Source organism: Mucilaginibacter sp., from assembly GCF_028288205.1.
Lineage (GTDB): Bacteria > Bacteroidota > Bacteroidia > Sphingobacteriales > Sphingobacteriaceae > Mucilaginibacter.
Genome location: NZ_JAQBOD010000056.1, coordinates 57672 through 114798, shown reverse-complemented (window position 1 = coordinate 114798; position 57127 = coordinate 57672). Strand labels below are relative to the sequence as shown.

Genomic DNA, 57127 nt, shown 5'->3' with positions numbered 1-57127 from the left:
TGATCCGGCCGACCAATTCATCTCTTGTTGCGTTATCAAATATTGTTTTCATGTTTCCTACGGTGCTATCAAACAAATCTACAATATGCAAACTAATAAAGATAGGGCAGGTCTGGACTATTTAGTAGGTCAAATACGACAAAAAGCCCCTTTACGAAAGTAAAGGGACTGGGTAACTTTCGATTCAGACAAAATTAAATACTTATTTGTTTGTAAACCGCAATAATATCCTCATCACCCAAAGCAGGTTCTGCATTTTGAAATGTTTGATAAGCAACCTCACCAAGCGGGGTTGAAAGGCCAATGCCCTTTGCAAGACGCAGATCTTTCGCAATGTTGCTTAATGAAAACATGGCATTAAAGTTATTATTGACTATGGCTTCGCCTTTTATTTTAATAAATGGGCTGCCTAGCGCACTGTTATTGATGAGCGTCATCAGGTCTGTATTTTTAATGCCGTTCTGTTGGGCAAAAACAACTGCCTCTGCCAATCCTTGAGCTTGTATGCCAAGTAATGTATTAATAACCAATTTTGCCGTGTTGCCCGCGCCTGTATCACCTACCAGCAGGGCCATACGGCCAATTTTCTCAAGTATTGGTTTAGATTTTTCAAATGTGTTTCCATCACCACCTGCCATAATAACCAGTTGTGCTTCCTGGGCTTGCTTTACACTGCCAGACACCGGTGCATCCAAATAATGATTGCCTTGCTGCTCACAAGCAGCAGCCATCTCTTTACTGATTGCCGGCGATACGGTACTCATGTTAATGATGATCTTTCCATTGGTGCCTGCACCTAACAAACCGTTGTCGCCTTTAAAAATATCATTGATAGCTTTATCATCAGTAACCATAATAATAACTACTTCTGCCTGCTGTATCAAAACGGCGGGGGTTGATGCAACACCGGCACCGCTTGCTTTTAAAAGCTCTTCTTTTTCTTTACTGCGATTGTATACAATTACAGGAAAGCCAGCCTTTATTAATGATTGTGACATGGGAATACCCATTTTCCCAAGTCCTATCCAGCCTATTTTTGTTGTGTTCATGATTTGTATGTTTATGGTATAATGTATCGGTTTGCTTTTTTTCAGCCAGTTGCTTAACCAGATTATCACATACTTACGTACATGGCTGGCTGTAATGCAAATATACATGAATGATTAACCGCAAAAGGAATGATTGCGTTTATTCAGCCAATTCTGTCACGAATTATTAAACCTTTTCAGAAATGGCAAATCTATGATGAGTTAACTTAAACTCAACTATTTCGGTTCGTCTACTTTGAATGCGGAGCACGAGTGGCCTTTACCCGCGTAAGGGACAACACCTTCAACCTTCATCTGTGCCAACTCAAAATATAAAATAGTTTCCGGTAATGCCAGATATCCTTTCAGTAATTCTTTTCGGTTTTACCGGGTTCAATAATAATTAAAGCCCATATTACTTTAATTGCAATTTATTAGCTATAGTTAGCTTTAATCCTTCCCTAACAGAGAATTGGGGTTGATAACCTAATAATGACGCCGCTTTTGATATATCAGCAAGACTATCTTTGATGTCGCCGCTCCTGGTTTCTTTATACAAAGGCTTAATGTTTTTACCGGCTATCTCGTTAACCATTTCCCAAATATTGTTTAACGATGTTCTTTCGCCACAGGCTATATTATAAATCTGGTTAATAGCTTTAGTATCGCCAACAAATAATGCCTTTATATTAGCCTGAATAGCATTTTCTATATAGGTAAAATCACGGGTTTGTTCGCCGTCGCCATTAATACCGGCAGGTAAGTTTTCGTCAACAGCCTTTATAAATAATGGAATTACAGCTGCATATTCGCCCAGGGGGCTTTGTCTGTGTCCAAAAATATTAAAATAACGTAGTCCGATAGTTTCTATACCATATGTTTTGGTAAATACGTCAGCATATAATTCGTTCACTAATTTAGTAACTGCATAGGGCGATAGGGGTTTGCCTATTTTGTCTTCAACTTTGGGTAATTCTTTACTATCGCCATAAGTAGAGGAAGATGCGGCATACACCATGCGTTTAATATGGCCATGTTCTTTCACCGCCCAAAGCATATTCAGAAATCCTGATATATTCACTTCGTTTGTAGAAAGAGGGTCGTTAATTGAGCGGGGCACCGAGCCTAACGCGGCATGATGACTCACATAATCCATTCCTTCAATTGCTTTTTTGCAGGTCTCAAAGTTGCGGATATCCCCTTCAATTAATTCAAAGGCCGGATTCGTTTTATATTTTTCAATATTATAATAAAAACCTGTAGAAAAATTATCTAATACACGTACTTTTCCGGCACCATATTTTAATAAATATTCCACCAGGTTTGACCCTATAAATCCCGCCCCACCGGTTACAAGAAATTGAAGATTCCTTAAATCTTTAGTATGGTATTGTTTATCGTACATTATTAGTTGAATTTATATTATAATCTTCCATCAACTAAAGATGGCATAAGAACTCCTTTAACATCAAATAAAACTCCCGGAGTTTTAAGTATAGTTGTAATATCAATATCTTTGAAATCATTATGGCTTACAGCCAATATAATTGCATCGTAGGTTTTGTCAGTAGGCAATGTATTAATGCAATCCAATTTGTATTCTTTTTGCACCTCGGTACAATTAGCCCAAGGATCATAAATAGTGATGTCAGCGTTGTAAGTTTTTAATTCCTTAACAATATCAACCACTTTAGTATTTCGTATATCCGGGCAGTTTTCTTTAAATGTAAAACCCATTATTAAAATGGATGATTGCCAAACGTTTATCTGTTTCTTAACCATTAATTTAATTACCGCCTCTGCTATATACGGCCCCATACTGTCATTAATTCGCCGGCCTGACAAAATAATTTCAGGATGATAGCCCGCTGAAGTCGCTTTTTGGGCTAAATAATACGGGTCAACACCAATACAATGACCGCCAACCAATCCTGGTTTAAAAGGCAAAAAGTTCCATTTGGTGGAAGCAGCTTCTAAAACTTCATTTGTATCTATCCCTAATAAGTTAAATATTTTCGATAGCTCATTCACAAAGGCAATGTTAATGTCCCGCTGCGCATTTTCAATAATCTTAGCAGATTCCGCAACTTTAATAGACGAGGCTAAATGAGTACCTGCCGGAATTATGGACTGGTATAATTCATTGATTATTTTTGCAGATTGCGGGGTAGATCCCGAAGTAACTTTTTTAATGTTAGGTAGTGTCCTGGTTTTATCGCCGGGATTTATGCGTTCAGGCGAATAACCGCAAAAAAAGTCGGTATTAAATATCAGGCCCGAATGTTTTTCTAAAATGGGAACGCAATCATCTTCTGTACACCCCGGATATACGGTAGACTCATATATCACGATATCCCCAGTTTTCAATGCCAGGGCGACGGTTTCTGTAGCTTTAATCAATAGTGTCAGGTCTGGATTATTATACTGGTCTACCGGTGTTGGTACGGTTATAATAAATATGGTACAATTATTCAGCTTGCTTTTATCAGACGTAAAATAAACTCCCAAATCGTCATGATCAGACCGTGTCACATTTTTTAATTCGTTGGGTTCTGCTTCCAAAGTATGATCAGTGCCATTGGTCAATTCATCTATGCGATTAATATTTATATCGAATCCGGTAACTCTATATTTTTTGCCAAATTCAATAGCTAAGGGAAGGCCAACATAACCCAATCCAATAATAGCAATATCTTGTATTTGATAATTATTTATTACGTTCAATTTTTTTATATGTTATTTGATAAATACGCAAAGTAAAAAAGAAGTATAGTTGAGAATAAAATCCCCAAAAAAAGAATTTTACAATTGGTAATACTATACTTGGAGTATAGGTTGGCAAACGTAATTCCCGCTCATCAATAATTCTAAATAATGGCGTTTCTTCTGCAGATTAATTTTTGCAATTTCAAGATTTCGCACTATCTCTATACTAACCAGATCAATTATATTGAAAATTATCGCAATAAAAAAATCTTAATAATAGGTGAAGCCCATACCACGATAATTAATCATTTGACAAGACTTCCTAAGATTGCCTTTTTCAAGTTGCTCTTTGTGTGGTCATTGCTATTGACTGCACATTTACATTAAAAAAACGCCTGCTATTATGCAGGCACTTTTTAACTGATCAGGAGAAAAATCCCTTGTCTTCTTCTTTGGGCTCTGTGCTCGCCTGGTAATTGATATTGTTTTCGGCGATTTGCGTCAGCAGATTGTCCGCTTCCTTTTCTTCCTTCAGCGTTTGGCTCAGCAGGCCTGCAGCATCGTTGTATCCCAGGGTCTTGGCCAAGGTGACCATTCCGCCATAGGTAGCGATTTCATAATGCTCGGCTTTCTGGCCAGCGAAGATTAAGCCTACATCGCGCTGTGAGGTGCCTTCGTCAGTATCGTCGATGATATCTTCGCCTTCATCTACTATACCGGCCATTGCTGCACATTTGGTGGTGTCTACTTTAGCGCCTATCATGCCGAATACCTGTTCCAGGCGACTGACGTGATTCTGGGTTTGTGTCATATGGTTGCCAAATGCATCTTTTAGTTCAACAGAGGTAGCGGCCTCCTGCATTTTCGGCAACGTTTTCACCAGCTTCTTTTCTGCCCAAAGCAGGTCTTCCAACTGGTCGGTAAAAAACTCCTTCAACTTTGAATCGGTTCTTTCTGTGGTTTGTGTTTCCATAGTGTTTGTTTTTATTGATTAAATGTTAAAAAAAGGATGCTCATTAAGGTTGCCCTGAGCCCCCCGAAGAGCCATAAACCTGGCCGTTCGCGTAGCTGGCGTCAGCTGATGCCAACTGTACATAAATTGACGCCAGCTCCACAGGCTGGCCTGGCCTGCCCAATGGGGTGTTGCCGCCAAATTGCTTTAATTTTTCCTGTGTTGCGCCGCCGCTCACCTGTAGCGGTGTCCAGATCGGCCCCGGCGCCACGCCATTGACCCGGATGCCTTTTGGGCCGAGTTGCTTCGCCAGTGATTTCAAATAATTCATCGTGGCCGCCTTGGTCTGTGCATAATCATACAGGTCAGGCGAAGGGTCATATGCTTGCTCGGAGGTGGTACCGATAATCACCGATCCCGGCTGCAAATGCGGCAATGCCGCCTTAATAATCCAGAACGGCGCATAGATATTGGTCTTCATCGTCCAGTCGAACTGCTCGGTGGAAATGTCCAGTATGGATGCATGGGTCTGTTGGCGCCCTGCATTGTTTACTACAATATCCAGACCACCTAATTGCTTTACCGCTTCCATGACTAATTTATTGCAAAAAGCCTCATCGCGCAGGTCGCCCGGGATAGCTACCGCTTTACGGCCCTCAGCTTTGATTAGTGCAATGACCTCTTGGGCGTCCGGCTCTTCCGTCGGGAAATAATTGATCGCTACATCCGCACCTTCACGGGCATAGGCGATAGCAGCGGCTCGCCCCATGCCCGAGTCTCCGCCAGTAATGAGTGCTTTACGTCCTACCAGGCGGCCGGAGCCTTTATAGCTTTTTTCGCCATGATCGGGCCGGGGATTCATCTTGCTGGCCAGTCCCGGCCAAGGCTGTGATTGACTTTCGAAAGGCGGTTTGGGATATTTACTGGTAGGGTCTTCCAATGCTTTTGCTTCCATAATACTTGATGATGTTTTGCTGTTTATTGCTAAAACCGGCGCAACTGCCGCTGTCGCCAGCGTGGCACCTAAACCGGCGACCACTTGCCGCCGGCTGATTTTATTTTCTTTGTTCATGTGGGGTCTTATCAATTCTGCTGATTTTGTTGCTGTTATTCCTGCTCTGCCTGTTTTTGATGCGATTAAATTCGATATGAAAAATTAGTTCCCCCGTGAAGTAAGCAAATACAGCAATAAACCTATACCCGTTAAATTTATTACTGTACCATGTACACGTTGATACACCTGGGTACACCCTGGTACACCTAAAATTGCAATGCATTGAAAATGATCATGTTAAATTATTGTCAAATAAACAACTCAAAAATTAACGTGTTTAGCTATTGAAAATTAAGCAGCAAGCGCCTGTTTATATGGTTAAGGGGCTTGCCGTTTAAATGGTAAATATTATTGCATGACGGTCACTGCGGCCACTTTAGCCATATTCTTGTCCGTAATCCTTCAACAGTTTTAGCATAATTCCATTTTTGCATCATATTTTTGAAATTTATTTCCTCAAAATCTAATCGCTAAACAGGTTAATAGATATATTTTTAACATAAACATACTATTCGCGGTTTTAAGATTCTTCAGAAATATTTTAGTAGGGGAGGTTATAAAAGTAAACAGCAGGCGGCTTTTATTTGTATTTAGGTTAACCAACTATGGAAAATATGGCTATCACAAATAATATTCCAGGAGACGGCCATTGTGAAAGTGCTGGCAGGAAGCCTGAAACCCTATTGTCCAAAAAGTTTATAAAGGCAAAGCGGATACTGTATATGATTGCCTGAGTGTAGGTGGCGGTATTACCGGTTTAACGGCTGCGCTTTTATCACAGAAAGCCGGAAAGCAGGTGCCGCCTGACACCGGATCATTCCAAAAAGTATGACCGTACAGACTGGATGCGCACAAGGTCCGGTTTCCCCTAAAAATAACCGTTCGTTTACCAGTATAAGTAGTTTTATTTTCTTAAAACTATAATTTATTTATTCTGTTGAAATTATAAATAGTGATCAAACTGGCAGTAAACCAGTTGCAGCAATAAATCGGGGGCTAAACAAATCACGAAAGTATGTATATATTAGGAATCAACGCGGCTTTTCATGATTCAGCAGCATGTATATTAAAAGATGGCCAATTACTGGCAGCCACAGCAGATGAACGTTTTACGCATATCAAGCACGGAAAACGGCCGGTGCCGTTTTCAACCTGGGAACTACCTTTTCATGCGATTGATTATTGCTTAAAAGTAGCGGGGATTCATTTGAGCGAAGTAGACCATATTGCTTATTCATTTGATCCGTATTTACTGTTAGGGGATGAATACGCCGGGCGAACATCTATTGAAATTCCTTTGGAATCCGGCGATGATAAGCTGTCAAAAGAGTGGCTCAATCCATGGGCCCCTTTGTTTATAACTTCCATCGTCAACGCGCCGCGGCAGTTGGTGGACGGCTATCCACATCATTTACAAAAACGCTTTATCGGCGCGTCTGTTAATGATTTTGAATGGCATTTCGTAGAACATCATATCGCGCACGCCGCAAGCGCGTTTCACTGCTCGCCCTATAGTCATGCGGCGGTGATGACCATGGACGGCCGGGGTGAAAAAGCGACCACTTCTTATTTTACAGGTAATGACAACAATTTAACACTGATCGACCAGGTTTATTTACCCAATTCACTGGGCCTGCTTTATGAGGAAGTTACTACTCACCTGGGGTTTCTGCACTCTTCGGATGAATATAAGGTAATGGCGTTGGCTTCCTACGGCAAGCCTGAATTTGTAAACGATTTCAGAGAAATGATCCGACTTAATAATAACGGTCATTATACAATCGCCAATCAAAACCTTGAACAGCGGTTTGGCCCAAAGCGGTTAAGACATGAGGAATTTACCAGCCATCATTTTAACATTGCCCATTCGTTACAGGTGGTGCTGGAAGAAACAGTTTTAAAAATAACCGAATGGCTGTATCGGCAAACCGGCGAGCAAAATTTATGTATGGCTGGCGGCGTAGCATTGAACTGTGTGCTTAATGGCCGTATACGCGACCAGGGCTTATTTAAAAACATTTGGGTGCAGCCCGCTTCCGGCGATGATGGTACGGCTTTGGGTGCTGCCTTATGGGTGGATGTACAGCAAAGACAAAGTACCACTAAAGGCTTTGTGATGGATCATGCTTACTGGGGGCCGGAGTACAGCGATGAGGAAATCGAAAAATTCATCAAATGGGCCAAAGTGCCTTACCGGAAGCTGGATAATAAAGCGGAAGAAACCGCCGGGCTATTGGCTCAGGATAAGATTATCGGCTGGTACCAGGGACGAATGGAATACGGCCCGCGCGCTTTGGGAAGCAGGTCCATACTGGCCTCGCCGATCAACCCAGCGATGCAGGCCCGTTTAAATGAAGTAAAGGACCGGGAGGATTTCAGGCCGGTTGCTCCGGTGGTGTTAGAAGAAGAGGCGGCCAACTGGTTTGAAAATGCCGGTTACTCGCCTTTTATGTTATTTGTTTATAACGTGAAGCCCGAGAAAGCGGATCAAATACCTGCTGTAAGGCATATTGACGGTACGGCGCGTATTCAAACCATTAATGAAAGGCAGCATAAAGCTTATTATGATCTGTTAAAAGCGTTCCAGCGTAAAACCGGGGTGCCGGTGTTGGTGAATACTTCGTTCAATACCTTAAGCAAGCCTATCGTTTGTTCACCGCGTGATGCTATTGAATGTTTTTGGACCTCGCCTTTTGATGCTTTGGTTATCGGATCTTTTTTAATTCAAAAAAATGGAAATACAATTGTCAGTCGTGATCCCTACTTACAGGCGTCCGAAATTATTGCTTAATTGTTTAAGTGCTTTAGGAGCACAGCGTTTTGATCCGGAAGCTTTTGAGATCATTGTGGTTAGTGACGGCCCTGATAAGCCTACGGAAAATGTGGTAACCAGATGGAACGTCAAAAACTTACCCCGGATTCGGTATTTTCACATCCCCGAAAAAAAGGGTCCGGCGGCAGCTCGTAACTATGGCTGGTTAAATGCCAAAGGCGGGTTGGTAGCTTTTACCGATGACGACTGTATCCCGGATGAAAATTGGCTGCAGGCCTTTTATAATCAATACCATGCAGAGGATTGTTTAGCCTTTAGCGGAAAAACCGTGGTCCCCGTTCCTGAAAAACCTACGGACTATGAACTTAATATCGCCAACCTGCAAACGGCTGATTTTATAACAGCCAACTGCTGTTGTACCAAAAAAGCGCTGGCGATCACCGGCGGCTTTGATGAACAGTTTACTATGGCCTGGCGTGAGGACAGCGATCTGGAATTTAAGCTGATCAAAGCCGGCATCTTTATTATTAAGGTAGGTAATGCTATAGTTACCCACCCTGTAAGAAAAGCGGCTTGGGGCATTAGCATCAAGGAACAGAAGAAAACCCTCTATAATGCTTTACTGTACAAAAAGTATCCCGAACTTTATCGTCAAAAAATACAGCCTGCTTCACCGGTTCATTATTACATGATCATCCTGGCTTTTTTTATAATGATGACAGGCTTTATTTTACGAAACACTTCGTTTGCTACAGGGGGCTTTATAATTTGGATGAGTTTAACATTGTTATTTACGCTCCGGCGATTGCACGCTACCACTTTAGCACCTTACCATTTGCTGGAAATGGTAGTGACATCCCTGTGCATACCATTTTTATCAGTTTACTGGCAATGCTATGGCGCAATTAAATACCGTGTTTTGTTTATATGAAATTACCGGCTGCTATTAACAAGATCATCGTCTTCCGGGCTTTGCAACTGGGGGATATGCTCTGCCATATTCCCGCCATGCGTGCCTTACGCCGGGCTTATCCCGGCGCCAGCATTACCCTGGCAGGTTTGCCCTGGGCAAAGTCATTCACCGATCGTTTCAGTGCTTATTTTGATGACTTTATCAGGTTTCCCGGCTATCCGGGTTTGCCTGAACAGCCCGTGGACCCGGTGCTGTTCACTTCATTTTTAAATAATGTACAAAACGTTCAGTTTGACCTGGCTTTGCAAATGCAGGGAAACGGCACCATCGTTAATGCCATGATAGAACTTTTTAACGCCCGTTATACGGCCGGTTTTTTTCTTCCTGGCGATTATACACCTAATCCGGATTATTTTTTAGCCTATCCCGCTAATGGGTCCGAAATTGAAAGGCATCTGCAGTTAATGGAATATTTAGGCATCCAATTTCAGGGAAATCAGCTTGAATTCCCTATAACCAAACAGGATCAGCAGGAATATGAGCTGTTAAAACTGAACCTTGTTTCCCAGAAATATATATGTATTCATCCGGGCTCGCGTGGGGCCTGGCGTCAATGGCCCACCGCACACTTTGCAGCAGTAGCCGATTATGCTGTGAAATGCGGTTTTGAAGTGGTTATAACCGGTACAAAAGACGAGGCTACTATTGCGGAAGAAGTCATCAAACAAATGCAACAACCTGCAATTAATCTGGCCGGGCTAACAAGTTTGGGTGTCATGGGCATTTTAATTAAAAATGCTTGTGCGCTGATTGCTAATTGTACCGGTGTATCACACATGGCGGCTGCTTTTAAAACACCCAGCATTGTGATCAGTATGGACGGCGAACCTGAGAGATGGGGGCCCATTAATAAAGAATTGCATCATATGATCAATTGGCAGAAAGATGCTAATTTTGAGCAAGTGCTAAATCGTACCGATAACCTGCTCCATGAGTTTTATAATACATAACTGCTGGTTGTTAAATGCAGCGGGGTTATCTGACAGTTCTATTACCGAATCAACAATGGCTACTGCGCCGGGATAATCCATTAACCCGCTATAAAAAAACTGGTTCACATAGTTGATCACTTCGTTTTTACTATGCAAGTTGCCAGGCACCTGATAGGGCAGCACCATACATGATGATTGCCACGGTGTATGTTGCGGGTTGGTTAACGCATATAATACTACAACAGGCGTTTTAACGGCTGCTGCTATATGGGTCGTGCCGGTATTAACGGTAACCATTATGGTAGCACGGTTAATTAAGGCGATCAGTTCCTCCAAACGGAACAACCCGCCGGTTGAAAAAGCGCCGGCGCCTATTTGCCATTCCAGTTCATCAGTTAATTGTTTTTCTGAAGCAGAGCCGGTTAGTACAACCTGGTAGCCGTTGTAGTTAATAAGTTGCTTTGCGGCCTTGATCCAATTTGCTTTTGAATACGACCGTTTTACTTCGCTAACACCCGCATGCAGGATTAACCATTTTTTTCCGGGATCAAATCCTAAAGCGGTCAGCTTGTCTTCGGCCGCATTCCATAAAGCCGGATTAACCTGAAGATACAAGTCATGATGATGGGTTGTAGCGCCTATGGTTTTAACCAGGTCAAGATCGCGTTGTACCTGGTGTTTGATTTCCGAGTAAGGCTCTTTATCCGGCACCCAATGAGTTAAGAGCTGATACGGATTTTCACGGCAATAGGCCAAACGGTTTGGGATGCCGGCCAGGTAAGCCAGCATTACGGCAGGCAAAGGGTTTTGACTGTAGACCGTAAAAATAACCGCCGCATCAAATTGCCTTTCTTTGAGTTGTGCTATTACGTTATTAAATACCAGAGGGTCAATCACAGATCCGGTTTTAACCCAGGGCAGGTCATATTCCATCACCTCATCAATTTCGGGCATAAACGGGGCGATACCGGCAGCTATTGAAGATGTTAATACGGTGATCTTTGCGCCAAAAGCTTCTTTTAGCGCGCGCAGCGCGGGGCCGGTCATGACCAGGTCGCCCATATTATCCGGGCGGATGCATAAGATATTTTTACATGCCTGCCAATTATTTAACATCTGTTTTTAATATATGATCCGCTGCTTCGTTAATCGTCCTGGCTTTCAATACAGGGTTACGTATTTCATTTAAATACCATTCTGTTTCGTTCCCGTTGTCGATTAGTATACTTCTGCAGCCGGCGCGGTTACCCGCTTCTATATCGTTTAAAATATCGCCGATCATCCAGGAAGTGCTCAAATCAATATCCAATTCTTCTGCTGCCTTAAACAGCAAGCCCGGAGCAGGTTTACGGCAATCGCAGTTAATGGTTAATGATTTAACCATGCCATCGGGATGGTGCGGGCAATAGTAAAAACCGTTAAGGATGATACCTGTGCCGGCAAGCATTTCTTTTAGTCGCTGCTCTACCGCAATTAATGCTGTTTCACTAAAATACCCCCGGGCCACCCCGGCCTGGTTGGATACCACGACCAATAAATAGCCCTTTTCCTGTAAATGGTGCAAGCCGGCCACACAATGGCTGCTCAATGCCATGAATGCCGGATCTGCATTATAAGGGACATCGGTGATCAAGGTGCCATCCTTGTCTAAAAAAACCGCTTTCTTCTTGGTCATTCCTTTGGATATTAGCCGGCTTTCATTAATTTGTTTTCAAGCTCAGTATCTATGATCTGCTGATAAAGGCTGCTCACTTTGCGGGCCACGTTGGCCCAGGTAAAATACTTGTTTACCCGGTTAATGGCATTTAACCTTAGCTGCTTCAGTTTGCTTTGGTCGAAGATAAGTTCGTCCAATTTTTCAGCCAGTTCAACCGGGTCATCGGGCGTAACCAAGGCGCCTGTTTCTCCATCCAGTACCGAGTATTTGATCCCGCCTACATTGGAACCGATCACCGGTGTACCGCAGGCCATTGCCTCTAAAGGAGTGATGCCAAAAGGCTCATACCAGGGGGTGGTCACGAAGATATCCGCGGCAGCATAATAGTATTTAAGTATATCCCGCTTTTTTCTCCCGACAAAATGAATATGCTCCACCACATCATGTTCCTGAGCTATTTGGTAAAGGCGGTTGATTTCGGGACATTGTTTTGGATCAGGATGCTCGCTTTCCCCGCCAACGATTACCAGACAGATTTTTTTACCTTTTATCTTCAACTGCCCCAATGCTTTGATGACATTATCAACCCCCTTTCGCGGCACCATGCGGCCAAGCTGCAATATAATGGGTTCATCAGACTGTAATTGGAGTTTTTTACGTGCTTCCGTTTTTTCGATCGGGTAAAATTCATCCCGGCTAAAACCGCAAGGTATGACCGTGATTTTTTCAGCCGGCACCTGATAGTGATCGATCATATCCTGCCTGTCCTGGGGGCATTCCGCGATCACCCGATCTGCTAAAACGGCTACCCTTTTTTCAATCCGGATACGCTCAGGCGGAAACTTGTCGTTATTCCCCTGGTACAATTGCCGGATATAACCCAATGCATGGAAGGTAACCGCAAAAGGAATTTCTAACCGGGCTTTGATTTCCGAGGCGACCAGGCCGGACATAAAAAAGTTTGCATGAATAAGGTGATATTCCATTTCCTGGCCGGATATAAAAGCCATCATATTATCCCTAAATTCCGGCATGTAAGGTAACAATTCTTCTTTGGGTATCACGGCAGCAGGCCCGGCCTTCACATGGATGACCCTTATGCCGGGCAGCCAGCTAACAACCTGTTGCCGGGAGGGATCTTCCAACCTGGTATAAATGTCGATCTTATAATTTTCACTTGCCAGAAATTTAGCCAATTGTGCCACATAAACGTTCTGGCCGCCGGTATCTACGCCGCCCAGATCAGCTAAAGGGGAGGCATGTTCACTGATAAAGGCGATATTTTTAGGTAGCTCATTCATAAATAGACGGGTTATTATTCAGTAATTAATAAATGCAGTTGTTTATTGATTACGGCTAAAAAGAGTTGTTCCCACTGGTGGGTGAATCGGCTGATATTAAATTTCAGACTGGCTGTTTCACGGCCATTTGCTCCAAGTTGTCGGGCATGTTCGGCATCCTGAAGCAATAATTGCATTTTATCGATCAGATAATTAATATCGGTATGTACGTAACCTGAGTGGCCATTGTCAATAACCGTGGCCAACTCGGTGGTAGCCAGGCCGACTGTCGGGATACCTATCATCATGGCTTCGCAAACCGCCAGCCCCAGGCTGGTATACCGGATGGGATTAAAGAAAAAACGGTACTGACTAATAAATTCCGGCAATTGCGGATGCAGGACCTCACCCAGCCCCAGTTCACCGGTTCCCATGCCCACCAGGTCCAGGGGAATATGCTTGCGCACCTCCAGGAATACATCCAGCCCGAGCAGGCGACCGCGTGAAGGCAGGTTATTTATCACCACGATACCTTTATTGAATTTTCCGGTATAGCTGACACCCGGCTGCGTTACCCCGTGCTCAATAACCAGGGCCGGGGTTTCGTTATTGTCCCACATTAATTTGTTAAAATGGGTAACATGGACCAGCGTTACCGCAGGGTCATTGACAATATGCCTGGTATTAACCGGGTGTTCCCGCGGCGGGTCGTGCTCTAAGTATATTTGGGGCAAACTTCTTTGTTCTTCGGAAAGAATTTCGAACTGGTCTGTTAAATAATTCTGGTTGGTTTGAAAAAGAATAACATCAAACCGGTGATATTTTACCTGGTCAGAGGGTAGCTCAATGACGTTGGGCCCGAAATTAAAAGTTTTCCCCCGGCCATAATAGCCTTCCGTTTTCTCAGGTTTAACAGGAATATAAATATCGTAATTACCTTGCGATAAATAGAAAAGGTAACTGCCGTGGATATGCCACGTAAAAATTTTAGGCCGATGTTTCATAGTATGCTTTATGGCCCAATCGTCACAAAAATGAAACCAAGTTGTCAGAAGCGCTTTAATTTTTGTAAACGTTTCTGACAGGATTGCAGAAGTGTTTACATATACCTACAGGCTGTCTATTAATCCAAACCTCAAAATATTAGCTTAGGTTTTTATCCGGTAAAACCGGAAAAGCGGAGTAGCGCTTTTGTTTTAGCAGCTTTTTACTTCTTCGCCTGGCAATAATAGCGGGTAGATAAACGCGGTCTGCAACTTCGCGGCCAAGCTGCTTTCTTAATTTTTTCCGCAGGTTGGCACGCAGGTGAATTACCGCACGTGCCTTAGCTGTTTCTCCGGGTTCTGTAACCCGGCCAAGAAACCGTAGGGAAAGCATGGCCAGTAAGCCCCCGAAAATAAAAAAGTAGTTCCAACCCTGCAGGTTAACTAAAGTAAAATTCGTGACGGAGTTAGTGCTGATGAACTGCATATTCCAGTTAAACTGGTGCGTGGCAAAAAAATCAGCCAGTAAGCCGCCGATAAGTGGTGCGATGGTGGAAAAGAACGCCACAAACATATTTTTTACGGAAAGGTAAGCGATGGCCTCGTTTTTTGAGGCTAATTTAAGGCCAATGTTGCTTAATGCCAGGTTAGTGCCCGCGGCTGACCAGCCGCTTACCAAATAGATGATGACCAGCAGACCAAGCCTGAACAGTTCGCTGGATGGCATCGCTGTAAAGGCAAATAACAGGATACAAACAATATACAAAGGTGCGCTTATGCTGATGATGGTCTTATTGCTAAAGCGATCGGTATATAATCCCCATAATTTATAGGATAAAATACCGCTCAACTGGCTCAGAATACCCAGGGAAATGACATAAGATAGGGGCAAGCCAATGGTTTTAAGCATATAAACCGAAAAGAACGGTGTTGCTAAGTTCAAGGCAAATGCCCAAAATGAATTAAAGATTAACAGATTTTTAAAATTTTTATTCCTTAAAGGCATTATAAACAAGGTAAGCAGTCTATCATTGATCGGCGTTGCACGCGGCTCCGGGGTACGCAATAAAAAACCGACACTCAATAGGCCAAACCCACCGCCAATTAAAAACAAAATATTATAGGTGATTACTTCGTCAGCCGGATAATGCGCCTTGATATAATCTATACAAAATGCGGTGGCCAGGCTTAAGGTAACGTTTAGCGTTTGCGCCATGCGGATGCGCCTTGAAAAAAATGCGCCTAATTGTTTTTCCGGTACCAGGTCTTTCACCCAGGCGTTCCAGCTGGCCCCGGCAATGTCACCGAATATATGCTGGAAAAAAAGCAGCAGGAATAATACCTCTATACTGGTGCCGGTGGTAAATAAAAACGGAATTAATCCTATAGCGATCACCGGTAGGCGGGCAAGCAGGTTAAACAAGGCCGTAATGACCCGGCGATTATTAAACCGCTGCACCAACCAGATCGCCGCTAATTGAAAGATCGTTGTAAAGGTAGGCAGCGCCGCAAACAAGCCCAATTGAAAATTGGTAGCGCCTAAGCTGATCGCCATAGCGGTGAGAAACGTGCCACTGGTGAATACCACCATCGCTTCAGCGCTCATACCGTCAGCGATCACCAGTTTCAGCCCCGATTCGGTTTGATCTTTAGTTAACGATTTTGATGGGCGTAAATTCATTCTTAACGGCATCAGCATTTACTACAGAAGAAACCCCGTCATGATCAAAAAGTTTAAAAATTTATGCTTCAGCTCAGTAAGCAGCTGCGGCGCGGGAGCCGTGGCGCGGTTTGCTCAAAGCCTATGGAATGGTATATTTGTTGTTCAGGTTTTATTTAATTCTTTAAGCTCAAGACCGGCCTTCTCATATTTCCAGTTTATACACGGTTGTATTGGTCAAATGTGGTGCAATAACGTTGATTGCGTCGTTTTTAAATAAAAGATGCCACAAATGGCGTTACTTAGATTTGATTGTTTTTGAGATTGACGATTGGCCTAAAATTCAAAAGCCCGCAAATCAGGGATTTGCAGGCTTTTGTAACTATTCATTTCCGGCTTTGATTGTAGCCTCGATGATTAACTGAGCGACCTCTTTGGGACGCGATTCGAAAACAGAATGGCTGGCGCCCTGAATTTCAATCGTACTACTGTTAGCCCTTTTGGCATACATGCGCTGCAGGTCGGGGTTGATGATTCGATCAGCGCTTGCCACCATGTACCAGCTGGGTTTCAGGCGCCAGGCCGGATTCAGAATAACGGCATGAAATACACTGTCAGCGGTAGGCATTTGAGCATTAGCCATAAATTCAGCCTTTTCTTTGGGCAAATCCGCGGCAAAATCTGTATAAAAGTGAGCCGGATTGATATAATCAAAGCCATCGGCCGCTTTTTGCAGTGATTTATAAGCGGGCGGGAAACGTTTTCCATTGGCTGCCTCTGATTCTCCCTTATCCGGCGCATGCGCCGCAATGTATACTAGTCCGACTACGTGAGGGTTATTACCAGCCTCGGTGATCAGCCCCCCGCCGTAGCTGTGTCCAACTAAAATACAAGGACCGGTTTGCATATCAAGTACACGTTGCACCGCTGCAAGGTCGTTTTGAAACGAGGTTAGCGGTTGCTGGACTACAGATACATGATAGCCCTTTTTTACAAGAATGTCATAAACAGGTTTCCACCCCGAACCGTCAACGAATGCTCCATGCACCAGCACAATATTTTTTACCGGGCCTGGCCCCTGCCTGATGGCGGCTGACAAAAGGAGGGAATTAAGCAATAAAACGGCTGTTATCGCCATACCGATGATGGTGTTATTTACAGTTTTCATAATATATTGGATTTAAGATTTAATTTTTAAGCCGCCAAACACACTAAATGTCATTATAGTTAGTACGATCGGCGTAATGATGATGTAGAGCTTACTTTTTTAGATAGTTAATTTACTGATTTTAATTTAAAATTGTTTTTTTTAGTTTCTGCCTACCGGCCAAACCTGCAGGAGTTCCATGATGAATATTTAATTTCTATGACCAGATCTGAACGGAGAAATTAAATTATTCCATACTCATTAAACTGCTTAATTTCTTCCTTGCGCTTGTTAAAACCACCTGAGAACTGCAAGCTGAAATGTCCAGCAAACCGGCAATTTTTTCATGCTCATAACCCTCAATAACAAAAAGGTTAAAAACTATCCTGCAAAGGTCTGGTAATTGATGCAACATTTTAATGCCATTACTATAGGAAGAGCCGTCTTCTAAATTATAGGGGTTAGAATCCATATCGTCTGTTGTTAATTCAACTACCAAGGCAGGAAGTTGCTTTTTATCCAAATAATGTTTGATAGACGCCTGAACCATAAAATAGCGCAACCATTCTTCAAAAGCCGTAGTTTCTTTATAATCACTTAAATAGGTAAAAGCCGAATAAAAGCCCTTGTTATAATAATGGATGCCTCTTCCCTGTCGCTTGCATAACGTAATGCGATACTGCACGCGAAGCCATAAAAGGCTTTATATAATTTTTTCTGATGTTTTTTTTCGTTTCTTAAACATCCTTTTATCAAGTCCTGTAACACTGCCTTTTCCATTCACTTACATCTTTTTCAGAGGATTAACTGTTAGCAACCTATTCGTATGGTTTAATTAATTTTGACAATCATTTTGCCTTCATTCCTACCTGCAAAAAGCCCTATAAAAGCTTCAGGCAATTTATCGAAACCTTCTATAATTGTTTCTGAATAGGTAATTTTGCCGTCTTTTAACCATGCCACCAATTGGGCTATCACCTCGGGGAATCTGGCCGCATGATCACCTATCAAAAAACCTTGAATAGTCAGAAATTTATAGACGACGATAGGAAGAAGGCTCGGACCGGTTTGTTCTTCGATGTCATTGTAGTTGGATATTGTGCCGCAAACCGGGATCCGGCCATAGTTATTCATATTAGCGATCACCCCGTCGGAGATCGTTCCGCCAACATTGTCAAAGTAAATATCAACACCCTCCGGACACAGCTGCGCGATCGCGGCTTTCATATCAGGAGTAGTCTTATAATTTATAGCCTCATCATATCCGAATTTCGTTTTAAGGAGCACTATCTTTTCGTCCGTACTCACAATTCCAACTACCTTGCATCCCATAATTTTTCCAATTTGGCCTACTATTGTTCCCACGGCACCGGCTGCGCCTGACACCACCATTGTTTCGCCTTTTTTAGGTTTTCCGATGTCCATTAATGCAATGTATGCGGACAATCCGGTTATTCCTAAAACGCCTAAATAAGCGCTTAGCGAAGCAGTAGTCGAATCAATTTTTTGCAACTCATTCCCATCAGATACCTGGTACGCTACCCAGTTCAGATAACCGGAGACGTAGTCGCCTTTTTTGAAATTTTCATTATTCGATTCAATTACCTCAGCGATGATTTTTGATGCTACCGGCTCATTCAATTCAAATATGGGCGGATGAGTACCGTTCATTTTACCGCGCAGGTATGGATCTACTGAAACATAAACTGATTTCAAAAGAATTTCTCCTTCACGGTTAACCGGCATCAATTCTTCTTCGTTACTAAAGTCGGACAGTAACGGCATTCCAACCGGCCTGTTTTTTAAAGCTATTTTTCTGTTTTTCATATGACTGATTATTGATCCTTGGTATAATAATCCATGGGTTATAATTTTATAAAAAATTTTACTTCCTTATTTTGTCTAAAAGATCGTTGAGCAATTCTGCCTGCTCATCATTGACGCCATACTGAACTTTGTTAAAAAGTTCCCTTCCTTTTAATGCAACTTTCAATCCTTCAGGCGTGAGGTTAATATATACTACCCGCTGATCTGAAAGATCGCGGTCCTTCTTAATTAATCCTTTGTCCATTAGCTTATTTAACAATCTCGAAACATTCGGCATCCGATCAATTAGCCGCTCACGAATCAGATTAACCGTTGCCGTATGATTGGGCTGGCCCTTCAAGATTGCCAGGATGTTTAGCTGCTGCAGGGAAAGGCCAATGGGTTTGAGGGTAATTGCAATTTCGTTCAACAGCCAGTTAGCGGTAAAAATAAGGTTCATCCCTGCTTTATGCTGCGGTCTGTTAAACTGTTCCTGCTTAATCTCATCCTCAATTTTCATAATGCAAATATATATACCATGGATTATATATCATAGTAATTAAATGATAATTACAAAGTTTAGACATTGGGTTCATAACAGCTTTACTGCGAGATGATTTCGGCAGATAAATAAAAGAAAATTTAAATTGTATGGAATCTTGTATGTGAAAAAAGAAAATCCGCGAACTTTCGGTGAAGTTTCGCGGATTTCGCAGTTTTAATGTAGCCCGTAGGGGAATCGAACACGATTACTAACCTATTAGCTTACAATACTTTATATGGTTGCCGATGTACTACGCACCGAATTACTAACCACTTTTTGATGCAGATTATTTACAAATCTTACGATATAAAGATACGAAATACTGCATTACCATACAAATTTAATGACTGGATTTTAGTAAAACATTAGTGGCTAACCAGCCCCGCAAGCCATAGCGCGCACCTCCCCATATTTACCGCTTAAGCAACAAACAGCGCGAGCCGGGTAAAATGTCAAGGCCGGGCAAGCCAATAAAAAACAAAACACAACTGCCCGTTTATATAGCCTTTACTTTTTATCCCGGCGGTGGGCTATCTTCGCGGACGTGGTGAATATGGCATTTTTGAATATCCTGTTATATTCTCTGCATTCTTTGAGATTCATGCTTGTTAACATCTTGTATTGATATATCGTTTTTTGAAATTAGTTTGTCAAGTTGATTTCTCTTAATCAAATTAATGTGGTTTGTTCTTGCTAAGGTTTCGGCTGATGAACTAAAATCGCTATTTGAAATCACAAGTAGTTGAAACTTTTCCTTAAATTTGCTTTCATAATAATTTCTCGCTGTGTAAATTTCCTGAATAGCTTCGTTGCCTACTAAAGACTTTGTCTGTTTAGCTTGAAATAAATAATTTTCTCCATTCTTTAATGCCACCACATCAACTCCTTTATCGTTACTGTAAGGTGTCAAATAAACTTGGAAACCTTGTTTAGTATAAAGTGCTGCCACATAAGCCTCGAACAAATTTGGATTCAATTTATCAATTTGTTTAATAGTTAAAGGTGTCGGTTTACTTTCCGTATCAAATCCGAAAATATTAAATAGTTCGGCTGGTTTTACTTCTGCTTGCTCGGATGGAAATAAGGTATTCGTTGCCAGTGCCTTTTTTCTGATAAGTAAGTCATCTAATATTTCATCAAATGATTTTTGTCTTTTTCCATCTTCATCCCTCATTTCATCAGGGAATACTGCCATTGGATAATAAACATAGACATCCTTTCGCTGACCTATTCTGTATGCTCTATCGGTTGCTTGTTCTTCTTTAGCGGGATTCCAATGTCTTGTATAATGGATAATATGATTTGCTTCCGTTACATTTAAACCAACGCCTGCCGCCAATGGTGACATGATAATAACATTAAAACCGTCCCCGGCCTGAAAACGATCTATGGTCTGCTGCCTACTTAATTTTGTTTTACCTTCGGACTTCTTTGTGGTCGGCGTATCTCCATTTACAATGCTTGGAAAAACTCTAAAAGAATCATAAATAACTTTTTGCAACATCTTTTGAGTTTCCTTTCTATCGGCAAAAACTATTACTTTGTCAAGACGCGATTTAATGTCAGCCAAAAGTCCAATTACTATTTGAAGTTTTGCAGATGCGGCGATAAGTTCATCCGTCGAATAATTGCAAATTTGGCTTTCTACTAAAAAAGGATGGTCTGAAATGTCACGAATAGCCCAAAGTGATTTTAAGATTTGGTTTCGTTTGTCTAAACCCGATAAATCAGCATTCTTGGCTTGTTCAATTTCAATAATATAGCGTTCAAATTGCATCATAGGCATTTGCCTTTCGACCCTTATATTATCAAACTTAGTAGGCAAATCTTTTGCAACATCTTTTTTTAATCTTCTCTTGATAAAAACCCCAATCTTATCCCGTAGCCTTTCCGTAAGTTCCTTTACATCAGTTTCATCTTCCTTTAAAGGGTTCTGAAATTCTTTTGCAAAATCTTTTGCATTCCCTAATAATCCAGGAACAGAAAAATCCATGATGCACCAAAGGTCAATCAATGTATTTTCTACAGGTGTTCCCGTCATAGCAATTTTAAAATCGGCTTTCAACGCTTTGCTTACATTCGTTACTAATGTTCCTGGTGTTTTTATTTTTTGTGCTTCATCCAATGCCACAACTGCAAAATCCACAAGACATAGTGTCGCTTGAAAAGTCTTTAAGGTTTCATAGTTAGTAAGAATGATGTGCTTCCTCTGCAAATCTTTGGCTTCGCTTTGATTCTCCTTTTGATTAAATTCCCTTGTCAAATTATTTGAACCATAAAGATTGATCAATGGAAGACTTTGAGGTAAAAAGAACTTTTTATATTCGTTCTCCCAATTTTCAAGAAGTGATACGGGCGCAACTATTAAATAGGGTTTTAAATCATTATGATTTTGAGAATGCCATTCAATAAAATAGAGTAGTTGCAAGGTTTTACCTAAACCCATATCATCAGCAAGTAAGCACCCACAAAAATTTTCCTTTTGCAAAGTTTGCAACCAGGAAATACCTTCAATTTGATGCTCTTTTAAAGCTATGAATGAATTTAAATTCTTTATTTCTGAAAAACTATGATTGATACTCGCAAGTTGTTCGTAACCCTGGACGTACTCTGTTAATTCTGCATTTTCTTTTATGATTAAAACTTCTCCATCATTCTGCTTCTCTTTTTTTTGAGCTGGCTCCTTTTGATTTTCAAACTGTTTATAAGCAATGCGAATGAATTTTTCCGCATCATAAATTGGAATTTCTGTTCCTTGCCATTCAAAAAATTCTTTTCCGCTGGTTTGAGCAATTTGTTTTTCTGTAACAAATTCATCTAAATCAAAAGGCGTTTTAAAAATTATTCTTTTTTCGCCATAAACTTTGTCTTTGATAATAATTCCGGGAATCCATTCTGATTTGTATGGACAGACAAAGGGGTAAAACTTAGGTGTATAAATACCAATTTCTTTTACCCGTTCGCTGTAAAAAACGGTAAAGTCGATATTTTCATCATCAAAAAACCGTTCAGGATGTTCAACTATTTCTTGTATTACTATTGGGTCTGTTACTCTTCTGTTTGCTTTTATTTTTTGAAGTTCTACCTTTTGCTTTTCATCAATAATAACTCGCGTAGTTCCCCCTGTACTGTCAACTACCGGATAAACTTCTCTTATGCTTGGAAATTTATCAAACACATTTGTAAATCCAATTGAGTTTTCAATATCAATAGTTGGAATTATTTCAAGTGCGCCATTAATGAATTCTACTTCAATTTTGATTTTATCAGGATGATAAACGTTTTGACTTTCCAAATATCCATCTAAATAACTTGCCGCTGTTTTAGAAAATGACTTGATGTCTGAGAAACATTTTAAATTATTTTGAAATGTCCTTTCTACTTCTGTCAGAGAGTTAAATTCTTCAAGGGCTTCGCATATTAAATACTGATTTGTTGATAGTAAGTAATCCCTTTTATCTATCTTAATAATTGCGCCCGCCCGATTGACGGCAAATCGGGTGCCGTTTGGAGTGAAATCATAAAAACCAAATTTAAACTTGAAACTACTTTGGTTTAATTGCCCCTCTGACTGAATATAAATCTCATATGGGTAATGATTGGGTAAACAGAGAATCTGTTTGTCAATCTCATCAAGTCTTAGAATTTCAATTATATCAACCTCGCATGTGTACAATGTGTGCTCCGCAAATCCGTTGTCGGATAACTCATTCAGGATTGAAAATTGTGATAAGTATTCAGATTGAATTGTCTCCCAACCAGAAACAGGGATTTTTTTTCCATCCTTGTCAAGAATAAAAAAAGAAAAAGTGTCTTGGTGATTCCAGCTAAACATCTGCTTCTAAATATTTCTTAATCCACCAGTCAAAAACTGATTCCCAATTAAGAGTTGAACCATCTTCAAAGTTCCCGTCACTATGGGATAAACGTCCCTCTGGACGTGAATCTTCTATACTTGCGAACTTTCTTTTAGTAAGCATAGGCATCGTACCATCAACAAATTCGTCAACTTGCTTTATTTTTCTTGTTTCATAATCACTAATTAGCCTATGACTATCTTTCAAAGCATAAAAAGCATAATTGGAAACACTAAATTCAATAAGAACATAATCTTTCATTCGCATAATGAAGGCACTTGCCTCACGGTTACTTTCAGTAACTCTAAATCGCGCATTGACATACTCTGAAATTCTTTCATCCCTTAAAAGTGTATTTCTAACAGATCTCGGCCCCACAATTGTAAATCCAGTTATTTGTTTGCTAAACTTTTTCCAATAGTTTTTTCTTCTCGGTTCTTTAATAAGATCAAAGAATACAGTTATAAATTCTCGTGTTATCCATTCGTTGAGAATGCTACGGCCTTTTTTCAAGTCTTCTATTTCATTGGCTGCCGCGTTTTCAAATGCAGCCCATGTTGAAACATTTCCGGGATCACCAACTAATTTGAAAGCGATGCTTTTTGCCTTGTCTTGCAAGATTGCAAATTCCTGTTTATTACATTGTTGAATTATTCTACTTACTAATATTTTATTTGCCCTTGTTCCTTTAACCGAATTGCTGTGGATTTCTAAAGCAATGTTCAGTTCGTCCAAAGAATTTCCTAAATCATTTTTCTTTTTTTCATAGTATGAAAGAATTACACGCGTAAAATATGGGTAAGAGTACCAGCTGTCAGGAAGTGATAAATACTTTGTAGCTTCTTTTACTTGAATATTTTTGATCGCAAGTTCACTGCCTAAAAGCACGTCACCATTTTTTCCATCAAAGAACTTTATGTTTGCTTTCAATGATTTTAAGGCCGTTCGGCCGCCATCGTACTGGCTCAACTTTTCAAAAATATATTTTCCGAGTTTTTCTAAAGGGCCGTTGTATTTTGAATCCCAATTTTTAAGATAGCAATCAATTAATCCAATCAAATAAGAATCTTTCCAACTGGCTTCCAATGTTTCAAAAACAAAATCAAGTTCATAATCATTGCTAAAAATTGGTGGATTATTGTATTCAGAATGAGATAAGGAATAAGTAAGGGTTCTTAATTCACGTCTTTCAAAATATTTAATCGTCAATTTCTCGCCTTTTACTATTTGTTTAAATTTTTTAAAGACCTGTGGAATAAATGTTTCACCACTAAATTTGAAGGCAGTTTCTCCCACTTTGTCGGTGATCATTTTTAATTTTCCAATTCTAAGATCATACAATTGAGAACTGCTTGTAGAAAAAGTATTCTTCGCTGCCTGTTGGAAAGATACAGGCGAAAAATTGAAGTTCAATATTTCATTTGCTGTTTCCATTACTAATTTACCCTTCCATTAAATTTGCTCAATTGTTCGGTAAGTTCTTCCAAAATATCTTCTTGTTTAGACGTTGCACCTGCAAGCGATTCTGCCGTCTTAGTGAGCGCATCAGTGTATTTTCCTAAGTAGTTTTCCAAACTTTCACCAACTGTATCTCTGTATTCATTTAATCCAATTTGAATTTGATTAAAGATACTTTGCAAACCTTTTTCAATGACCGTAAACTTTTGAGCATAGTCGGCTGAAACTTCCTTCGCAGTAGAAAGTGATTTTTGAATTTCCTGTATTGTCTCCGAATTACTCTTTAAAAATTCATTTGAATACTGCGAAAATTTAAATTGACCATCCTTAAATACACTGGATGAATTATTTACATTTTCTGAAATCAATCTAAGTTGCCCTGCAGCTGAATTTAATTCACTTTGAACGAAACTAAATTTGGAAATTGTTTCTGTCACCTCAATTGATAAACCATTCATCTTTTCGATACTCATATTAAAAGCATTGAGTAACTTGTCTGAAATGTGCAGATTTTCCGACTGCTTGTTCATCAAAACCTCTTGCCCAACTTGAAGATCACCCACTTTATTTTTTAAAATCTCGCTCATTTCTTCAACTTGCCTTTTCATCTGCTCGGTTGATTCCGCCGATTGTGAAAGTGTTTGTTTTGAAATCTGTCGAACAACTTCCTGCAATCCTTTGAAATTCTCATTTAGGTTGTCCGTCATGCCTTGAAGTTTCATAGGAAAGTCTGTAAGCGAGCCGCCGGCCTGGCTTAGTAATTTTGTAAGATGCTCGAGTTCCGATTTAGTTGAGCCGCTCATTGATGTTTTAAATTCATCAATCATGGTCCCCATTGCGGTTTGAAGTTCTTTCACCACATTTTGGGTCATTTCTGTTGTTGGATCTTGCAATTTTTTTCCCAAATTTTCAATCTCGGCCTTTACAGCTTGCAGTTCTGGAATTACACCGTTTTGAATCTGGTTACTCATAATAGTGTCAAATCCAGCTTCGATTTTGGTTGATAGGTCTGTTGAAAATGATTGAAGGGCTATGGATTGTTTTCTTGATTCCTCATATAAATCTCTAAAAACATTAGCAGGTTTTATTTTATTATTATTTTCATCTATATAAATAAAGCTTTCACCAAGGTTATCTTTAAGTTCGGCGACTAATTCTATCAATTTATAAACCGCAATGGTTTCCTCACTTGATTTGCCCTTTTCATTTTTCCATATTTTATAAGAGGTTAACTTAGCAAATACGATTGAACCGATAATTCCGAAAATTGAGGCAATGAAAGCTGATTTAAGACCATTTAGAAGTGCAGGAATACTCTTCTCAATGTTATTAACGTCGAATAACCAAAGACCATAGGCAATCCCTATAAAAGTCCCTAAAATGCCAATAGTCGGAAATATTTGTGGAATAGAGTCAAAAATATACGGGTTTATATCATTGGGTCTTTTTTTAGCACGAATTAAATAGTAAACACTAAAAATGAACCATCCCATTAATAAACAATAGGGTAAAATTTCAATGATCTCTTTCATTTATTCTTTCATTTTTTTTATAGCTTGTTGAATAATTTCGTCGCTGGTTGTCACAATCCTAAATTCTACCCGTCTCGATTGATCATTGTCAATAGCTTTTTTTGAAAAGATTGTAAGATTGTCTTCGGAATCGACAGTTCTTCCGTAAGATAGTCCATTTGCTGTTATCCAATATTGTAAAATCTCTTTTTTACTGTTTTCCAATTTTGAAAAACAATCCTGGGTTCTCAAATATGCTATAACATTTCTTGCTCTGTTTTGAGACAACTCCATATTGTCAATATAAGGGTCAGAATTTCTTTTTATGGCTTTTGTATTTGTGTGACCTTCAATTCTAATTTCAGCAATTTTGTCTTTGTATTTATCTTGCATTACGACACTTAAGTACTTTGGAAGAAACTCAGATAGAACACTTTGAAAGTAGGGTGTTATTTCAGAACTGCCCTCGCCAAATAAAACTTGTGGGTTAGTAAATTTTATTGAAAGGTCTTTATCAAGCTTAAGGTTCCATCTTTTAAAATCATTCTTGAAAGTTCTGTATAGTTCGTTATACAATCCTTTTTTCGTTTCTTCATATTCCTTAAAAATTTTATTTTGATCATTTTGCTTCCTTTTAATAACAACCATATAAGAAATAGCCATAAAAAGAAACATAATCATTAGTACCGTCATCAGGTCGGCAAGTGGTATCCAGTGACTATCTTTTTTTGTCGCCATTCTTTAAAGAAGCCAAAAAGTTAATAAGACAAGATGTTTGTCTCTGGGTGAATCTATTGCTACATTAAGGGAAGTCTGATCTTGGGATTCGATCAGTTCTATAGGCTTTTTTTTTCGCAATTTAACTTGATTGCTAATATTGTGATGCATTGTATGGTTGGTTGTGACGAATATTAAAGTCTTCTAACTTCAAAGATAAATAATATTAACTCATCGTTTCGTCTTATCTTTTTTTATAAAAAAACTTAATGTCAGGCAAAGCAGGTATGTTATGAGCGCAGCGAATTTCATTCCTGCCAGGGCAGCGAGGCTGGCGGCGTAATGGAACCCGGCGCAAAGCGCGTGGTGTAATGGAGCTGCCTGCCGCAGTTGCATCGGGTGTTGAAATTTAACAGGATCATTACAAACCCATACCCCGGCTTTGCTCATGCTCCTGTTTTTTCCTCTTAGGAATAATCGGCCCGGAATCATTCTCGGGGCCTCCTCTTAAAAAATCTTTCAAAAGTGAATTACCATCCTGATGAATTGATTGTCTTTCAAACCGTTGCTGCCGTTGTTCTTGCTCCCGGCTTTGCTTTTCTTTGATTTCGAGTCTCTGCTCGTAATTGCCATGCTTTAAGGTATTGGCATATTTAAAGGTTTCTTTGAGTTCACGCTCATAGCTAAATGTTTTATCAAACCGATTTTCCGCACTTTGCTTGAATGCGGTGCGGTCAAACTGGCCTACCTTTAGGCTGTGCGCCTGGTTTTTACCCCTGGAATTATTCAGGGGACTAAGTTTTAAGTTGTTGCTGGCATCTTTCCGGCTGACAATAATTTGAACGTGCATCTGTTGCCCCGGTTTCTGATCGCCTTTTTTTGCATGGCCGTTTTTTACTTCTTCATCTTTGTAGGTATAGTAACGGTGGTTTTCCAGCTTGCCAAAATATACCAGGTCTTTATTGCTGTTAATATTGTTCCGCTTAAAATTCAGGGCGTAATCATTCATCACCTGGTTAGCGTATTGTTTCAATTGCTGTTTGGCCCCATCTTCACCGTACTGCTCTTTCAAATAGCTGATTTCCTTTTCACTCGGGCTAATATTGATTAGAAAGAACTTAGTTTCATCTTTAGATAGCTTGGCGATATTATTGTCAATGGTATATCTCACATCATAAGGCTGTATATTGTTTCCCTCCTGGTTAAACCAGTATTCCGGCTGATTTAGCTTTTCGGCAACACGGTTTTCTTTTTCCAAATAAGTAACAAGCTGCCCGCTACTGCCTTTATTGTTACCCGTCTCGTTTTGTGTGATGTTGATATACATTGGTATAGCTATTATGTTATAAGTTCTTTACCTGCTGCCGTACATGGCTGGTAAGTTCATCTTTGTCGGTTTGCTTCTTGAATACATTTAATTGCTCCCGGCTTTTAATATAGTATTCCAGAATTTCAGAAAATTTTGTTTTTAGTGAGTTCTTATCGTATTGAGCGTGATCTAATTTTTTAAGAAATCCAACTATTTCACTAATGTTGGTTGACTGGGTTTTAGAAGCAGCTTTTTGTTCGTCGTTGTGCTTAATGATATTTTCATTAAAAAAGTCAATTATCTTTTTCTGCGCACTAATCATTCTTTCGCCGTCTTTCTTTATTGGCCTTAATAATTCTTCTTCCTGGGTTTTTATAAATCCTATGATGTTATCGGTCTTTTTATTGAGCTCTTTTTTAAGCACTTCATCATTGAGATCCCGTGGGTCTTTCTTGGACTTAAAAAAATAATCTACCATCGCGATAAAGAAATCCAACTTAGTCAGCCCGGATTTAAGGGCGACCTTTTGCAATTTCTCATCCACACTTATAGAAAATCTTAGCGTTTTTATCTTATTCCTTCCCTGTTCTTCCATTATCTTCTATTTCTAAATTTTAAAACCTAACATACCGCCGGGTATGTTAAAATCGGCCTTTAAACGCGTTAGCGGGGGGCAAAACATACCGTCGGTATGTTGTAAACGGCCTTGCCCCGCAGGGCAAGCGGAAAAAGTCGGGTGCGCCCGACTTCCGCTTGCTCCCCCCGCTTTCGCGGTTGGACATTTGCATTTTAGAAAAAATGCACCTGCAATTACTTCAAAATGGGTTTTAGCAGGGTTTAACGGAGTTTTGGTATTACCAAAACTCCCTGAATACTTGCATTTATATGTTCCTCTTTTTATTAAATGGCCTTTCATATATTGGTATAACTAAATAGCTGTTTATATAGATAGGGGGTTATATTGGTATAGCGTTATCCCGATATTAAGGCTTCCGGCCAATACGCCATGCTGCCTAACTTCGGGTGGTAGCTTGGCTGGTAACGGATATACCCGTACTCGTCCAGTTCCCTGATGCACTTGTGATAGGTGGCTACGGATGCAATCCTGCTATACCCCATTAACTCCTGGCGATTGAAAGAAAATGGGCTAACAAAGCCGCCACGCTGCCAGCATACAAATAGCGCGGTAAACAAACTGATATGTGTTGCATAAAGGCGCTGGTCTTTACCCATGCGCCGGATCAGTTTGCCATAACCTGATAATTCGGGGGTGAATAGTTGCACTTTCATTGCTGGCCTCCCTCTAAAAGTTTATGGATGTCTTCCAATTTGTAATACATCATGCCGCCTATCTTGGTATAGCGTAGTGTGCCATTGATCCGCAGGTTTTGCAGGGTGCCCGGTGAAATGTTTAATAGCTTTCTTACTTCGCTGCTTTTCAGCCATTGTTTACTTTGCCCTTGTCCGGGCTGTATCATGGCTTTAATTTCATTGAGCAAATCACTTTTGAATGCCTTTAAATCTTCTTTGGTAATTAATTCGATTGCTGTCATTAGTTAATGGGTTAAACCGTTAATAAATATGTTATCCCTTTGCCTGTTCAGGCAATGGTTTGGTTATTCAAAAAATTGAGTGAATGGGCTGGTGGTAGTTTTGAAAAGACTAAGGTAGATATTTGTTTTGTTAATTTAAAATATATCAAAACAATTTATATCTTTGTGTCCTTGTTTGGGGAATAGTTCAAATTTGATTTGACTATTTTTGATAGGATTTATCATATAGAAAATGTGCTTGTTAATAAACAAAGCGCATCAATTACAACCAAAAGGCATCAAAATAAATTATTTAAAAAAAGTGTATAAAATCACCTATAAAACTTATTTGAATGAGCGGCTTAAAAAAGTGGACTTTCACGGGCAGCTTACCCATCCTTTATATGTACAGGTTACCTTTGAAAGAAAGACTATCTTTTTTAAAAGCTATTATTTCGAGTTGTTTTCTAAACCCCGGTACTTTTTAATCGTACCGGGTGCTGGTTCTAAAGGGCCGTCTTTGGAGCAAGTTATTGAAAAGGAAACCGAGGTGGTTAATTTTATCTTAGATAAGTTTAAGGATGATTTTTCCTTAGAGAAATTTAAAACCGCCTACGCCTATTATAGTAAAGACCTTTGCGATATAACCGAAAAGGGGTTTATTGATTACCTATATACTTACTTTTGGGATAAAGGGTCGCCACATATAGGGGATTTGATTAAATGGGGTGGCAGTCATGTAATAGCCTATGATCTGATAAAGGATTTTAAAAGGACCTTCAATAAGGCTTTGTATGATGAACTGGTAGAAAATTCATTTTACTATGCACCGCCTTATTTACCAATTTACGGCTATATGCAGCAAACTAAACGCTGGCCTATGCTCATCCTGCCGGTACATGAATGGTCAAGGCCGGAAACGCAAGCTGCTTTCCGGGAATATGTAGGTGTTTATTATAAGGGGATGGGTACCGAAGAACTGGTGACAAAGGTTAACAGGTGGCCGGATTATTTGAAAATGTAGTTTAGCATTTACAAGTCATCTGATTTATAACCAATCCTTTTTCGTGGGATGGGGTCTCGTTTTTGTTCAACGATGGTATCGACTTTCGTTGCTAATTCCTCAAAGTATTGAAAAACTATCTCCATGTTTTTATCCTGATTGTTAAGCCTGTTTTTTATTTTTTCTACTTGCAACCAAATTTCTGTATGGTCGGCTAATGTTTCCCGAAGTTTTACAAAAACATCAATGATCCTGATACTGACTTTTACAGCACTTTCGCTTTTTAATACATTGGATAACATTAATATGCCATGTTCACTAAAAACGAAGCTAAGATATTTGGAGTGTTCCCCATGTCTTAAGGTCGCATTTTGCGACCTTAAGATTTCGTTTTCTTCCTTAGTAATTTCAAACATATAATGGCTGGGGAACCTATTGATGTTTCTTTTTACCTGCTCTTTTAATCGTTTGGTTTCTACACCGTATAATTCGGCCAAATCAGTATCCAGCATAACTTTCTGCCCCCTTATCAGGTATATTTTATTGGTTATTACCTCATCGGGTATAAGTTGATCCTTCATAATCGTTATTTAAAATTTTGTTGCCTATCAATTTGTTATGCTGTGGATTAAATCTTAAGGTCGCATTTTGCGACCTTAAGATTTGGTCTATATTAAACAAGGGCGTATTTCTTTTTTAGCTGTGCCATATCATTACTGACTTTCAAATCTAATACTTTAGCGTAATGTTGGGTTGTCTTAATATTGGTATGCCCTAACATTTTGCTGACGGTTTCAATCGGTACATTATTGGATAATGTAACTGTGGTAGCGAAAGTATGCCGTGCTAAGTGAAAGGTTAAGTGTTTAACAATATCGGATAAGTCTGCTATTTCTTTCAAATAGGCGTTCATCTTTTGATTGCTTAATACCGGGAGAAGCAACCCTTTATTTTCACATTGCGGATGATCCTGGTATCTGTCTAAGATTTCTAAGGCAACAGGCAAAATAGGTATCCGTGAAGATGTATCTGTTTTTTGGCGGCTGGTAAATATCCATTTTTCGCCATCCATCCCGATAGCTATTTCACTACGCTTTAGCTTTTTAACATCGGCGTATGATAAGCCTGTGTAACAGCAAAAAACAAAAATATCCCGTACCTGCTGTAAACGTTCAACGCTTAATTTTTTGTTGGCGATGCTATCAAGTTCCTGCTGTGTCAAATAAGTGCGCTCTTTTGCTTTTGCCGTTGATTTATAATTTACAAAAGGATTAATCGTTAGCCAACTATTAGCTATACAATGATTGACAATCTTTTTAAGATGCTTAATGTATTTAGCGGCTGATACGCCACTACATTTGCATTCAGCTTTTAGGTAAAATTCAAACCCGGTAATAAAGGCATAATCTAATTGACTTATCTCTATATCAGTTTTTCCGTATTCTTTTTGCAAAAAAGCAGTGAGGTGTTTTTCAGAGGTGTTATAACCTTTAAGGGTATTGGCCTCAAAACCATTTCCTATCAATGCCTTTACTTTTGCGTTATGCTCCGTAAATAACTGCATCAGATAGCGGCTCTTTTCTGCCTTTCCATTGAATTGGTTTTGCAAACTTTCTGTAGTGATGCATTGCTTGGTATCAATCAGGACTTGGTGTGCGTCTCTAACTTTGGTTTGCAGACTGTCCAGATAGTTGTTCAATGCCCTGGTTTCTTCTTTTGTGCCGATAGCCCGCCCTGCCTGGCTGTTCCATTTGCCGGGGTCACATTCACGCCCGGCGGACATATCCGCGCGTTTACCATTAACGGTGATACGCATGTAGATAGCCATAGGGCCACCTTTGAAATTTTTTTGCTTTCTCAGGTAAAAAAGCAGATGGAAATTACTTTTCATAATTACAAGCTTAAAAGTTAAACAAAAGTAAGTTTGTAGCCTGCCTTTATCAAGATGTTCACTCGCTGAACAGGTTGATAATCAATTAATTAAAAGCAATTCGGTGCGTAGTGTTTTGCCATGTGGTACGCACCGAATTACGCTCATTTTTGTTGCGTTTTGGTGCATAATATGGTGTTTTGATGCCAACAAAAAACCCTGCAAACTTTTGATTTGCAGGGTTTTAGCACCTTTTGGTATTGTTTTCCGTAGCCCGTAGGGGAATATTTTTATATTTTCAACTAATTGTTTATCAATAACTTAAAAGGTTTCTAATTAAGTACTCACCGAATTACGTCCCTTTTTTTTGTTGAAGATTAATAGCAAATCTTATGATGCAAATATAACAAAAATATCTTTTTGCAAGGATTGGGTGTTGCTTTTAGTTAGCTATAGCATATTCCCGCCCGTCTTCCCTCAGGCGGATCTCAGCGCAATGCACCGGGTAACTATGTCCTATCTTGTATTCCAACGTTCTAAGATAATGAAAAATGCCGCGACTTGACGCAACAAAAGGATTTGCCTAACTTTAACTAATGTTTGAAGATAACGCCGTTTTTGAGATCGATTATGAGGGGAAGGCTGTCCGCGTCAGCGAACATTACATCGGTGAGCAACGGGTGTTCAATGTCGATCTGCCACTGCGCGGCAAGGCATTGATCTTGACAGTGACGGAAGGCCCGAAAGGGAAATTCTGGACCTCGGTGCCGCAGGGGCGCCAGGCGGATGCCGAAAAGGTTGGCCCTTTAATTGCGTGGTATTTTAAGGACAAGAAAAATAAAGCATAAGCATATGTGTTATTACAACGGGCAGAAAGTGACCAGGGCGGAGTTTATTAAATTGAAGTCGCTGGAGAAAGCGGTCAGCAAGTATGACTTCTTAAATGTGGGTGTGCATAATGGTTTTAACTATGCGCCCTGTGCCATACTTGTTCCAACGGAAGATGGCAAGGACTTCGACATCGTGCAGGCCGAATGGGGCTATGTACCGGGCTTTATCAAAACGCGCGCAGAAGCTAATATCTTCAGGGCAAAATATACGACGCTTAACTTTAAGTCAGAGAACCTGTTTACCAAGGAGGATGGTAAACGTTCGATGTGGGCCGATGCGGCCAAAAACCGCCGCTGCCTGGTCCTCTCTACTGGTATTGTTGAATCACGGCATATCCCCAAAATTGGCAAGAAGGGGCGGGAGCTGAAAGAAACGATCAAATATCCTTATAACGTACAGGTCAAAAACCAGGAGTATTTTTACATGCCGGGCCTATACAATGAGTGGCTGGACCCCGAGACCACCCAGTTCGTGAATACCGTTGCTATTGGTATAACCAAAGCCAACTACCTCATGAAACAGATTCATAATAGCAAGCTGCGCATGCCGACGATATTAACGGAAGATCTTGCCTGGGAATGGCTCATGGAGAAACCAAGCGAAGAAAGGTTGCAGCTCATCGCGCGGACGCAGATTCCTTCCCGCTTATTGGAATATTGTACAATTGATCCTGATTACCGTAAAGCACTGGAGGCAACGCCGCGTGACTTCGATGAGCTACCAGCGCTGAATACTTCCTATTTATACCGTGAGGAACTGGAATTCGATCACTGGCCTGCGCCGGAATTCGAGCCCGAACCGCCGGAAGAGCAAGGAGTTATGGGCGAGCAAACTGTGATATCCGGACGTCCGGGAAACCTGTCACTTTTCTAAGTCCTTGTGTTGCAATTTTTATTTAAAATTCCTGCTTTTCGGGAACGGCTTTTTCAAATCTTCCGCGCTTAAAACATTTTCGAAATACGCGTCGGCGTAAGGGTCGATCTTTTTTGCTGCTGTTGTGTTTTTAAGGCGGCGGGCTTGCGCAGCCATATCAGGAGTGAGCATGCCGAGGAGCCGTGAATAATCGTAGCATTTCGTAACGATCAAGTGGGTGGTTTCTCCTTCCTGCTGCACCCGGCCTTCCACGCAGAGCAGGTCAGAATACAATATTTCTTTGGTGTATTTCTTAAAGTTCTGTTTAAAGACAACGAGGTTACAGGTATCCTCCTCATCCTCCAGCGTAATAAAGCATACGCCTTTGGCAGTGCCTGGTCGCTGGCAAAACAGCATTATCCCGGCAAGGCGGACGTACTGCCCGTTCTTAGCTTTCTTAACATGTGTGGTGCTAAGGGCACTCAGCTTTTCCAGTTGCGCCCGGAGGAAACTCATGGGATGGGCTTTGATTGACAGTCCTGTGGTAGCATAATCCTGTAGTACATGCTCTGACAGTTGCATAAAGGGTAGCTGAAGCTGCGATTCAAATTCGCTGTTCGAGGCTTTCCCGGCAAAGAGCCCGATAGGCCTATCCTTTAGCGCTTCGGCTTCCCATAAGGCTTGCCTGCGGTCAAGGCCGATGGAGCGGAACGCGTCAGCTTTGGCAAGCAGGACAATACCCGCCTGGCTTACACCTGCATCCGCGAGCTGGTGGATGTGGGTAAAGTATTTAATCCTTGCTGCGGTAAGAAAATGGGCGTCTTCCTCCCTTAGCCCCTTAACCTGGCGGAAGCCGAGGCGAAGCGCACAGAATTTTCCACTTGCTTCTTCCAGCGTATAATCCCATTCGGAATGATTGATGTCGATATTGCGCATCGACACACCATGCTTATAAGCATCTCTCACCAACTGCGCGGGCTGGTAAAAACCCATTGGCTGGCTGTTAAGGATCGCAGCAGCGAACACATCCGGATAATAACATTTGATCCAGCAGGACACATATACCAAATGGGCAAAGCTGATGGCGTGACTTTCTGGAAATCCGTAACTGCCGAACCCTTCAAGCTGCTTAAAAATCCGTTCAGCAAATTCCCGGCTATAATTTCGGGCGATCATGCCATTGATCAGTTTATGCTCGAACTTGGTGACCAGTCCGTTGAACTTAAAAGTCGCCATGCTTCTGCGCAGCAAGTCCGCTTCCGTTGGCGTAAAACCGGCAGCCACGATGGCGAGTTCCATCGCTTGCTCCTGGAAAAGCGGGATGCCAAGCGTACGTTCCAAAATGGCTTTGATCTCTTCAGATTCATAAGTAACCGGTTCAAGGCCCTGCCTTCTTCTGATATACGGGTGTACCATGTCACCCTGTATCGGGCCGGGGCGGACAAGCGCAACCTGTATCGCCAGGTCATAAAAGTTTTTTGGCCGCAGTTGCGGCGCCATCACCATCTGCGCGCGGCTTTCTACCTGGAAGGTTCCTATGGTATCGGCCAGCGTGACCATCTCAAATACTTTCGGATCATCCTGCGGGATGTTGGCCAGCGTCAGGTCAAGCCCGTGATGCTTTTTGGCCAGATCAAAAGCCTTGCGGATACAGGTGAGCATTCCTAACGAAAGCAGGTCGACCTTCATAAATCCCAGCGCGTCGATGTCATCCTTGTTCCATTCGATATTGGTACGGTTGAACATCCGGGCGTGAAAGATCGGGCAGAGATCGCTGAGTTTGCCTTGTGTGATCACAAAACCACCGGTGTGCTGGCCGAGTTGCCGCGGAAAACCGATCAGCTGGCTGGTCAGCTCAATAACTTTTCGCAGGTGCCGCTCGCGGGGATTAAGGCTGAGCTTAAGCATCGTTTCTTCGTCGATATGTTCGTCAGCCAATTCCCCGAACGCTTTGGATAATTTTTTGACGGTATCGACCTGTAGCCCCATGGCGCGGCCAACATCCTGGATTGCGCCCTTGCTTTGCAAGACGGTTACGGTTGGTAGAATGGCAGCGCGGTCACGGCCAAAGCGGTTGAAAACATATTGCATTACTTCTTCGCGGCGCTCATGCTCGAAATCGACATCAATATCAGGTGGTTCCGGCCGGTCATCGGACATAAAGCGCGAAAAAAGCAGCCGGTATTTCATCGGGTTCACGGGGGTGATCCCTAAACAGTAGCACATGGCCGAGTTAGCGGCCGAGCCACGGCCCTGGCAGAGAATCTTTTGCGAGCGCGCCCAGGCCACATAATCATGTACCGTCAGGAAGTACTTGGCATGGCCTCTTCGCTTGACAAAGTCTAGTTCAAACCGGAGTTGCTTTTCGAGCTTGGGCGCTAGCTTTTCGCCGAAGAATTCATGTGCTCCTTTAAAAGTAACTTCTGCCAGGTAATCATCAGCGGTCATGCCATCAGGTACCAGTTCATCGGGGTATTCGTACTGCAGGCTTTTCAGATCAAAGTTACAGGCATCTGCGATCTTTTGGGTGTTGGCGATGGCCTCTGGGTAATGGTTAAAGAGCCGTTCCATCTCCTCAGCCGGTTTCAAATAGCGTTCAGCGTTCTGATGCAGCAGGTAACCCGCGTTGAATATGGTGCGCTTCGCTCTTACGCAAGTGAGCACATCCTGCAACTCCCGACGCGAAGGATCGTGATAATGCACGTTATTGGTGGCGACCAGTGGGACATTTAATTCAGATAACAAGAAAAGTCGCTTCGCGTCGCCATCGGCAAAAGTCCGGCTGGCGGCGAGATAGAGGTTATTGAAATTCTGCCGGTACTCCGCGACATCCGCTTTGAATTTCTGGGGCAGCTCAAAATCTCCGGTAATGCTATCGGGTGGGACGATCACGAATATACTGCCTTCGGCATGTTCGTGAACATCCTGCTTGTATAGGAAACATTTTTCTTTTTCAGCCCGCAAATTACCAATGGTAAGCAGACCCGATAGCCGCGAATAGGCGGCCTGATCAGTAGGATAAGCCAGCAGGCTTGGCCCGTCGAGCAGGTCCAGCCGGACGGCGGGAATGAATTTGATGCCACGGTCTTTGGCGACCACATAGGCGCGCACCACACCGGCAAAGGTGTTGCGGTCGGTCAGCGCAATAGCGGTGTAGCCGAGATCAGCGGCCGTATCGACCAGTTCTTCCGGGTGACTACCGCCAAGCCTGAAGCTGAAATTGCTGGTAACCTGTAACTCTGCGTAATTCATGCGAAATAACCATGTATGAACCAGCGCCGGGTCTGGCCTGGCAGCTCGTTCGGTGTTCCGAATAGCCAGTAACGCATGCCTTCCTCATCCTCGGCCATATAGTAATCGCGGTAACCGCCGTCTTCGGTCCACCATTCGTGACTGATGCGTTCAGGGCCATCGGCGGAAACGATGATGTGGCGTTGGTTGCGGTAAACAAATTGCCTGGGTGCATAATCAGGTGTGAGCGCCATGGCCTCGATAGGCTCCGGCGGATCGAGTAATTGGGTAGGGCGGATATGATCATCGCGCCATTCGCTGGCAGGAATCTCGGTCAGGTCGGCGGTATTGGCGGCTGCCCGTTCCGGCCAGTGATGTTCCTTGGGCAGGTAACGGTGGATGTTTACGTTACCCACCCTCGCCGCGATGTTATCCAGCAATTCAGCGACCTGTTCGCTATCCGCTGTGGGTTTTCCGTTCCATAACATGCTTTGCTTGTCGCTCGCAGGTTCGGTTTTCAGCGCATCCAAAATGAATAATTCTATACCGAGACCCGGAGCGACCTGGTCAAGCTGTAATTCAAAAAGTTTAAAGATATGATCGGTGCGCTGGCTCGGATGGTTGGTGCCGATTGCCAATTGGTAGGATTTTCCGTCGATCCGGCAATAGGTCAACACCGCGCTGCGCAGGCCAAGCCCTTCGCCATATAGGCGTTTGCATAATTGATCGATCAGCGTATGAACAGCCCGTTCTATGGCCGGACGGATGGTGACCGGTTCCAGCAGCGAAATACGCTCACTATAAGGAACGGGTTCTTTCAGCGGCAAAAGAAATTCGGCTTCCTGCCCAAGCGCCTGATATAGGCGCAGGATCATATTACCGCCGAACCGGCGCTTAAGCACTGATTTGGGCAGGTGGATAAAGCTGCTGACCTGGTAAAAGCCAAGTTGGTTCAGTTTGATCAGCAGGTCGGTGCCGAGTCTTAGCGATGCCGGTGGCAGGGGCATCAGCGCGTTCCGCTGGCCACCGGGCGGAACATTCAGGCCATTTTCGGCGCAACGGGCAACTGCCCAGGCGCAGCCGATAGTGTCTGCCATGCCCGGTCTGATCGTGTAACCAAGTGCACGGAGACGGCTGACCATATCTTTCAGGTATTCGGTTTCTCCGCCTTTCAAATGGGTGCAGCCCGTAACGTCTAGCAGCAGGCCATCCGGCAGGTCGACCATTACTAATGGGGTATAGCGCAGGCACCATTCCGCCATTCCCTTTAACAGTTTCACATTCCGGCCCGGTTTGTTTTCAAAGAGCTGTATTCCCGGCGCAATGACCCGCGCATCAGCGGCAGCTATCCCCGGCTTAACGCCGCATTGTTCGGCGTTGACATTCATCGCGATAACCAGCAGCCGCCCATGATCCGGCTCGGTAAAGGCCACAGGCAGATCCCTGAGCGACTTTTGGCGGATCGCCTCCCGGTCGGTCAGTAAATAACGGAACCATATCGATACAAAACGCTTAGGCATATCGTTGCATTTTTTCCGTTTGAACCTGTTCAGTAACCACCGTAAATTGCTTGTTTTTCCATTCCAGCGTCCAGGAACCGGGATGCCCGTTCCTGACTTTCAGGAGGTCGACCTGCCAGCGCGGGTGCCCTACGCCCGGCATACCCGGACGGAGTTTACTGCGCAAGGGCTTGACCGTCCAGCGTGCGGCGCAGGCAGAGGTGGTTATATGCTTAACATCTTTCCGCACAATAAAACCGGTGACATGGCTTTGCTCGACGGCTAGCTGCAAACGGCGGGATTCCATGAAGCTGAGTAGCCGCGTTTCGCAGATGACGGCAGCGATGCCATTGCATTTCAGGGCTTCTTCGGTGACCCAGAGCACGTCCTTTTCACGCTGCACGTCAATAAAAATGATGCGGTCGGGATTAACTCCGAACCGTTTTAGTGCCGGGGGATAAATACGGCGCGTATAGCTCACCCAAACACAAACACCTCCACCTGCAAGCAGCGTTTGCATGATACCGGCAATAAAGCTGCTGATTGCCGCCGTAAATTCCGGGCGTGTGCTGATAAATTCATGCAGCGCCCCGGTTGGAAAAGTTTGGTTCGGAAAGGCGTTTTCGATGACACCCAGCCCGAATTCCTGTCGCTCGCCGGGCGGCAGGGGCCGGAAGCCTTCCCAGCCCATCAGGTCTTGTCGCAGCCTGTCGATCATCTCTTCTTTTGTCGCTTCCATATCCATTCAGTTTTGGGACTATAAAGTTATGCTAATATTTTTAGTATTTTCCTTTACTTTTTTATATTTTTTTTTCACTTTTGTTTTTATGAGAAAAAAGTTATTCGATGATTTGCCCAAATCACTGAAACTCAACAGTGGAACTTGGCTGCATATCTTTCCTGATAGCGGCGAAGGCTACCGGCTTTATGACCCGCTGGAAGGAAAGGAAATGGGCCGGATTTTATTCGATGAGACAGGTAACTGGATATATGACGGGGATTCTCTAGGCGTGGAGGAGCAGGAAGAAGCGGCTGGTGCGATCAGTGGTTACCAAAAGGAAATGGATGAATTATTCAATAGTTTAAAACGATAAAGTGATGGAGCAGTTGTGTTTTTTCCCGGAGGCTGGGCAAACGAAAGGCCTGCCCAAAGCGATGCTGGAATACAGGTCTGCGCTGTTCGGCCCGGAAGAAAGTGATTTCTTAATGGCAAAATTTGTCAGGGAATCGCCCTGGAAACAGCGAACGCAGAAGATGTGGGACAAAGAAGTGCTGACACCACGGCTCACAGCTTGGTATGGGGAACGCCTGGAAGAGGAACCCATTCCATGGACCCCGGAATTGCTGATGATCAAGGAAAAGGTCGAACCACTTTGTGGTGTTAGCTTTAACAGTGTCCTTTTAAATTATTACCGGGACGGCAACGATTCGGTCGCCTGGCACAGCGATAAAGAAAATGTATTGGGCAAACGCCCAGTCATCGCCTCGGTAACCTTTGGCCAGGTGCGAAGCTTTGACATCCGCCGTAAAACCGATCATAAAGAAATTTATTCCGTCAGGCTGGAGCATGGTTCATTTCTGCTCATGAAAGCCGGGTTGCAGGAAGCCTTCGAACACCGCATCGCTAAATCTACGCGCCCGATGAAACCGAGGATCAATTTAACATTTAGAGTAGTGAAGCATGCAAATAGTTGAGTTCAAAGGTATACAGCTGCAGCTGACAAAAGATGATCCGGTGGAAGGCCCCTGGATCGAGGCCTGGTACGTTTTGCCGAATGGGCATTGTGTTATTGAAAAATTCATCGTGCTTGAAACCGGCAAACCGAGTTACCAATTAATAGATGAAGCGCTTGTATTTTGGGGACAAACCGTATTAAGTGCTACTTTAAATTCAACACAAATGTCGCCGGAACTTGCAAGCCGATACCTGTTCACGGCAATTGTACAACAGCATGAAAAGATGCGCTGGAATTAAGATATTTTTGATGATGTGCCACGTACCCGGCGAGATTTATGAAGTGCCTTGTGCTATCCTCTTGTGGAAAGAAGATAGCCGTGCCTATTTTGTGCCGGTGATCGACCTGCCCCATACGGACCTGGCCTTCGACTTCCCGCATCGCCACTATCATATTGACGGCCGCTTTGAAATTCATCCCAGGATGGTACACCGCCTGCAAATAAACGATGGCCATACCGCTATGATTCTTCTTACCGAAAACAGCGGCTTGTATGACTTTAAAGGTATTGCGAAACAAAAACTAAAATGCATCCGCATAGAAACGGGTTTAGCTATACCGTCATGCAGTGAAAAATATCTGGATTGGTACGAGGGCTATGTTGGCCAAATTTGCAAGGAAAAACGTTGTCCCCACTTGGGTACCGGCATGCTTGAGCGGGATGGCAAACTGGTATGCCCGCTCCACGGCCTAACCGCTGATTTAAAAACGTTAAAAATTATTATGTATGACTGTCCTTGAACATTTGCGTCTGCGCATGTCCGGGCGTAACTTCTTTAAAAGGATATTTCCCTTGATGTGACGGTTAAACCAAATTCCTTTAACCGTCGTGACCGCATTTCTTTATACACTTTTTCGGGTACGTTCAGGTAACGGTAAACTTTACCCGAATGATAGCGTATCTCCAGTGTCTACTGATCAGCATAATAAGCACATCCGGCAATAATGGCTGAAGGCATATCATTTCCCCTTAGCCGGTACTTCCTCCGGGTGGTTTTTAAAATGAGCGCGCGCCTGTTTTAGCCCGGTCGCAATGGCTTCACCCTCATTTCCCGTTGTTTTTAAAACCTCGTTAGCGATCTCCACCGCCTTTTCGCGGAGGTATTTCGGCTGGTTCTTATAAGATGGCGGATAGTCGCCTTTTGGCCATGGCATAGTTGTAGATTTTTTGTTAAACTTCTGTTTGATTGAATTCTGAACCGCCCTGATCCGGCTGCTGCGGAACTTCCTGCGGTTCATTAGGCGGCGCTTCCTAGCGGTACTGAAGGTCCTTGTGGATCGTTAGGTAGCTGTACTTCCGGACGTGAAGGCTGTACCGGCGCTGCCTGGGGTTCGTTTGGTGTTGTCTCGTGTTGCTTGCCCATAATCTTGTATTATCCAATCAGACAACGAATAGAAAGGGTAACTGGTTTCAATATATTCAGGTGAATATACCCATAAACAATTGTGACCGTTAACAGTTCTCCTATTATGGAAAATTACCCGATCACTATTACCGTGGATAAGGAAGTGCATCATTTCGAGGTGGGCGAATATCCGCATCATAACGAGGAACAGTGCAAATACAAAGTGTTTGAGCAGGGTGTCTATGTGGCCAGCTTTGAGCCGGACGCGCAGGACTTTTTGCATATCTGCCAAAATCCGGGAGGCATTGATGAGGAGGTCCTGCATCTCCTGGCAGACAAGATCGAGGGGCACCACCCGCATGGGATCAATGACAACATTAGAAAATTAAAGCTATGAGAAGTATCTGGACTGGCTCTATTGGTTTCGGCTTAGTGAGCATTCCCATTAAATTATTTTCGGCAGTGCAGGAAACCCGGCTCGACCTGGATATGCTGGACAGCCGTGATCACGCGCATATCAAATTTCAGCGTGTGAATGAGAACACGAAAAAGGAGGTGCCTTACGATAAGATCGTCAAAGGCTATAAATATGATGATGACTATGTGATCATTGAAGATGCCGACTTTGAAGCTGCGGCCCCTGAAAAAAGCAAAGTAATCGAGATCGAAAGCTTTGTTGATGTGGCCTCGGTCAATCCCATGTATTATGAGACTTCCTATTATACTGAACCGGCCACCAAAAATAACAAGGCGTACGCCCTGTTGCTTGCAGCTCTGAAGGAATCAGGCAGGGCGGGTTTGGCACGCTTTGTTTTACGCAGCACCGAAAGCCTGTGTATCGTGCACCCGGTAGATAAGGACATCGTTGTTACGCGCATCCGTTTCGCTCAACAAATCCGCGACCAGGAAGAACTAAAGCTGGACGACAAGATTTCGGTGAGCGATAAGGAATTAAAAATGGGTTTGGCGCTCATCGAGCAATATGCTGAGCCGCTTGACCTGTCTAAATATAAAGATGAGTACCATACGGAGTTGATGAATATCATCGAGCAAAAGGCGAAGGGTAAGCGTCCTACTATTAAGAAATTGAAACCTAAAGCCGCCAAAAGCGATGATTTGTACGATCAGTTGATGAGTAGTCTGGCGGTAAAAAAAGGTGCGTAAATATAAAAGCTATGAAAAATCCATTTGAAAAAGAATCGTATAAGGGTCTAATCGCGGGTATCGCCATCGGTGGCGTCGTTGCTGCAGGCCTGGCCTACCTGTTTTTTACTGAAGACGGCGAAGAATTGCTGGCTGGTTTTAAGCATAAATTGAAAGATATGGCCAAAGATATCGGTGCCGGAATTGTAAGTGATAAAACGGGCGTTTCAAAACCGACTGTAAAGCAAGCTGCTGATATTGTCGTTGGATAGAAACGTTGAAAATTGCAACCTACAATATCAATGGCATTAACGGCCGTTTGCCTAATCTGGTGCGCTGGTTGGCCGAAGCAAAACCCGATGTAGTGTGTTTGTAGGAGCTTAAAGCCCCAAACATTAAGTTTCCGGAACATGCTTTATTAGGCTTGGGTTATCATTCCATTTGGCATGGGCAGCAAAGCTGGAATGGCGTAGCTATTCTTTCACGATACGGTGAAATACAAGAAACCCGGCGCGGGTTGGAAGGGGAACCGAAAGATTTGCATAGTCGTTATATAGAAGCTTTTATAAATGGGATCGTGATTGGCTGTCTGTATTTGCCAAACGGTAATCCATGGCCCGGGCCGAAATTTGAGTATAAGCTTCGCTGGATGCAACGCCTGCAAATACATGTCGATAAGTTGAGAAACTTCAATTTACCGGTTGCCTTGATCGGTGATTATAATGTGATGCCAACAGAACTGGATACTTAAGCCTGAAAAATATTTAGAAAACGCATTGTTCAGGACTAAAAGTCGTATGGCATATAAACAGCTAGTAGATTCCGGCTGGACAGATGCGATACGGCAACTTTACTCTCACGAACGAATATATACCTTTTGGGATTATCTCCGAAACGCTTACGGCAGGGATGCAGGTTTACGCCTGGATCATTTTCTGCTAAACGATATTTTAAAAGACAGGCTAAAATCCGCAAAGGTCGATAAAGCTGTGCGTGGTTGGGAGCATAGCAGCGACCACGCGCCTGTTTGGATCGAACTGAGTGACTAAGGAAACTTTATTTGAACACACTTTGTGCTTTTTTGATCGTTTTTTCCAGATTGATCCCTTCGCCAAGCACACCATGAAAAAGATCTCCTGTTTCTTTGAAACGATCAATCGCGTTATGAATATTGAAATGTTGAATAGTCAGACCAGGTTTAACTTCCTCCCAACTTAATGGGGTGGAAACAGTGGCTCCTGGTTTCGGTCGTAAAGAATATGGTCCGGCGATGGTTGCACCTGGCCGGTTTTGCAAAAAGTCAAGATACATCTTGCCATTACGCGCGGCAATGCTTCTTTCGAGGCTGGTATAATCCGGGATCTGTTTATGGACGAGTTTAACAATGATATTGGCGAACAACTGGCTTTGCTGGTAGGTATACTTGCCTTCCAGCGGGATGTAAATGTGCATGCCTGTTGAGCCGGATGTCTTGGGATAGCTGGGTACGTCAATCGCGTCCAGTATATCTTTAGTGATCCGGGCGGCTTCTACCACCTGGTCATAAGTATGCTTATCCGGATCGAGGTCAATCACGCAATAGTCCGGGTTGTCAGGCGTTTGCGCCCGGCTGAACCAGGGATTGATCTCGATGCACCCTAATGAGGCCATCCAAAGCAAACTGGCTTCATCGGTTCCGACTAGATATTTGGTAACCTTTCCTTCATCGGTTACATGATCAAACGTCTTCGCCCAGTCGGGTGCTTTATCCGTAACATTTTTTTGGTAAAAACTTTGACCGTGTATTCCGCCCGGAAAACGGTTGAGTGACATCGGCCTGTCTTTCAGGTAAGGCATCATGTGTTCACCAACTTTATAATAGTAGTTAAGCATCTGTCCCTTGGTGATCTTATCTTCCGGCCAATAGAGTTTGGTAACGTGGTTAAATTTCAGCTCATGCCCGCAAATCTTCTTGACCTGCGTATCTTCGGTTGGATTGAGCAGGGTTTTACGTTCAGTATTTTTAACCGGGGCCAATGCCAAATCAGGCTTTTTCTTTTTAGTGCCTTTTTTCGTCGGTGTTTCTGAAACAGTTTTTTTATGTGCATCAGCCACTGTTTCTTCTGTTGCTGCCGGTGTTTCCAAAACTACATCCTTCGCATTTTTATCCGTACGCATCCCTTTGAAAGAGGCTTGGCGAAAAACGCCATCACTGGTTACTTCCGCAAAGCCAACTTCGCAAACCAATTCGGGTTTGAGCCAGGTCGGTTTGGCCCCCATTCGTTTTGGCCGGAAACGGGTCGGTTTGTCGACATCGACTTCGTAATCAAAAGGGCTTTTATCGGTAATGAGCGGTTTGAACTGCGCCATCATTTCCTTTTGGAGTTTATCGGAAAAGCCGGTGCCGACTTTACCAACAAACTGGAGTTCTTTTCCTTTATAAACACCTAATACCAAAGCGCTGAATGACTTACCCGTACCTTCATTTTTAGTGAATCCTGCAATCACCACTTCCTGCCGCCTTTGCACTTTTACTTTTAACCACTCTTTGCTGCGCAGGTCTGAGGTGTAAACACTATCAGCCTTTTTTGCGATAATCCCTTCTAGCCCCATACGCTCTGCTGCCGCAAAAAAGTCAATCCCATTGGCATAAAATACTTTACTCTGACGGATGTGATCATTATCTGTTGGTAAGATCGATTGTAGAACAGCTTGCCGATCACTCAGCGGCAAGCCCATTAAATTTTTACCCTCATACCAAAGGATATCGAATATATAATAGACTAAATTGCCATCAGCCTCGCTGCGCCAGTTTTGCATAGCACCGAAATCAGATATACCTTTTTCATTGAGTACCAATAATTCGCCGTCCAGCAGGGCATCCATTTTGCAGCTTTTTAGCGCGTCATTGATCGGGTAATATTTTTCAAACGGGAGATTGTTTCGCGAAATGAGGCTTGCTCCTTCTTTTTTATCTAGCACGGCAATGGCGCGGTAACCGTCCCATTTCACCTCGAACAGCCAGCCGGGTTCGTCGAACGGTTCATCAACCAATGTGGCCTTCATCGGTTTGATGTTCGTGGGTATCTTCGATTTTGGTGCAGCCTTCAATATTTTTGCAAACTCCGCTTTTGTGGTTGCAGGGTCCCTTGTTTCAATTTCTTCAGCCAGTTCCTGGTCGGGAACCACATCTTCCTCGTGGCCATGCTGCCAAACCTTTTCACTGGTCTTTGCCATAGTTTCGATGGACTTGCCGGAAAGCACCGACTTGTCCTGTTTGGTAACATCTTCGCCGGAGGCGAATTCATCTTTGTGCTTAATCATCAGCCAGGCATTCTCACCCATACCATGGGTTTTCACCAGCGCAAATTCACCGTTCAGCTTTTCACCATGTAGTTTGATTTTTAACTGGCCGGATGCCAATTGGTTTAGCAGCGCTTTTTCTTGTGCCTTCTTTCCCTTGATGGGCTCGATAGGCTCGTAGGTACCCTCATCCCAGACGATCACCGTGCCACCGCCATATTCGCCTTCAGGAATAATGCCTTCAAAATTCAAATAGTCGAAAGGATGGTCCTCCACCATCATCGCCAGGTGTTTTACCTTGGGGTCGAGCATCGGACCTTTGGGCACCGCCCAACTTTTCAATACGCCTTCCATTTCCAGCCGGAAATCATAATGCAGCCTTGAAGCATCATGCTTTTGCACCACGAAAATCAAATGATCCTTATCCTTACTTGCCCCGGCTTTTGGTTCAGCAGTCTTTTTAAAATCCCTTTTCTTGACGTATTCCTTTAGGCCCATGCTCTTATTTTTTTAATTCCCGTTTAACATCCACCGCCGACGGACCTACCGCTTCGACTTCATCTTTCAGTTTGGTTTGTGATACTTTTAACTTACTCGCCCAAAATTCCGGCGCGTATTGATCTTCAATATTTATAGACCGGGCATCTGGTTGGATGGCTTTTATCTTTCGTTGCATATATTCCTTCCTGACACAAAGCCCCTTTCGGGGGTCATGGTTTTAAATCACAATTGTGACTATTTGATCTGCTTCTCGACTGCCGAACGTTGATTACTTCCGGCTGATTTCTTTGCGGCTTCTACCTTTTTGGGCGTTGTGCCGGTTTTCTTAGCTTCGTATTTCAATTCATGTGGTTGTTCGGATACCGAATGCCTTTCCACTTTTGTCCCTCTTGTTGCCATAGTTTTAGTTTTTAGATGTACGGATATAACAAATTCGATACCAACGGGTTTTAATTAGAACGATAAAGCTATACTAATGGAAGAGTTTAAGATAAGCGTAGCAGTCATTGGCGAACTGTTCAATTTTAAGTCGTCAATAACGGTGCGGATAAATGCGAATACGAAGTTTTTGCAGATAATGAACTGGTCGCAGTTTTTGAACAGGAGAAAACGAATACATTCACTTCTGCCGGAACCCCGGCGGTCTAGATGAGGAAGTAATCGTGCAGATAGCCGACCGCATCGAGGCACATTATTTGTAAGTATTCTCAAAATCATCCATCTTATGAGTTCAGCATTTGTAAAAGAAGGGGAATATCAAAAGTTAAGTGATGTCGGGTCATCTCTTAGCGCACTGTTGTATTATTTACGTCAGGAAAACGGCGGCCAGGCCATCCGCGAAATGAAAAGTTTTTACAGCGACAAATGCGGGCGCCATGTCTATGAAATGAGCGACGGACTAACTTATGCGCTCGATGACGAAAACAAATGGACTATTATCCTTCACGATTGTTAACTCATGAGTTGGACTTGTCCGAAATGTGAGCGCGAACTGCCCTGGGCGGACTTCCGGCATTATTGCAAGCGGGTGAGGCTTGACAGCTTGTTCGAAGGCCGGTCGGAGGAACTGGTATTAGTATTTGATAAGATACTGGCAGAAGTCGCTGATTGGCCCAAGGTACTCATTAGCACGACACCCAATTGCATTGTTTTTTACCGTCGTACCGGATTTCTGGTGATCCGGCCGATGAAAAAGTGGCTCGATCTGAAATTCTATTCCAAGGCGCCCCATAAAGAAAAACCTGTGACTAAAAGCGTGGCCTCTGGTAAAAAGTACGAGAACCATATCCGGCTGACAGCTATTGATGAACTCAAGCCGGGCATTTATATTTACCTTCGCGAATCATACAATCTTACTTAACACACGCTTATGAGTTTCGTATCACGCTATAGTATTGGTCATCAAGACTTTCAAAAATGACTTTTCGAAGTTCGTCAATAGAACTAAAGTCATTACTGAAAGCAGACTTCAATGCATAAACATATGCCTGGTCTACACAACACACATATTCCTTAGCCTGCATCAATGGCAACATATCGATCTGAAACTTTATGGAAGCTGAGCATTTGCGTTTCATTCCCTTTACATGAAACATCTTACGGCCGGTAAAGGTGCTTGCTCATCGGAGAAAATGTAGCACCAATGCTTCCCATTCCTGAGCCAAAGTAACTTCAGGCCTAACTTTTCCTGCCCTTCTATACCAGTAATCTGCATTGCCGGTGTCGCCCTCCTTATGGTGCAGGTAAGCGTGCACCCAGGCTGATTCCCGGTCGCTTAGCAGATCGACCTGTTTATGGGCAAGATCCCAGTTGCCTTTACCATCATACCAAAGGCTTTTCAATTGCACAGACAGCCCGGGAGCAGGTTCCCGATCATTTAAAGATGTTTTAAATTGGGTCAACGTTTCCATTTTGCTATAAATCATTCAATTTTCGCTGTTCTACGTCCGAAAACCGGACATGCTGCGATAAGTCTTTCACCATCTTACGGGCGAATACGGAACCGGCATCATTACTTTTCATGACATCGTCCTCACCAAGATCAGCATTTGGACCATAGATGGCTTGCTTCAAATCACGGCGTTGCGCCATCTCTTTCATCTTGCCGTCCACCTTTTCTACCATCGAGTAATCCGGTTTGCCGTTTTCAGCCAGGTCTTTAAAATCACCATAAGGTTGGAGATTCACTTTCATCGCTTTTTGCATCACGTCGCCCCATTGCAGCAGTTCATCCTTACTGTATTCCGGATTGTTTTTTTTAGCTATGTATTGCACCATAGCAAGGTATTGTTCCGGTGTCCCGCTGAACCTGCGGCCTAAGCCAAGCCACTTTCCGATAAAAGACAGAAATCCCATGGGCGTAAATTTTGGTTATTGTAAAAATAGGAATTTTTTCTTGGGCTTCTTTTGGGAAGCTGCTCGATGTTATCGGGCACCGCGCTTTCCGCTATATCTTTTTTTTCTAAAAAAGGATGCCGCTGCAATCGCTGCTTTGGCCATGCCAGCTGTCAGGTCTGCTGTCGCTGACCAAGCCGCAGGCCGCACAGCAAGACCCGGCCTGCCGTATTTCCACAGCACAGTCTGGATCGTACCGTAACGCTGCGCTTTACCTGGCCGATCCTGCGCACCCATACGGCAGGTAGGGACTTGCTTTTTGCCCTTATTTACCGGGTAGCCTTTTGCTTCGATCAAACCAACTTTTCCAAACCATTTCAGTTTTTTAACCGCAAAGGTAAAGCCCCGCCGTCAAGGGTCATGAAACCCCGCGCCCGCCGGGCCCTTGACAACTGCGCACAGTGCTTTTAAAAAAGATATACTTTTCTCCTCTCATTCTCTTTTATAACCTGTGGCAACTTGCGAACGTTTGCGGAGTGAGCAGGAATCTATTAGAACACTTGGAATGAATATTGGTGGTTATAAAGGAAATTTTAGAGAATGAACGAAGAGAAAAAAAGGATGTATAAGAGCCTATCAAGGCACTTTACTTGCGGCAGCAACGCCCGTCTGTTGCAAAGCAACAGCGGGCGATTTTGGATTTTTATTGCGTTATTATAGTTCGAATATAAAACCTTCCTGACAGTCTGCAGCTTCCCGTTCCGCTTTTTCACGTATTTCAAAAACAAGGTTCTTGCCATCTGTGTCGGTAACGATAATGGCGTATTCCGGGCTACCGTGCGTTTCTATTACTATATAACTCATAATCTATTTAGTTTTAAAGGGGGATTTTCCCCCTTTAGTTAATTGAAGTTTAGAAATACTCTGAACCGGTAAAATATTGGCCCTAGGCTTGCAAAATCTTACCCTTGTTATTTCCGTCGGCACACTGAATGAGCCGAAAGAGTGTTACCGTGAAGGTGTTGAGGTTTAATGCTTCCTTATCCATCCACCTATCGTATAGGCATTTTTCGTTTTCCATGATACAAGATTTAAGGGTTAAATAATAAGTCCACCGCCTGTTTGAATTTGCTTTTTTCGCTCATTTTTTCGGCATACTTTACAATGCGGTCGTTTACAAAAAGTACCGTGTAATCGTAGGAATGAAATAACTGCTCGGAAAATACCTTACTGCTCTTGATCATATTGTTACGATGCCTGTTAATTAGCCCCTCAGTTTTCTCTGAAAGTGATAGCCACGTATGAAAAGTCATTAATCCAAAATTCCATGTGTTTTGATATTCTTCTCTGTTTGCTTTCAGGTCGACGCAAACTTCCTTAATATGGTCTAACAGTTGCGGTATTTCATCGGGAAAAAGCTCATGCAATAGCTTTGCCCTTCCAATATTATTGAGATTGCTTAGTGCGGTCATGATTTTAATATTTTAATGGATAATAAAAGGGGATTGCTCCCCTATGGATTAATTAGTTAAGTGCGTTATTACCATGTTTGGCAAATTCTTTGCACAAGTCAAATGCGGTTTGGCATCTTTGCAAGCCTGTACCATACATAATAGATTTGAATTTGCTTTCATCATCCTTATAGTTACGCACGTTCTGAAAATAGCCGGTAACGGCATTGTACGCCCCAAACAAAGTGCCTTTGGTGGTTATTTCCTGTTGGGTCGGATTGGTTAAAGCATACTCCATAACGCTACTTACCATGTTATTATAGGTCGAACTTAATTCGTCCTGCTTGCCATTTTGCAGGTTCTGCAATACTTCCTTATTGGGTGCCATTGCTACCTGTATCAAGCGTTTAACCGCAGTATCGGTTATGCGTATCCTTGACCAATTGTTAAATACAGCCTCTAATTCGTTGGCTAACTGGTTAGTGATACTTAATAGCGTATGCGCCTGTTTAAGCCTGTCGTTTGCGCTTGCGGTATGGCGTATTTTAATAGAGTTGCTATGATTACGCATAGCAGCGTTAAGCGTATTTTCACATACAACCCTGACAGGGGTAAAAGCTGCGGTTATGCTACCATAGCCATCATGCGAAGTAGTCAAAAATAAATACTGTTCTATCAGGTCGTTTCTGCCAACTTTAATATAATCGGGTAGTTTTGCTGTAATAAAAATGCGTTCGCCATTGCCTAATGCCCCTGCGGTTTCATATAAAATACCGTCCTTACCGCCAACAATACTATCAAAGAAATCAAAGGCGTTTACATTCTGTACCACTTCGTAATCATTGCCAACTACACCCAAAACCTGCTCGGTATCGGTGCGAATGGTGGCAAAGAAGTTAGGTACTTCAATTTCGGGGATAATAATATCCGTATCGGGGTCGCCTTGACGGCTTTCCGTATCGTAGGTAAACAAGGGGCGTTTCTCCACTATATAATTTAACCCTGCGTGTTTAATCGCTTCTGCGCTGGTCGGGTAGTCGCTGATAATCTGCCCTAAATTGTGCCAGGCTTTTTCTTTGACACTAAAAAAGCTGTGCTTTTGTGTCTGTTCGTTATAATTGAGATTGTGTGCCATGTCTTTAATTTTTTGTGTTTAATGGAATAATTTTAACTTCTAAAACCTCTACATTCGGCGTACCGCTTACGCTTAGCCGGGTCTTGGTTTGCAGTTCTGCAATAGCATCATGAATGCTGGTATGGGTGGTTCTGATACCTATCTTTACCAATAAAAAAATGCTGTCTTTCATAACCTAACGGTTATATGCGTTTAAAAATTCGTTAAGCTCAAACTGAAAAAGTGCAGGGTCGGACTTTGCCAACTCCTGTGCATAACCTACCCAATAGATTTGATTGGTTAATTCTATAAATAGCTGTACCATTACCTTAATATCAAATGGTTTTACCTTTTGAAATACGCCCTATGTAACCTTAATACATAGGGCGTTTCCATTATTTTACTCAAAAAGGTAGAACTATACTTGCCTCAACCTCTTTCAATTTTTCGACACAAAGCGCCCTAACCTCGTGGGCGACATAGGCGATAATGAAAGGGTTTTTGGTTACAAACTCGTTCCCGTCATCATCGGAAATGACCAGTTCGCAACGGGCAAAACGGCTGTCGCTTGCCAGATCGTCTTTATCATTATTTTGGGCAACGGTAAAGCCATCAATGTTGGCAATGGTATTTTCCAGTTTGTTCCTCTGCGCTATCTTCTTGCCCAATGCTTCCACCATTTTAACCGTATCGGCCAACTTGCGTTCCTGTTGTTCCTTTAACTGATCTTTCAGTTCCTTTTTGCTCGGCCCGGCTTGTGGTTTGGCTTCCTCTGACTTTGGCTGTTCTTCCTGTATTGCAGGTGTTTCGGCTTTGGGTGCTTCTTCCTTTTTAGCCTCGTCCTTTTTATCGTTAAAGGCAGTACTAACAGGCAGGTTGTTTATTTTTTGACCATTACCGGTATTATCTGTTTTCTTATCTATGGCATAATTATCTGCTTTATTTATTATGCCGTTTGTTTTTACTTCTGCGATTTTCATGTTTTCTAAATTTTAAATACTGATATTAATGAATTGAGTAATTTGCCCGAATGGGCGTGTGCGGATCAGCCGGGGCGACCTGTTGCGCCGCTGTAGGCTGTGTGGGTGGGCTTCTGCCATTTGCTGTGTTCATGGTGCTTTGTTTTTAAAGTCACCCTCGGCTGAAGCCTCCGGTGGCTTTTTGTAAGCACCCTCACCTGAACACGGTGGGCAGAAGAGCAAGGCTTTGCGAAAAAAAATACGCTCGCGAGGAACGAGCGAGGAAGATTTTTTTTCAGCAAACCCGCAGGGCACGGGGCTTGAAATTCTGGCCCGCCGTTACAGAAATTTGCTTGCGAAAAAGCCAGTGGAGAAAATGGAAGGAGATAAAAGAAATTAGGAAAACGTAAACAAGGGGAAAACGGAAATATGGGCGGAGTCCAGCAGGAACGAGGACGCGACACCCATGTTTCCTAATGCAGTGAAGCGGCTGAGTTAGAACGAAGCGGCTGGAACTGCTGGCTTCGATAGGTATATAAAGAAAAAGTTAGGAGATTGCAGAAATAGAGTAGTTGATCAAATTCGTATTATCCAGGTCGATTTTAATTTCGTATAGTAAGTTGTTCGATTTGCCATCCAAGAGATCGAAAACTTTCTTTCATCTCGTTAATTTCTTCCTGGGTATAAGGTTCTATTAGTTTAGAATAACCAAAAGTGAAGTCGCCGGTGGTGCGTGACATACCTAAAGCACCCACCTCTTTGCATTTAAAATTGTTTAAATAATGATGGTGATGCAGGCTCATATTTACAATCTCTGTGAGTTGTTCTCTTGGATAATCATCGTCATGGTAAATAAAAACCATATTGATGAATGGGAGTACAAAATGACTACGATTCAGTTTAATATTAATATCGCCCATTGCGTATCCTTCATGATAGTTTAAAAAAGCTCTAGCAAATTCTGCTCTTTCCAAGCGATTTAAACGAAAGAACATCCCGGTTAAATGATTGCCGTTCTCTGTATGGATTAAGAATTGCTTTACCAACCGGTCAATAAAATAGCTCTCCTTTTCGTATTCATCTTTTTGGGTCGAGATTTTTGATTTTAAAAATTTATCCCACTGGCCATCAAGTTTAAGCAGCAATCCATTTACTTCATTGTGGTTCAAGTTTTCAGGAAACTTGAAAGCGTTAAGTATGTATTGAGCAATCAAATCAAGTTCTGAGCCAAGTACCAAAGTAATCTTTCCATCCGCGCTAGCCGTTTCTATTTCAGCCTGGGCACTAATCTTGTCATTTGTTGAAATATCATACTCGGAACGTGGGAACACGAAGGCTGGATATTTATTGAACAGTTTACATCGGGCTGTTAGATAAGCGGTAACATCTGGCAGCGTATTTAATTCTTCCATTGAGGTGTACCACGCCGTGGCATCCATAATAGTATAATTTTTCCCATCCTTAAAATGCGAAGTCTGGTAATACTTAACATCACCATTTAAGTTGATGATAATGCGATATATTTCTTTAATATTTTCTTTTTCAAAGAGTTCAGCATCTCGATCTGGATGTTTAAGAAGAAGTGCCTTATCGCGAAATAACTTGCGCTCTGCACCGTCAATTTGCCGAATAGCCTTTTCAATTGTCTTTTTGAAATACCTTTCGTAATCACCTTTAAAGGAGTAATTCTTTACAGAAACAATCATGCATACATGGTCGAATACTACCAATAGGTCACAGATCTCTTTATTATCCCCAATAATATCTAATGGCCCAGGAAAACACCAATGCTTCAGAAAAGAGCTAAACGCTATTTGATTTACAAAATCTTCTCCTGATTTTCCCTTGTCATTTGCGTTATCTATAGTCGTCATTCTTTGCTTATCGTTAATTGTTTTATATGCAGGCTTAGTTTTAAAGATAACCACCAGGTGTAAAGCCCTATGTAAATCTCTTTTTTCGATTAAACTATTCCGGTACTCACCTAATGCAAGATAACCTGCAATTGCTAATCTGGCATTATTGAATTTGTTTCTTTTATTAACCTGGAGAATATCAAAAATCAAAGTCTTGATATATGGATTAATTGTATCGGTTGTCAGTTCTTTGAAAACATCCAATATGGCCTTACTGGGAATGTAATCGCGAATATATTTTTTCTCTATTGTTAGCAGCTACAATGTTTAGGGAAAGGGCACCATCAAGATAGACAATGATTTTAATTGTTTCATCGTCCAATTCATCAGACTGAATTAAGCAATGAATTTTTAATCGGATAACTCTTAATCCATCCGTTTCAGCAATATGTCTATTTAATATATCGGCTGTCTTCATTAGGTTCGTTACTGATTTAATTTGCGGTGTACATTTGTAGGTTTTTCTTTGAAACTACTTGTTTTGAGCCTTTTACCAATGGTATCCAACTTTTGAATGAGCGTGTCGAAATGTTCTATCTTAATTGGTTTTTCAATTGTTATTGTCGGTTTGTTGGGACGTATGAAAAGTAATGAAGTACAAAAAGCAACGACTAAAACGCCTGTCGTCCAGTTAGCTATACGGAATGTAGTATAGGACTGTATGAGATTAATGGCCTTTTGATTGTTTAATTCATTATTAACATGGAGACCTAATAATAAATCTCTTACTACTTCTGAATAAAAAGCATTCAAGGTTTTATTGTTAAAGTCTTGTACATTCTTCGGAGCAGGGCTACTATATTGAAAATTCTTTACATTATAGTTTCTAAGAGCATTCTTTATTGTTAGCAAATAAAATCCGAAAGATAATAGCAACACAAAAAGAAGTACTATCTTAATATAAAGTGCAAGCCCTTCTACCTTATCAACAAGAAGTGGCACAAAAAGGCTTAATAACGAAAATATTAGACCGGTTTGGCCAATTAGCTGAGATGTTTTACTTTCAAGTAAGTTCAACCTGTCGTTTTCTTCGGCAAAAAGGGATTTCAGATAGTGCATATGCGCTTCTGATTTTTCTTCCTCTTGCGGATCTGGATAAGCGTTTATTCCCGCTGGAACGTCTGGCGATGCACGTTTCTTCTCAAAAAGTCCGATAGCGTTCAGTTTTTTTAACAACTTTTTTTTCATGCTTGCAAAAAATCAATTATGGCTTCTGAAATTTGAAGGTTTGTTTCAGATTCAATCCATGCCCATTGACCGTTGGGGTTTATCTCCAAAAATATATACTTGCCACTTTTCGTTTTAACCATATCAATGGCACCGAATTTTAAGTTTAATGCCTTTAATAAATTTACGCACATTAACTCAACTTCCTGTGGGATTTCAATCTTAACAAATGCTTTACTTTTTCTTCTCCAATCGGTAATGGTGTCCGGGTCAACTTGAGAGTCGATAGATGCTGCGAATACTTTGTTTTCGACAACAGTTATCCGCAATTCATAATCCTTCTCAATATTTGCCTGATAAATGCATGGAGTTAAATCATATTGGCTAATTTCTTCCAAAAGATCGGGAGTTAACTTGTTGGTATAAATAAACTGTATGGAGTCCTTTTGTGTAAGCCTTGTTTGCCCGATTGGTTTAATTATGATATTTCTGTCACATTGCTCATAAAATTCAAGCAAATCTTCTTTTGAATTTGTAATTAGTGTATTGGGTATCGTAAAACCAACACTTTCAGCTGTTCTTAATTGGAGTAATTTATATTCGGCCTTATAAACTGCAAAGGGGTCACTTAGCCATTTTGCATCGATAATTGTAAAAAGCCCTTTTAAAAATGATTCGGTTTCATTAAGCAGATATAGCTTTTCATAATGAAGCAAGTCAGAAAAATCTGGAAGTTTGGTTCTGCGGAACCAAACAGCGGTATATTTTTGTTCTCCTAAAAATTCGTAATAAAGCCCCTTATTAATATTAAACTTATAAGGCTGTTTAAGTATGTCTTCGCAATTCAAACGGCGATAAGAAACATGGCTATTATTAAGCTTATTAATTAGAAAGTCAGCGGTAAAATCATTCTTATGAGTAACGATTAAAATCATTGTTTAAACGTCGCTATC

The 57127-nt window shown here is 42.2% G+C and carries 64 protein-coding genes (2 of these 64 only partly in view); 17 read left to right on the top strand and 47 right to left on the bottom strand.

Annotation, left to right across the window (positions count from 1 at the left end; all coding sequences use genetic code 11):
* The 6 genes from JWR23_RS13465 to JWR23_RS13440 all read right to left on the bottom strand — a co-directional run.
* A protein-coding gene (locus JWR23_RS13465; protein ID WP_299516687.1) for a DUF1569 domain-containing protein crosses the window boundary here: on the bottom strand, positions 1-52 show its 5' portion. The gene continues 395 nt to the left of window position 1, outside the view; 52 of the gene's 447 nt are visible here — the first part of the coding sequence; its start codon is at positions 50-52; its stop codon lies beyond the left edge, outside the window.
* 142 nt (positions 53-194) lie between these two features.
* The gene (locus JWR23_RS13460; protein ID WP_299516686.1) at positions 195-1157 is read right to left on the bottom strand and encodes an NAD(P)-dependent oxidoreductase; all 963 of its coding nucleotides are present in this window, start codon (positions 1155-1157) and stop codon (positions 195-197) included.
* Between the two features lie 286 nt (positions 1158-1443).
* On the bottom strand, positions 1444-2433 hold the full coding sequence (locus JWR23_RS13455; protein WP_299516685.1) for an SDR family oxidoreductase: 990 nt from the start codon (positions 2431-2433) through the stop codon (positions 1444-1446).
* 17 nt (positions 2434-2450) lie between these two features.
* Positions 2451-3752, bottom strand: coding sequence for a nucleotide sugar dehydrogenase (locus JWR23_RS13450; protein WP_299516684.1), 1302 nt, complete (start codon positions 3750-3752; stop codon positions 2451-2453).
* 406 nt (positions 3753-4158) lie between these two features.
* On the bottom strand, positions 4159-4707 hold the full coding sequence (locus JWR23_RS13445) for a ferritin-like domain-containing protein (protein WP_299516683.1): 549 nt from the start codon (positions 4705-4707) through the stop codon (positions 4159-4161).
* A gap of 43 nt (positions 4708-4750) precedes the next feature.
* A complete protein-coding gene (locus JWR23_RS13440; RefSeq protein WP_299516682.1) occupies positions 4751-5758 on the bottom strand; it encodes an SDR family oxidoreductase in 1008 nt (335 codons plus the stop codon).
* 997 nt (positions 5759-6755) lie between these two features.
* Between JWR23_RS13440 and JWR23_RS13435 the strand changes: the two genes are divergently transcribed.
* From JWR23_RS13435 to JWR23_RS13425, 3 genes are read left to right on the top strand one after another with little or no spacing between them, the layout of a single operon-like run.
* Complete coding sequence (locus JWR23_RS13435) at positions 6756-8531, top strand: carbamoyltransferase C-terminal domain-containing protein (protein WP_299516681.1); 1776 nt, start codon at positions 6756-6758, stop codon at positions 8529-8531.
* Positions 8473-9444: a glycosyltransferase gene (locus tag JWR23_RS13430; protein ID WP_299516680.1), complete on the top strand. Its 972-nt coding sequence runs from the start codon at positions 8473-8475 to the stop codon at positions 9442-9444. The genes JWR23_RS13435 and JWR23_RS13430 overlap by 59 nt, the downstream gene beginning before the upstream one ends.
* On the top strand, positions 9441-10436 hold the full coding sequence (locus JWR23_RS13425) for a glycosyltransferase family 9 protein (protein ID WP_299516679.1): 996 nt from the start codon (positions 9441-9443) through the stop codon (positions 10434-10436). Before JWR23_RS13430 ends, JWR23_RS13425 begins: the two co-directional genes overlap by 4 nt.
* On the opposite strand, the gene JWR23_RS13420 is transcribed toward JWR23_RS13425, so the two are convergent.
* The 18 genes from JWR23_RS13420 to JWR23_RS13335 form a co-directional block, all read right to left on the bottom strand.
* Positions 10392-11534, bottom strand: coding sequence for a glycosyltransferase family 9 protein (locus tag JWR23_RS13420; RefSeq protein WP_299516678.1), 1143 nt, complete (start codon positions 11532-11534; stop codon positions 10392-10394). The two genes, JWR23_RS13425 and JWR23_RS13420, sit on opposite strands and share 45 nt — an antisense overlap.
* Positions 11524-12093 (bottom strand): HAD family hydrolase, encoded by a 570-nt coding sequence (locus tag JWR23_RS13415; RefSeq protein ID WP_299516677.1) that lies wholly within the window; start codon positions 12091-12093, stop codon positions 11524-11526. The genes JWR23_RS13420 and JWR23_RS13415 overlap by 11 nt, the downstream gene beginning before the upstream one ends.
* A gap of 11 nt (positions 12094-12104) precedes the next feature.
* Entirely contained in the window at positions 12105-13376 is a 1272-nt protein-coding gene (locus JWR23_RS13410) for a glycosyltransferase family 1 protein (protein ID WP_299516676.1), read from the bottom strand.
* A gap of 14 nt (positions 13377-13390) precedes the next feature.
* Complete coding sequence (locus tag JWR23_RS13405; RefSeq protein ID WP_299516675.1) at positions 13391-14359, bottom strand: glycosyltransferase family 4 protein; 969 nt, start codon at positions 14357-14359, stop codon at positions 13391-13393.
* Between the two features lie 139 nt (positions 14360-14498).
* The gene (locus tag JWR23_RS13400) at positions 14499-16019 is read right to left on the bottom strand and encodes an MFS transporter (protein WP_299516674.1); all 1521 of its coding nucleotides are present in this window, start codon (positions 16017-16019) and stop codon (positions 14499-14501) included.
* 361 nt (positions 16020-16380) lie between these two features.
* Positions 16381-17166 carry an alpha/beta hydrolase gene (locus JWR23_RS13395; protein ID WP_299516673.1) on the bottom strand — a complete coding sequence of 262 codons (786 nt, stop codon included), beginning with the start codon at positions 17164-17166 and terminating at the stop codon, positions 16381-16383.
* A gap of 226 nt (positions 17167-17392) precedes the next feature.
* Positions 17393-17830, bottom strand: a complete 438-nt coding sequence (locus JWR23_RS13390; RefSeq protein ID WP_299516672.1) for a sigma factor-like helix-turn-helix DNA-binding protein — start codon at positions 17828-17830, stop codon at positions 17393-17395.
* Positions 17831-17976: 146 nt separating this feature from the next.
* Positions 17977-18972, bottom strand: a complete 996-nt coding sequence (locus tag JWR23_RS13385; RefSeq protein WP_299516671.1) for an NADP-dependent oxidoreductase — start codon at positions 18970-18972, stop codon at positions 17977-17979.
* 58 nt (positions 18973-19030) lie between these two features.
* A complete protein-coding gene (locus tag JWR23_RS13380; protein ID WP_299516670.1) occupies positions 19031-19471 on the bottom strand; it encodes a MarR family winged helix-turn-helix transcriptional regulator in 441 nt (146 codons plus the stop codon).
* A 598-nt stretch (positions 19472-20069) separates the two neighbouring features.
* Positions 20070-23330, bottom strand: a complete 3261-nt coding sequence (locus JWR23_RS13375; protein ID WP_299516669.1) for an SNF2-related protein — start codon at positions 23328-23330, stop codon at positions 20070-20072.
* On the bottom strand, positions 23323-24786 hold the full coding sequence (locus tag JWR23_RS13370; RefSeq protein WP_299516668.1) for an EH signature domain-containing protein: 1464 nt from the start codon (positions 24784-24786) through the stop codon (positions 23323-23325). The genes JWR23_RS13375 and JWR23_RS13370 overlap by 8 nt, the downstream gene beginning before the upstream one ends.
* Positions 24787-24788: 2 nt before the next feature.
* Positions 24789-26342 (bottom strand): MotA/TolQ/ExbB proton channel family protein, encoded by a 1554-nt coding sequence (locus JWR23_RS13365; RefSeq protein WP_299516667.1) that lies wholly within the window; start codon positions 26340-26342, stop codon positions 24789-24791.
* Positions 26343-27059, bottom strand: a complete 717-nt coding sequence (locus tag JWR23_RS13360; RefSeq protein ID WP_299516666.1) for an OmpA family protein — start codon at positions 27057-27059, stop codon at positions 26343-26345.
* Between the two features lie 400 nt (positions 27060-27459).
* Positions 27460-28365, bottom strand: coding sequence for a DUF5712 family protein (locus JWR23_RS13355; RefSeq protein WP_299516665.1), 906 nt, complete (start codon positions 28363-28365; stop codon positions 27460-27462).
* Between the two features lie 16 nt (positions 28366-28381).
* Positions 28382-28942: a BfmA/BtgA family mobilization protein gene (locus JWR23_RS13350; RefSeq protein ID WP_299516664.1), complete on the bottom strand. Its 561-nt coding sequence runs from the start codon at positions 28940-28942 to the stop codon at positions 28382-28384.
* Positions 28943-28954: 12 nt separating this feature from the next.
* Entirely contained in the window at positions 28955-29263 is a 309-nt protein-coding gene (locus tag JWR23_RS13345) for a hypothetical protein (RefSeq protein WP_299516663.1), read from the bottom strand.
* Between the two features lie 56 nt (positions 29264-29319).
* The gene (locus tag JWR23_RS13340) at positions 29320-29637 is read right to left on the bottom strand and encodes a hypothetical protein (RefSeq protein WP_299516662.1); all 318 of its coding nucleotides are present in this window, start codon (positions 29635-29637) and stop codon (positions 29320-29322) included.
* Positions 29634-29900 (bottom strand): helix-turn-helix domain-containing protein, encoded by a 267-nt coding sequence (locus tag JWR23_RS13335; RefSeq protein ID WP_299516661.1) that lies wholly within the window; start codon positions 29898-29900, stop codon positions 29634-29636. Before JWR23_RS13335 ends, JWR23_RS13340 begins: the two co-directional genes overlap by 4 nt.
* A 301-nt stretch (positions 29901-30201) precedes the next feature.
* Here JWR23_RS13335 and JWR23_RS13330 point away from each other — a divergent pair, with 301 nt between their 5' ends.
* On the top strand, positions 30202-30903 hold the full coding sequence (locus tag JWR23_RS13330; RefSeq protein WP_299516660.1) for a hypothetical protein: 702 nt from the start codon (positions 30202-30204) through the stop codon (positions 30901-30903).
* An 8-nt stretch (positions 30904-30911) separates the two neighbouring features.
* Here the strand turns inward: JWR23_RS13330 and JWR23_RS13325 are convergent, their stop codons facing one another.
* Positions 30912-31463 carry an ORF6N domain-containing protein gene (locus tag JWR23_RS13325; RefSeq protein WP_299516659.1) on the bottom strand — a complete coding sequence of 184 codons (552 nt, stop codon included), beginning with the start codon at positions 31461-31463 and terminating at the stop codon, positions 30912-30914.
* Positions 31464-31555: 92 nt separating this feature from the next.
* Positions 31556-32773 (bottom strand): site-specific integrase, encoded by a 1218-nt coding sequence (locus tag JWR23_RS13320; RefSeq protein WP_299516658.1) that lies wholly within the window; start codon positions 32771-32773, stop codon positions 31556-31558.
* Positions 32774-33348: 575 nt separating this feature from the next.
* Between JWR23_RS13320 and JWR23_RS13315 the strand changes: the two genes are divergently transcribed.
* Positions 33349-33600: a hypothetical protein gene (locus JWR23_RS13315; protein ID WP_299516657.1), complete on the top strand. Its 252-nt coding sequence runs from the start codon at positions 33349-33351 to the stop codon at positions 33598-33600.
* Between the two features lie 4 nt (positions 33601-33604).
* On the top strand, positions 33605-34516 hold the full coding sequence (locus tag JWR23_RS13310; RefSeq protein WP_299516656.1) for an SOS response-associated peptidase: 912 nt from the start codon (positions 33605-33607) through the stop codon (positions 34514-34516).
* An 18-nt stretch (positions 34517-34534) separates the two neighbouring features.
* Here the strand turns inward: JWR23_RS13310 and JWR23_RS13305 are convergent, their stop codons facing one another.
* The 3 genes from JWR23_RS13305 to JWR23_RS13295 are packed head-to-tail and all read right to left on the bottom strand — an operon-like array spanning position 34535 to position 39964.
* Positions 34535-37747: an error-prone DNA polymerase gene (locus JWR23_RS13305; protein WP_299516655.1), complete on the bottom strand. Its 3213-nt coding sequence runs from the start codon at positions 37745-37747 to the stop codon at positions 34535-34537.
* On the bottom strand, positions 37744-39246 hold the full coding sequence (locus JWR23_RS13300; RefSeq protein WP_299516654.1) for a DNA polymerase Y family protein: 1503 nt from the start codon (positions 39244-39246) through the stop codon (positions 37744-37746). The genes JWR23_RS13305 and JWR23_RS13300 overlap by 4 nt, the downstream gene beginning before the upstream one ends.
* Positions 39239-39964 (bottom strand): Error-prone repair protein ImuA, encoded by a 726-nt coding sequence (locus JWR23_RS13295; RefSeq protein ID WP_299516653.1) that lies wholly within the window; start codon positions 39962-39964, stop codon positions 39239-39241. The genes JWR23_RS13300 and JWR23_RS13295 overlap by 8 nt, the downstream gene beginning before the upstream one ends.
* An 88-nt stretch (positions 39965-40052) precedes the next feature.
* On the opposite strand from JWR23_RS13295, the gene JWR23_RS13290 reads away from it, so the two are divergent.
* Genes JWR23_RS13290 through JWR23_RS13275 form a run of 4 tightly spaced genes read left to right on the top strand, consistent with a single transcriptional unit; the run spans position 40053 to position 41702 of the window.
* Positions 40053-40319: a hypothetical protein gene (locus tag JWR23_RS13290; protein ID WP_299516652.1), complete on the top strand. Its 267-nt coding sequence runs from the start codon at positions 40053-40055 to the stop codon at positions 40317-40319.
* A gap of 4 nt (positions 40320-40323) precedes the next feature.
* A complete protein-coding gene (locus tag JWR23_RS13285; RefSeq protein WP_299516651.1) occupies positions 40324-40920 on the top strand; it encodes an alpha-ketoglutarate-dependent dioxygenase AlkB in 597 nt (198 codons plus the stop codon).
* Complete coding sequence (locus JWR23_RS13280) at positions 40907-41200, top strand: hypothetical protein (RefSeq protein WP_299516650.1); 294 nt, start codon at positions 40907-40909, stop codon at positions 41198-41200. The genes JWR23_RS13285 and JWR23_RS13280 overlap by 14 nt, the downstream gene beginning before the upstream one ends.
* Positions 41178-41702, top strand: coding sequence for a hypothetical protein (locus tag JWR23_RS13275; protein ID WP_299516649.1), 525 nt, complete (start codon positions 41178-41180; stop codon positions 41700-41702). The genes JWR23_RS13280 and JWR23_RS13275 overlap by 23 nt, the downstream gene beginning before the upstream one ends.
* A gap of 35 nt (positions 41703-41737) precedes the next feature.
* Here the strand turns inward: JWR23_RS13275 and JWR23_RS17790 are convergent, their stop codons facing one another.
* Entirely contained in the window at positions 41738-41863 is a 126-nt protein-coding gene (locus tag JWR23_RS17790; RefSeq protein WP_367277560.1) for a KTSC domain-containing protein, read from the bottom strand.
* A 58-nt stretch (positions 41864-41921) separates the two neighbouring features.
* Complete coding sequence (locus JWR23_RS13270; RefSeq protein ID WP_299516648.1) at positions 41922-42116, bottom strand: hypothetical protein; 195 nt, start codon at positions 42114-42116, stop codon at positions 41922-41924.
* A gap of 315 nt (positions 42117-42431) precedes the next feature.
* On the opposite strand from JWR23_RS13270, the gene JWR23_RS13265 reads away from it, so the two are divergent.
* The 5 genes from JWR23_RS13265 (at position 42432) to JWR23_RS17780 (ending at position 44499) form a co-directional block, all read left to right on the top strand.
* On the top strand, positions 42432-42704 hold the full coding sequence (locus tag JWR23_RS13265) for a hypothetical protein (protein ID WP_299516647.1): 273 nt from the start codon (positions 42432-42434) through the stop codon (positions 42702-42704).
* On the top strand, positions 42701-43471 hold the full coding sequence (locus JWR23_RS13260; protein ID WP_299516646.1) for a Ku protein: 771 nt from the start codon (positions 42701-42703) through the stop codon (positions 43469-43471). Before JWR23_RS13265 ends, JWR23_RS13260 begins: the two co-directional genes overlap by 4 nt.
* An 11-nt stretch (positions 43472-43482) precedes the next feature.
* Complete coding sequence (locus JWR23_RS13255) at positions 43483-43722, top strand: hypothetical protein (RefSeq protein WP_299516645.1); 240 nt, start codon at positions 43483-43485, stop codon at positions 43720-43722.
* 152 nt (positions 43723-43874) lie between these two features.
* Complete coding sequence (locus JWR23_RS17785) at positions 43875-44201, top strand: endonuclease/exonuclease/phosphatase family protein (protein WP_367277558.1); 327 nt, start codon at positions 43875-43877, stop codon at positions 44199-44201.
* A 46-nt stretch (positions 44202-44247) separates the two neighbouring features.
* Positions 44248-44499, top strand: coding sequence for a hypothetical protein (locus JWR23_RS17780; RefSeq protein WP_367277557.1), 252 nt, complete (start codon positions 44248-44250; stop codon positions 44497-44499).
* Positions 44500-44506: 7 nt separating this feature from the next.
* Here JWR23_RS17780 and ligD read toward each other — a convergent pair whose 3' ends face one another.
* The 3 genes from ligD to JWR23_RS13235 are packed head-to-tail and all read right to left on the bottom strand — an operon-like array spanning position 44507 to position 47632.
* Positions 44507-47230: a DNA ligase D gene (gene ligD / locus JWR23_RS13245; protein WP_299516644.1), complete on the bottom strand. Its 2724-nt coding sequence runs from the start codon at positions 47228-47230 to the stop codon at positions 44507-44509.
* A 4-nt stretch (positions 47231-47234) separates the two neighbouring features.
* A complete protein-coding gene (locus JWR23_RS13240; RefSeq protein WP_299516643.1) occupies positions 47235-47408 on the bottom strand; it encodes a DUF3606 domain-containing protein in 174 nt (57 codons plus the stop codon).
* A 59-nt stretch (positions 47409-47467) separates the two neighbouring features.
* Positions 47468-47632, bottom strand: a complete 165-nt coding sequence (locus JWR23_RS13235) for a DUF3606 domain-containing protein (protein WP_299516642.1) — start codon at positions 47630-47632, stop codon at positions 47468-47470.
* A 325-nt stretch (positions 47633-47957) separates the two neighbouring features.
* On the opposite strand from JWR23_RS13235, the gene JWR23_RS13230 reads away from it, so the two are divergent.
* Entirely contained in the window at positions 47958-48188 is a 231-nt protein-coding gene (locus JWR23_RS13230) for a hypothetical protein (protein ID WP_299516641.1), read from the top strand.
* 3 nt (positions 48189-48191) lie between these two features.
* Entirely contained in the window at positions 48192-48593 is a 402-nt protein-coding gene (locus JWR23_RS13225; protein WP_299516640.1) for a DUF5655 domain-containing protein, read from the top strand.
* A gap of 259 nt (positions 48594-48852) precedes the next feature.
* Here JWR23_RS13225 and JWR23_RS13220 read toward each other — a convergent pair whose 3' ends face one another.
* The 13 genes from JWR23_RS13220 to JWR23_RS13160 all read right to left on the bottom strand — a co-directional run.
* Positions 48853-49143, bottom strand: coding sequence for a hypothetical protein (locus JWR23_RS13220; RefSeq protein WP_299516639.1), 291 nt, complete (start codon positions 49141-49143; stop codon positions 48853-48855).
* Between the two features lie 4 nt (positions 49144-49147).
* The gene (locus tag JWR23_RS13215; protein ID WP_299516638.1) at positions 49148-49588 is read right to left on the bottom strand and encodes a hypothetical protein; all 441 of its coding nucleotides are present in this window, start codon (positions 49586-49588) and stop codon (positions 49148-49150) included.
* A gap of 693 nt (positions 49589-50281) precedes the next feature.
* On the bottom strand, positions 50282-50431 hold the full coding sequence (locus tag JWR23_RS13210) for a hypothetical protein (RefSeq protein ID WP_299516637.1): 150 nt from the start codon (positions 50429-50431) through the stop codon (positions 50282-50284).
* 227 nt (positions 50432-50658) lie between these two features.
* On the bottom strand, positions 50659-51039 hold the full coding sequence (locus JWR23_RS13205; protein ID WP_299516636.1) for a hypothetical protein: 381 nt from the start codon (positions 51037-51039) through the stop codon (positions 50659-50661).
* A 52-nt stretch (positions 51040-51091) separates the two neighbouring features.
* Positions 51092-52153 (bottom strand): DUF932 domain-containing protein, encoded by a 1062-nt coding sequence (locus JWR23_RS13200; protein ID WP_299516635.1) that lies wholly within the window; start codon positions 52151-52153, stop codon positions 51092-51094.
* Positions 52154-52157: 4 nt separating this feature from the next.
* On the bottom strand, positions 52158-52325 hold the full coding sequence (locus JWR23_RS13195; RefSeq protein WP_299516634.1) for a hypothetical protein: 168 nt from the start codon (positions 52323-52325) through the stop codon (positions 52158-52160).
* Positions 52326-52328: 3 nt separating this feature from the next.
* Positions 52329-52457, bottom strand: coding sequence for a hypothetical protein (locus JWR23_RS13190; RefSeq protein WP_299516633.1), 129 nt, complete (start codon positions 52455-52457; stop codon positions 52329-52331).
* 79 nt (positions 52458-52536) lie between these two features.
* On the bottom strand, positions 52537-53112 hold the full coding sequence (locus tag JWR23_RS13185; RefSeq protein ID WP_299516632.1) for a hypothetical protein: 576 nt from the start codon (positions 53110-53112) through the stop codon (positions 52537-52539).
* A 581-nt stretch (positions 53113-53693) separates the two neighbouring features.
* On the bottom strand, positions 53694-55211 hold the full coding sequence (locus JWR23_RS13180; protein ID WP_299516631.1) for a hypothetical protein: 1518 nt from the start codon (positions 55209-55211) through the stop codon (positions 53694-53696).
* A gap of 7 nt (positions 55212-55218) precedes the next feature.
* On the bottom strand, positions 55219-55425 hold the full coding sequence (locus JWR23_RS13175; RefSeq protein ID WP_299516629.1) for a hypothetical protein: 207 nt from the start codon (positions 55423-55425) through the stop codon (positions 55219-55221).
* Positions 55426-55433: 8 nt separating this feature from the next.
* On the bottom strand, positions 55434-56195 hold the full coding sequence (locus JWR23_RS13170) for a hypothetical protein (RefSeq protein WP_299516628.1): 762 nt from the start codon (positions 56193-56195) through the stop codon (positions 55434-55436).
* Positions 56192-57109, bottom strand: coding sequence for a hypothetical protein (locus JWR23_RS13165; protein ID WP_299516627.1), 918 nt, complete (start codon positions 57107-57109; stop codon positions 56192-56194). Before JWR23_RS13165 ends, JWR23_RS13170 begins: the two co-directional genes overlap by 4 nt.
* Positions 57110-57112: 3 nt before the next feature.
* Positions 57113-57127: the 3' end of a hypothetical protein gene (locus tag JWR23_RS13160; RefSeq protein ID WP_299516626.1), read on the bottom strand. Its footprint extends 327 nt past the window's final position; 15 of the gene's 342 nt are visible here — the last part of the coding sequence; the start codon falls outside the window, past its right edge; its stop codon occupies positions 57113-57115.

Coding starts and splice junctions, on each gene's coding strand:
- JWR23_RS13460 (WP_299516686.1), bottom strand. CDS start 1,157: ATGTATATTTGCATTACAGCCAGCCATGTACGTAAGTATGTGATAATC.
- JWR23_RS13455 (WP_299516685.1), bottom strand. CDS start 2,433: ATGTACGATAAACAATACCATACTAAAGATTTAAGGAATCTTCAATTT.
- JWR23_RS13445 (WP_299516683.1), bottom strand. CDS start 4,707: ATGGAAACACAAACCACAGAAAGAACCGATTCAAAGTTGAAGGAGTTT.
- JWR23_RS13440 (WP_299516682.1), bottom strand. CDS start 5,758: ATGAACAAAGAAAATAAAATCAGCCGGCGGCAAGTGGTCGCCGGTTTA.
- JWR23_RS13435 (WP_299516681.1), top strand. CDS start 6,756: ATGTATATATTAGGAATCAACGCGGCTTTTCATGATTCAGCAGCATGT.
- JWR23_RS13430 (WP_299516680.1), top strand. CDS start 8,473: ATGGAAATACAATTGTCAGTCGTGATCCCTACTTACAGGCGTCCGAAA.
- JWR23_RS13425 (WP_299516679.1), top strand. CDS start 9,441: ATGAAATTACCGGCTGCTATTAACAAGATCATCGTCTTCCGGGCTTTG.
- JWR23_RS13420 (WP_299516678.1), bottom strand. CDS start 11,534: ATGTTAAATAATTGGCAGGCATGTAAAAATATCTTATGCATCCGCCCG.
- JWR23_RS13415 (WP_299516677.1), bottom strand. CDS start 12,093: ATGACCAAGAAGAAAGCGGTTTTTTTAGACAAGGATGGCACCTTGATC.
- JWR23_RS13410 (WP_299516676.1), bottom strand. CDS start 13,376: ATGAATGAGCTACCTAAAAATATCGCCTTTATCAGTGAACATGCCTCC.
- JWR23_RS13405 (WP_299516675.1), bottom strand. CDS start 14,359: ATGAAACATCGGCCTAAAATTTTTACGTGGCATATCCACGGCAGTTAC.
- JWR23_RS13400 (WP_299516674.1), bottom strand. CDS start 16,019: ATGAATTTACGCCCATCAAAATCGTTAACTAAAGATCAAACCGAATCG.
- JWR23_RS13395 (WP_299516673.1), bottom strand. CDS start 17,166: ATGAAAACTGTAAATAACACCATCATCGGTATGGCGATAACAGCCGTT.
- JWR23_RS13385 (WP_299516671.1), bottom strand. CDS start 18,972: ATGAAAAACAGAAAAATAGCTTTAAAAAACAGGCCGGTTGGAATGCCG.
- JWR23_RS13380 (WP_299516670.1), bottom strand. CDS start 19,471: ATGAAAATTGAGGATGAGATTAAGCAGGAACAGTTTAACAGACCGCAG.
- JWR23_RS13375 (WP_299516669.1), bottom strand. CDS start 23,330: ATGTTTAGCTGGAATCACCAAGACACTTTTTCTTTTTTTATTCTTGAC.
- JWR23_RS13370 (WP_299516668.1), bottom strand. CDS start 24,786: ATGGAAACAGCAAATGAAATATTGAACTTCAATTTTTCGCCTGTATCT.
- JWR23_RS13365 (WP_299516667.1), bottom strand. CDS start 26,342: ATGAAAGAGATCATTGAAATTTTACCCTATTGTTTATTAATGGGATGG.
- JWR23_RS13360 (WP_299516666.1), bottom strand. CDS start 27,059: ATGGCGACAAAAAAAGATAGTCACTGGATACCACTTGCCGACCTGATG.
- JWR23_RS13355 (WP_299516665.1), bottom strand. CDS start 28,365: ATGTATATCAACATCACACAAAACGAGACGGGTAACAATAAAGGCAGT.
- JWR23_RS13350 (WP_299516664.1), bottom strand. CDS start 28,942: ATGGAAGAACAGGGAAGGAATAAGATAAAAACGCTAAGATTTTCTATA.
- JWR23_RS13345 (WP_299516663.1), bottom strand. CDS start 29,263: ATGAAAGGCCATTTAATAAAAAGAGGAACATATAAATGCAAGTATTCA.
- JWR23_RS13340 (WP_299516662.1), bottom strand. CDS start 29,637: ATGAAAGTGCAACTATTCACCCCCGAATTATCAGGTTATGGCAAACTG.
- JWR23_RS13335 (WP_299516661.1), bottom strand. CDS start 29,900: ATGACAGCAATCGAATTAATTACCAAAGAAGATTTAAAGGCATTCAAA.
- JWR23_RS13325 (WP_299516659.1), bottom strand. CDS start 31,463: ATGAAGGATCAACTTATACCCGATGAGGTAATAACCAATAAAATATAC.
- JWR23_RS13320 (WP_299516658.1), bottom strand. CDS start 32,773: ATGAAAAGTAATTTCCATCTGCTTTTTTACCTGAGAAAGCAAAAAAAT.
- JWR23_RS13315 (WP_299516657.1), top strand. CDS start 33,349: ATGTTTGAAGATAACGCCGTTTTTGAGATCGATTATGAGGGGAAGGCT.
- JWR23_RS13310 (WP_299516656.1), top strand. CDS start 33,605: ATGTGTTATTACAACGGGCAGAAAGTGACCAGGGCGGAGTTTATTAAA.
- JWR23_RS13305 (WP_299516655.1), bottom strand. CDS start 37,747: ATGAATTACGCAGAGTTACAGGTTACCAGCAATTTCAGCTTCAGGCTT.
- JWR23_RS13300 (WP_299516654.1), bottom strand. CDS start 39,246: ATGCCTAAGCGTTTTGTATCGATATGGTTCCGTTATTTACTGACCGAC.
- JWR23_RS13295 (WP_299516653.1), bottom strand. CDS start 39,964: ATGGAAGCGACAAAAGAAGAGATGATCGACAGGCTGCGACAAGACCTG.
- JWR23_RS13290 (WP_299516652.1), top strand. CDS start 40,053: ATGAGAAAAAAGTTATTCGATGATTTGCCCAAATCACTGAAACTCAAC.
- JWR23_RS13285 (WP_299516651.1), top strand. CDS start 40,324: ATGGAGCAGTTGTGTTTTTTCCCGGAGGCTGGGCAAACGAAAGGCCTG.
- JWR23_RS13280 (WP_299516650.1), top strand. CDS start 40,907: ATGCAAATAGTTGAGTTCAAAGGTATACAGCTGCAGCTGACAAAAGAT.
- JWR23_RS13275 (WP_299516649.1), top strand. CDS start 41,178: ATGAAAAGATGCGCTGGAATTAAGATATTTTTGATGATGTGCCACGTA.
- JWR23_RS13270 (WP_299516648.1), bottom strand. CDS start 42,116: ATGCCATGGCCAAAAGGCGACTATCCGCCATCTTATAAGAACCAGCCG.
- JWR23_RS13265 (WP_299516647.1), top strand. CDS start 42,432: ATGGAAAATTACCCGATCACTATTACCGTGGATAAGGAAGTGCATCAT.
- JWR23_RS13260 (WP_299516646.1), top strand. CDS start 42,701: ATGAGAAGTATCTGGACTGGCTCTATTGGTTTCGGCTTAGTGAGCATT.
- JWR23_RS13255 (WP_299516645.1), top strand. CDS start 43,483: ATGAAAAATCCATTTGAAAAAGAATCGTATAAGGGTCTAATCGCGGGT.
- JWR23_RS17780 (WP_367277557.1), top strand. CDS start 44,248: ATGGCATATAAACAGCTAGTAGATTCCGGCTGGACAGATGCGATACGG.
- ligD (WP_299516644.1), bottom strand. CDS start 47,230: ATGGGCCTAAAGGAATACGTCAAGAAAAGGGATTTTAAAAAGACTGCT.
- JWR23_RS13240 (WP_299516643.1), bottom strand. CDS start 47,408: ATGCAACGAAAGATAAAAGCCATCCAACCAGATGCCCGGTCTATAAAT.
- JWR23_RS13235 (WP_299516642.1), bottom strand. CDS start 47,632: ATGGCAACAAGAGGGACAAAAGTGGAAAGGCATTCGGTATCCGAACAA.
- JWR23_RS13230 (WP_299516641.1), top strand. CDS start 47,958: ATGAGTTCAGCATTTGTAAAAGAAGGGGAATATCAAAAGTTAAGTGAT.
- JWR23_RS13225 (WP_299516640.1), top strand. CDS start 48,192: ATGAGTTGGACTTGTCCGAAATGTGAGCGCGAACTGCCCTGGGCGGAC.
- JWR23_RS13220 (WP_299516639.1), bottom strand. CDS start 49,143: ATGGAAACGTTGACCCAATTTAAAACATCTTTAAATGATCGGGAACCT.
- JWR23_RS13215 (WP_299516638.1), bottom strand. CDS start 49,588: ATGGGATTTCTGTCTTTTATCGGAAAGTGGCTTGGCTTAGGCCGCAGG.
- JWR23_RS13210 (WP_299516637.1), bottom strand. CDS start 50,431: ATGAGTTATATAGTAATAGAAACGCACGGTAGCCCGGAATACGCCATT.
- JWR23_RS13205 (WP_299516636.1), bottom strand. CDS start 51,039: ATGACCGCACTAAGCAATCTCAATAATATTGGAAGGGCAAAGCTATTG.
- JWR23_RS13200 (WP_299516635.1), bottom strand. CDS start 52,153: ATGGCACACAATCTCAATTATAACGAACAGACACAAAAGCACAGCTTT.
- JWR23_RS13195 (WP_299516634.1), bottom strand. CDS start 52,325: ATGAAAGACAGCATTTTTTTATTGGTAAAGATAGGTATCAGAACCACC.
- JWR23_RS13190 (WP_299516633.1), bottom strand. CDS start 52,457: ATGGTACAGCTATTTATAGAATTAACCAATCAAATCTATTGGGTAGGT.
- JWR23_RS13185 (WP_299516632.1), bottom strand. CDS start 53,112: ATGAAAATCGCAGAAGTAAAAACAAACGGCATAATAAATAAAGCAGAT.
- JWR23_RS13175 (WP_299516629.1), bottom strand. CDS start 55,425: ATGAAGACAGCCGATATATTAAATAGACATATTGCTGAAACGGATGGA.
- JWR23_RS13170 (WP_299516628.1), bottom strand. CDS start 56,195: ATGAAAAAAAAGTTGTTAAAAAAACTGAACGCTATCGGACTTTTTGAG.
- JWR23_RS13165 (WP_299516627.1), bottom strand. CDS start 57,109: ATGATTTTAATCGTTACTCATAAGAATGATTTTACCGCTGACTTTCTA.